This is a genomic window from Paenibacillus sp. MAHUQ-45 (assembly GCF_058133325.1).
In genome coordinates this window covers 288,358-346,028 of the sequence record NZ_JBYUPV010000001.1, presented here as the reverse complement: position 1 = coordinate 346,028, position 57,671 = coordinate 288,358, and the positions used below count along the sequence as shown (strand labels likewise).

Genomic DNA, 57,671 nt, shown 5'->3' with positions numbered 1-57,671 from the left:
GCTCCAAGGCTTCTTCGTATTCCGGCTCTAGCTCCAGCGCTCTGGTCGTATAATCCAAGGTAGCCGCATCATCCCCAAGCTCATAGTTGCAGATGGCGAGACTATACAGGACAGGCACGACAGGCTCATCCAGATTGGCTTGCACAGAGAGTTCCAAGAACTCCCGTGCTTCCGCGAATTGATCCATCTCGAACAGCAGCAGTCCGCAGTCCAAGGCAAGATCATAACTAGCTTCCATCGCATAATGATTGGCCCACATGATCTGAATTCCTCTTTGCAAATCGAGCAGCTCCTCGTCACCACAGTCCTGAAGCTGGGCCGAGATGTGCTCAGCGCTGTGGATAAATAACTCGGCATCATAGCCGCCAAGGCGCCAGAAGGCCAAGAGTTGACGAAGTTCCATTTCACCCAGGTGCTGATCCACGGATCCCTTCAAGCAGTAAAAATCATCCGGCCCGAAGCGCCCAATGGACCGCCGATAGGCTAGCCGTGTCTGTACGTAACTATTCGGCTCCTGAAGCATGAAAATGCAGCCGACATTGATATCTTTATAGTGATGCTGTGTGAACAGGGACACGGCCCCTTTTTGCTCAAAAGCATGCTGGATCGCATGATAGTTCGCTGTTAGAGAGAAGCAACCGTGGTGAATTAGCTCAGGGGGCGGTGCGAACTCCCAGTTCTCTAGCCTATGGTCGCCTTTATCTGCTGTGATTAGAAGAAACCCTGCCCGGGATAAAGCATTCAGACGCTCCATACACGTCAGCCCAGCCGCAGGGAACAGAATATGCGAGTCTTCCAGCTTGTCCTGATATATTTTTATAATCCCCTGATAAGGGTGCGTATCCTCTTCATAGCCGGCTGCACGGCGGTATTGGAATTCGGGAACCACTTTTTTGAGCAGCTCCGATTGGCTAAGCCCTTCCACTTCCTCGGGAAATTTCAGTGCCACCTCGCACTCGAAAATTTTCCCTTCATCCACATAAAGCAACTCTTGCGGGATACTGCAAAAAAAGTAGTTGGCGATTACCAGGAGTGGCTGCTCCAAATCCCCAGGACGGATGACCACTTTGCTTTGTGTCAGATGCAGCTCTGTATCATGGACGGCATCAAAACGGGCAAAATCCAGCAGCCCCTCATCTACCAACGACAGCAGGCCAGGATGCCGCTGCCAGGAGGAGACGTTTTTGGCGGCCAAATCACTCATAACATAACGAACGGGAGGTAAAGTAAGCCCTGCATACTCCCTAATTTCGCGTAATTGCCGAACGATATGGAAGGCTAACCGGCCAGCGCCCGCTCCAAGCTCCAGAATGGTAACCGGCTCCGATACATGTCCTTGTGCGGCCCGATCCTGAAGAAATCCGAAGATCATCTCCGCGTAGGCTTCCGCAATCATAGGATTGCTCGTAATATACTGTGGCACTTCGTCGTCTTCCCAAGCTTTCATACCTTTTTCTTCAAAATAAGCGCGCTGCAGCTCCCAGATCGGGGCTTCACTGAAGCGGTAGAACTGTTGTCCATTGGTTGTCATTGATGTGTAACCTGCTCTCTATCATATTCCACTTAATATCTACTTCTAAGGATTGATGATCCCGGCCGGTGTGTCAACCGGTTCTTTCAGGATTTTGGTTTTATTTATAGATAAGACGAGCTTAAGGTCTGAACTAAAGTACTTAGGATCTGAATTTAAGATTTCAACTTTAGATCGAACTTAAAATCTGAACTTAGGATCTGAACTTTAGGTCGAACTTTAAATCTGAACTTAGGACGTCAACTTTAGTTCGAACTTAAAATCTGAACTTAGAACCTAAATATATGTCTCGGTAGTTCCTACGGTGGAAGGTTTGGACTTCTGATCACTGTTACCTCCGGATTTTCTCTGTATCGCCGTTTCTATAGGACGCATTAAAATAACAAACAAAGCCAAGAAAAAGAGGATAAATAGGCTTCCCGATTTGTAATTAACGGCATTTTTGCACCTTAAATGCTCTGTATTTATGGGCTAGTGTTAATTAAAGGCATTTTTGTACCTTAATTATCCCATAATATCCCTTTTAAGCTAATTTTATCCAAAATAAGGTACGAAAATGCCCTTATTTCCCTCTTTTATCTCCATTTGATAAATATAAGGTGCAAAAATGCTCTTAATTGGGGAAGTGGGCCTTTTTTCACGGTTAAGAGGAAGGAGAACGGGTGGGCGCAATTGGTTTTGTGTCCTAAAACCCTAACTTCACCAAAATCACACCTGCTCTTCTGTTTGATTTTTAACTTCACTTCATACAGCGGCTGAAATCTGGCGACAGCTTAGGCTCACGGGTGCGAGTTTTCCTACTGAGAACTTTGCTAGAGCTTTCCCGAGAGCTTTGCTGAGAGCTTTCCTTCTGGGAGCTTCGCTAGAGCTTTCTGCTGAGAGCTTTGCTTTGGGCTTTCCCGAGAGCCTTGCTAGAGCTTTTCTGCTGCGAGCTTTGCTACGGGCTTTCCCGAGAGCTTTGCTAGAGCTTTCTGCTGCGAGCTTTGCTACGGGCTTTCCCGAGAGCCTTGCTGGAGCTTTGCTAGAGCTCTCCTGTTGAGAGCTTTCCTACTGAAAGCTTTGCCGAGAGCTTTGCTACTAATTTTCCTAACGAAAGCTTTTAAGGCGAGCGCTTCGCTCCTACAGCTCCAAACCTTCCCCTTCATTCCATCTTGCTTCTGTCACTTTCTTTCATTCGTCTTATATGCAAAAAGGAACTAACCGGGGCAATCTCCCCGGTAGTTCCCCAGATATCTTAATGCAGCGACGTTTCCGTCGGCCAGCCGATCAGAACCTCTCCTTCAGACGCCTGCACGTAGGTCGGAAGTTCTCCATCATGCAGCAACCACAACTCATGCAGCGCGCGCGTGCAGCCAACATACGTCAGCTTGGCATCCCAGGCTGCGTCCCCATAGTGACTACGATCCGCATCCGCCAGGATAACGGCGTCGAACTCGAGTCCCTTGGATAGGTAAACCGGGAGTATCGATAGCCCGCCTTGGTAGGCTGTCATGCTACCGTCGATGAGATGGATGTCAGTAAAATGCTCTGCCAACGCCTCGTACAGCTCCGTGGCTTCCCGCAAACTACGTGTCAGGACAGCAACCGTACGATACTCTCGGCCAGACAACGCAGCCAGTGCGGCCCTCAGGTCCTGCATGCGTGGATCCAAGTGCTTATTCTCCGTCAACGAGCGGTCTGACTCAGAGCCACCTGCCCTTGAGTCCTCCTCAGAGCTGCCCACTTCAGAGCCACCTGCCCTTGAGTCCTCTCCCTCAGAGCTGCCCACTTCAGAGGCACCTGCCCTTGAGCCCTCTCCCTCAGAGCTGCCCACTTCAGAGCGTTCTGCCCTAGAGCCCTCTCCTTCAGAGCTGCCCACTCCAGAGCCGCCTGCCTCAGGCCGGCCCCCCTCGCCATAGGCGATGAGTCTCACCGGATTACCACTGCGGAAGACCGGCACAGCCAGCAGCGGGCTATTCACGCCCGCAGACAGGATACCGTTCGCAAACTCGATGATCTCCATCGTCGAGCGATAACTGCGCGTAAGCGCATGGTACGCCGTATGCTCAGGATCGAAGAGCTTCTGCATCTCATCCCAACCATGTACACCCTTGTAGGCATGTATGCCCTGCGACAGATCGCCGAGGATCGTGAAGGAGTGCCCGCGCACATACAGATCCAGAATCGCGATCTGGAATGGCGAGAAGTCCTGCGCCTCGTCAATCACGACATGGTCAAAACGGCTGATGCCTTCATTGCCGTTCAGAAGATAATGAATATACAGCAGAGGTGGCAAATCCTCTTCCCGAATAATACCCTTCTTCAGTTCCTTTGCCGTTTCCTTCAGCACACCAGCCGGAATGATCCCCGGTGGTTCTACCGGCCAACTCTCCGGGGTTTTCGCCGCCCGGAAGATCTGCTTATAGATCGCCAGCGGGTCGTATTTGGACCATTTGGCGCTGTACGCTTTTTCACGTTGAGCGCCTTTCTTCTTGCGTTCTTTCATGGCTGCTGCGGACGGGCTCTTCTTCAGCTCCATCTCGATCCAGCGGTGTATCCGTGCCATCACCCGCTCCTTGCGCTTCGCCGGCGGGTACGGCGCATACTCCTCGTTATGCCAGCGCAGAATCATTGAGCGGCGCAGCACCGCACCTTCCCAAGGGATGAAATCTCCTTCCGGGACAGCGTCTGCTTCCAGCAGTTTGACGGAGTCTTCAATGAGACCCATCAATGCGGTGGAGCCCTTGAAGCGGCCCGGCGTCTCTTCCGTAATTTCCGGCATGCTGCCGGAAGTCTCGAACCAGCGGTTCATCGTCTGCGTCGCATCCTGCTGCGGCAGCTCCAGCCCCAGCACCTCCGCTGCCCAATCCGGGAATGTGTTCTGCGCAATGTTGCCCACACCAAGCTCTGGAAGCACATCGGAGATGTAGTCCAGGAACATACGGTTCGGGGCGAAAATAATCATTTTCTCCGCCGAGACCTGATCCTTGTATTGATAGAGCAAGAAGGCCAGACGGTGCAGGGCTACCGTGGTCTTCCCACTACCCGCTACCCCCTGAATAATAAGCGCGGTGTTCTTCGCAGCCCGGATGATCTTGTCCTGCTCTTCTTGGATCGTAGACACGATGTCCCGCAGCCGGTTATCCTTGTTCTCGCCAAGGCGATAGACGAGGAATTCGTCCGACACCGCCGGACCATCGCTCTCCCTGTTAAAGGTATCCGCTACCCGTTCTAGAATCTGCTTGCGGATCACCACGTTGCGCTTGAGGTAGACCAGCCCTTCTACCAATCCGTCCGGTGCTTCATAGGAAGCAGGCTCCGTCCCGCCGGTAAACGAATAGAACAGGCTTGCTACCGGTGCGCGCCAGTCGATGACTAGCGGACGGTCACTTACCTGTTCTCGGTCTGCACCGATTTTGCCAATGTAAAGTGCCTTTCGATCGTTCTCATCTGTACCTTGAAAATCAAGCCGTCCGAAATAAGGCTCCTGCCTTAGCTTGGCCAAATCCCTGCGTTTCTGCTCTCTGACAGCCTCTAGGGCTTGCTCCGTGTAGTCATGCCCGGTATAAACCGGCGTATTGCGGAGCCTCTCCAGCATAGCATCAATTTCTACAAGTGTTTTGTCCAGCCTGTCTTCTTCCTCTTGATAGGCACTTTGAAGATTGTCTTCCAATTTCAGTTACCTCCTAAAAGTATTATCGAGCCATGGTTGCCTTATTCCTCTTCCACTTACAAAAAGGATTCTCATTGTAGCATAACCAAGGCCCGAAATCCATATGTTTCAAGCTGGACAAGCGGATTGAGTGATTATAACAGTGCGTGCAGGATAAAATTCGCTATAAATAGGGCCGCTATGGCGTACAGCGCCGGTGGGACATCCTTCCCTTTGCCCATCGACAGCTTAAGGATTGGGTAGGTAATGAAGCCAAACGCCATCCCGTCGACGATGCTGTAGGTGAACGGAATCATAACCATGACCAGGAACGCCGGGAACAGCTCTGTCATGTCGCTAAAGTCCATCTCACGTACACTCTGCACCATCAATCCCCCAATGACCATCAGGATCGGAGCAATCGCGCTATCCGGCACATAAGCCAGCAGTGGAATGAACAGGAAGGTTGCACCAAACAGGATACCTGTGACTAGCGAAGTCAGACCGGAGCGGCCACCTGCTGCAATACCGGCATTAGATTCGGCGGCTGCTACCACCGGACTACTGCCGAAGATGCCTGCTGCAATGTTGGCGATGGAAAGCGCGCGCAGACTGCTTTTAAAACGCTCTGGACGGTTCGCCAGTTGAGTCTGGGAAGCGATCAGACCGATATTTTCAAAGACAACAATCAGCAGCAATAGGAAGATCGCAATCCAGAATACCAGACTGAGCAGGCCAGTCCATTGCATGCCGAAGAATACACTACTGTATCCACTGAAAACATGTCCGGATTCTACATTCTCGGGTCCTTTGGTTGCCCCTAGCAGATAAGCAAGCCCGGTGCCTACCGCCATGCTAATCAGCAGACCGCCACTCGTACCCCGGATAAACAGCACCAGTGCGAGCAGCAGAGTGATACAGGACGTGATTACTGCCGGGTCACTGAAATGGCCGATAGCCACAAAGGTCGTCTGATGCGCAATAACGATCCCACTCTTCTGCAGGCCGATAAAAGTCAGGAACAGACCGATGCCGACTGTGATGGCATGCTGTAGATTGTGAGGAATCGCTTCGCTCAAGATGCGATAAAGCGAAGTGAAGGCCACGATCGCAAACAATACGCCGGTTACGACAACAACAGCCAGCGCTTCCCGCCAATCCAGCTTCATAGAATGCACAAGGGTATACGTGAAAAAGGCGTTGATCCCCATCCCCGGCACCACGATGATCGGCGTCTTGCCGGCAAAGGCCATCAATAGACAGCCCGTAATGGCGGTCAGCAGGGTAGCTACCATTCCCGCCCGCAGCGGCATACCTGCATCATGCAGTATGGCCGCATTGACCATTACAATATATACTGAAGCGAAATAGGAGAGAATACCGGCCGCCCATTCCCGTTTCCAGTCATGTTCAGGAAGTAAACCTACGCTATTTCGCCAAAAACTGTATTTCATTTTCTAAAAACCTCCGCTAATGTCAAGTCAGGCCCAGCCCTATACTTTGCAAAAAAAGTCCCCAAGCCCTGACAAAAGGGCGTCAGCAGCCAGAAACCGGCTGTACGCCCTTTTGTACGTTTACTTTGTTAATAATTAGTGTACCCTTAATTCTTAAAATTCTTACGGCCTATACACAACTGCTTGGTAAGCGATGCAATCAGAAGCTGATGCCTCCGGCCTCCAACAGATCCTTCACAGTTACGCTAACCATAATAAGACCAGCTACAGGCGGCACGAACGCGTTGCTGGCAGGCGGCTGCTTCGCTTTGCGTCTGTCCGGCGCGTTCTCGGGAACGATTTTATCCGTAACATCCTGACGCGGCACCACCGGAGTCTCCGTAGAGAATACCACCTTAACACCCTTTTTGATGCCCTCTTTACGCAGCTTCTGACGGATAATCCGGGCAATAGGGTCATAAGTGGTCTTCGAGATGTCGGCAACCTGGAACCGGGTAGGGTCCATTTTGTTGGCTGCGCCCATACTTGAAATCATCGGAATTCCCCGTGCCAGGCATTCTTTAATCAGATGGACTTTGTAGATGATCGTATCCGAAGCATCAATCACATAATCCAGCTTATATTTAAACAATTCTTCATACGTTTCTTCCGTATAGAACATGTTCAGCGCAATGGCATCACAATCCGGATTGATCAGCTTGATGCGGTCTACCATCAGTTCGGCTTTCTTCTGTCCTACAGTGGTGGTGAGCGCATGAATTTGACGGTTGACATTAGTGATGTCCACAACGTCCTTATCAATCAGGATAATCCGCCCAACCCCACTACGGGCCAGCGCCTCTGCCGCTATACCGCCGACACCACCGATACCTAGCACTGCTACTGTGCTGTTTTTCATAATATCCAGGCCTTCCGGCCCGATGGCAAGTTCTGTACGCGAGAACTGGTGCAACATATTTTAAGCCTCCTTAACTAGCACTACGAAGCGCAAAATGCGCTTCGCAGTGAATGAATAGTATGATTATTCTTTGTCCTTTTCCTTTTTCGGTTTCAGAGCCAGCTTGATGTGCAGATCTTCCAATTGCGAGCCTTCTACTGGAGATGGAGCATCCATTAGCAGATCGGTTGCACTTGCTGTTTTCGGGAATGCGATCGTTTCACGCAGGTTAGTGCGTCCAGCAAGCAGCATCACAAGACGGTCAAGACCAAAGGCAATTCCACCGTGTGGAGGTGTGCCGTATTCAAACGCGTCGAGCAGGTAACCGAATTTATCGTAAGCCACTTCCTCTGAGAAGCCAAGCGCTTTGAACATTTGCTCTTGCACTTCACGTTTGTAGATCCGCATCGAGCCACCACCGACTTCGTAGCCGTTCAGCACGATGTCGTAAGCCTGGGCACGAATGGCACCCGGATCAGTTTCGAACAGGTGCAGATCCTCTTCACGTGGACGTGTGAACGGATGGTGTTCAGCAACATAACGTTTTTGATCTTCATCATAGCCGAGCAGCGGGAAGTCTGTTACCCAAGCGAATTTGAAGACGTTGTCGTCGATCAGGCCGAGCTGACGTCCGATTTTGAGACGCAACGCGCCAAGAACATCTGCAACCACTTTTTTGTTGTCTGCGGAGAAGAGCAGCAAGTCGCCTTCCTCAGCGCCAGTACGTTCTTTAACTGCAGCAATTTCTTCTTCGGAGAAGAACTTAACGATTGGCCCCTTAAATTCGCCATCCTTCACTTGAATCCATGCTAACCCTTTCGCGCCGTAACGAGCGGCATACGGTCCAAGATCATCGATCTCTTTACGAGTCCAAGTACCACAGCCCTTGGCGTTAAGGCACTTCACTTCTCCGCCTTTTTCGATAACGGATGCGAATACCTTCACGCCGCTGGTCGCTACGATATCATTCATCTCGATCAGTTCCAGCCCAAAGCGCAGATCCGGCTTATCGGAGCCGTATTTGCCAATAGCATCAGCATACGTCAACCGTTGGAAAGGAAGAGCGAGATCTGCACCAACAGTCTCCTTGAAGAGACGCTGCAATAGCTTCTCCATCATACCCAGCAAATCATCTTGGGACAGGAAGGAAGTCTCAATGTCGACCTGAGTGAATTCCGGCTGACGGTCAGCACGCAGATCCTCATCGCGGAAGCAACGGGCAATTTGATAGTAGCGTTCTATACCGCCCACCATCAGCAGCTGTTTGTAGATTTGTGGGGATTGCGGCAGACCGAAGAATTCCCCTTCATGCACTCGGCTCGGTACAAGATAGTCACGCGCGCCTTCAGGTGAGCTTTTGGTTAGAATCGGTGTTTCTACATCGATAAAACCTTCGCTGTCCAGGAAGTCACGGAATATTTTGGATGCTTTTGAGCGGAGAAGCAGCGTCTTTTGCATTTCAGGACGACGCAGGTCGAGGTAACGATATTTAAGACGCAGTGATTCGTCTACTTCCACACCATCTTCAATGAAGAACGGAGGAGTTTTAGCTGCGTTCAACACTTCAATATCCGTGATTTGCACTTCAATCTCACCAGTAGGGAGATTCTTATTCACGGTTTCGGCATCGCGCTTAACCACTTTACCTGTAACAGCCACAACGTATTCGCTGCGTACTTTGTCAGCAATTTGCAGCGCTTCGCCCGAATAGTCGGGATTGAAAACAACCTGTACAATACCGCTGCGGTCACGAAGATCAATGAAAAGTACGCCCCCAAGGTCGCGGCGAGTTTGTACCCAGCCGTTCAGGGTAACGGTTTGTCCAATATGGTCCTGCGTTAATTGTCCACAATGATGACTTCTTTGCATGATTTATCATATCCTTTCATGGTTGAAATATCGCTTGTACTATTACTGTTACCTTAGGCTAGACGATGGACTGAACCAGTTCATCCAGCTTGACGTTACGCTGTTCTCCTGTGTCCATCGACTTCAAGGCAATTACGCCAGCCTTCAACTCGTCTTCGCCCAGGATCGCAGTGTATCTGGCCGACATGCGGTCTGCCGATTTCATTTGTGCTTTCATTTTCCGGCCCAGATAATCGCGTTCGGCAGAGTAACCCTTACTGCGCAGAAGATACAGCTGCTTCGTAATCTCAAGATCAGCTTCCTCACTCAGCGCTACGAAATAGACATCCAGCGGTTTGGAAGATTCCAGCTCAACCTTCTGGTGTTCCAGAATAAGCAGAATGCGCTCCAGACCGATCCCGAAACCGATACCCGGTTGATCCGGTCCACCGATTTGTTCCACGAGCCCATTGTAGCGCCCGCCGCCGCCGACCGTATCGATAGAACCGATGCCGGCTGCTTTATATTCAAACGCAGTATGCGTGTAGTAATCGAGTCCGCGCACAAGACGCGTATTGATGGAGTAATCAACGCCCATCGTATCCAGATGCTGCTTAACCTTGGCAAAATGCACTGTGCACTCTTCATCCAGGCTATTCAAAATAGATGGTGCATCGGTGAATTTATCCTGATCTACCTTGCAGTCCAGTACCCGCAGTGGATTGCGCTCCATACGCCGCTGGCAGTCACCACAGAGGTTGTCTTTCATCGGTCTTAGGAAATTCAGAAGCTCCTCCCGATAAGCTGCACGGCTTGGGGCGTTACCCACGGAGTTGATCTCCACCCGCACATCCTTCAGACCCAATTCCTTATAGAACTCGTAGCCCAAGGAAATAACCTCAGCATCAATTGCCGGATCCACCGCTCCGAAAGCTTCAACACCAAACTGGTGGAACTGACGATATCTTCCCGCTTGTGGACGTTCATAACGGAACATCGGCCCGATATAATACAGCTTGCTGACATCAGGCTCGCCATACAGCTTGTTCTGCACATAAGCACGTACAACGCCTGCTGTCCCTTCTGGACGAAGCGCCAGATCCCGGTCGCCCTTGTCCTTGAACGTATACATCTCGCCTTCTACGATGTCCGTAGTTTCGCCTACGCCTCTTTCAAACAATCCGGTATGTTCGAACATAGGTGTGCGGATCTCCCGGTAGTTAAAACGGTGGCACAGTTCTCTGGCCTTCGCCTCTACAAACTGCCATTTCTCCACCGCGCCTGGCAGCACATCCTGCGTGCCTGTGGGTTTCTCGAATCTTTCTTTAGCCACTGCCTATCCCTCCTGAAAAAATACCCCTTATAGCCTTAATTTCTGCGTTAATGCGCAGCACAACAAAAAATCCCTCGCCCTGTTTATTGCAAACAGGGACGAGGGATTATCATAACCAATAATTCACCCGTGGTACCACCCACATTCCGGATTAGGAGATTGCTCTCACCATATCCGCTTCAAGCGGTTAACGCCCGCCTACGCGCAAACGGCTACTATTGCAGCAGTTGTAGAATCCTGCCGATGTTCGCCGTGCGTTCTCGGGGAGGTCATTCATTCGCTCATCAACAGAATCCTTGCAGCAGCCATACGCTCTCGGGTTACATTGTCATTGGTGGACAATACCGATTCGTCAGGGGATTCCTCTCTGGGGTTGTGGGGGTCGAATTACTTATTCCCGTCATCAAAGCACTATAATGTAACTGTTATTGTTAGATTCTACTGAACCACTGCGCTAAAGTCAAGAAGGGAAATTAAAATCTAAGATGTATTTCGGCAGAAACTGAGCTAAATCGTCAAATTGTTCCTGATACAAAAAAAATGACCCACAGCCGATTGCTGCGGGTCCATCATCATATATTATTAAAAAGGGGGTCATGTCTTTATTATAATCACGCTATATTAAGGAATCATGTATGTAATATTACGAGTACATTACAGAAAAGTAAGCGCTTCATTTTCAAGGACATCCCTGTTTCGTGTTTCTATATCATACCTTTAGCCTGACATCACGGCAACCATGGGGAACCCCTATTTTCAACTGGACCAATTTAAAAACGCCGGATAACCCCTAAAGGCCATCCGACGCTATATTACTAATATCCTTGAATGCGGTCTTTAATCAAACCGCTCCACATAAGCTTGCTTGCCGCGCAGAATTTGAATGACCTCGTTATATCTATCTTCTTCTACCTTCAGCTCCATGATATAGCGGAGTTCCCCAAGTTCTTCGTCACTAAGTTCGTTGTCCTCCCCGGCGTTTCCGCTAAGCCCGCGGCTTTCAGCATCGTCCACAGTCTCTGGAATTCCGGTGCTAGCCACCAGCGCAGCTCCGGCACCCGGAGCCCCGGAGGTACCCGATATGCTGAATCCTCCCGCCGCCAAGGCCGAATTCCCAAGTGGAATCACTGGTAGCAGAAAACGGCGGTCTTGTCCCGGCCGATCATCGAGCGGCCACACCTCCAGCCCTTCCACGTTATAGGCGATAAGCGCTGTTTTGGCCCCTAGCGCATCATCTTCTGTCTTGAAATAAGCCTGAATTCTTCTAGCCATTGTTATTCCCTCCTCGGTTAAATGTTCAACCCAGTCTTCCATCCTTGAATGTCGCGCCTACATACATCAACTTTCGGGGATCTCTCGTTCATCTATTACCCGGTTCATCGAATGTTCTAACCCTGTTTTTGCAGATTGACCCTGTTGTTATCCCTATTGCGCCAATAACATCACAGAAAAAAGCCGCCTTGCCGCCCTTCTCAGGTACGCGGCAGCAGCTCGCGGCTTCTTCCCTTCAATACCTGAATCTCGGCAGGAACCTCCGCTCCTTTTACCATTGCACCAGCTTCTGCAGGGCTTCCTGTCGCCAGTGCCGGGATGCTTCTCCATACCCAAGCCTTTTGGGATTGTCTCATTGCCGTAGCTCCTTGCATCTTGCCATAATGTCCATCCGCTCCTAGTCTAACCATGCGAACAATACCCTATCCGTACAAAAAAAGATGCCGCTCATCGCTCCTAAAGGAACAATGATGCGGCATCCGTCGATGTCTTGCTGATCTCAAATAAAATTAAGATTGTCACGCTTGATTTAGCCCCTGCTATCGAGAATTAACGTAACAGGCCCCCAGTTGACGAGCGACACATCCATCATCGCTCCGAACACCCCGGTTTCAACTTGCAGACCACGAGCAACCAGCTCACGGTTAAAATAATCATATAGCTGCTCAGCCTCAGTCGGCCCGGCAGCGGCCATGAAGTTGGGGCGTCTGCCTTTGCGGCAGTCCCCGTATAACGTAAACTGCGATACAGACAGGATGGCGCCGCCGGTGTCGGTGACGCTGAAATTCATTTTCCCAGCTTCATCCTCAAAAATCCGCAGTCCCGCCACCTTCTCGACCAGATACGTCGCATCCTTCTCTGTATCCTCATGGGTTACACCGACCAGTAGCATCAAACCTTCGCCAATCTCACCGGTCACCTCGCCATTAACAGTTACCTTAGCTTCCTTACAGCGCTGTACTACTACTCTCATTACAGCTTTCAGCTCCTTGCCTTATTGCATGATCCGATGGACCGTATAGACATCCTTGACACGCTTGACCCGATCCACTACCGATTGCAAATGCTCGGTATTGCGGATCAGAACTGTCATATGAACCATGGCCATCTTGTTCTTGTCGGATCGTCCGGTCACGGCCGAAATGTTGGTCTTACTCTCCGCGACTGCCTGCAGCACTTCATTGAGTAGCCCGTTACGATCATGGCCTGTAATCTCAATATCAACGCTATAGTTGGCCTCTACGGTGCCTTCCCACTCTACCTCGATTACCCGTGCCGCTTCTTCGCCCTCACCATCTCCCGGAATATTGGAACAGTCCTGGCGGTGAACAGATACCCCACGACCGCGGGTCACATACCCCACAATGTCATCCCCTGGCACGGGATTACAACATCGGGCAAAACGCACTAGCAGGTTATCAATACCTTTGACGCGCACACCGTTCGTCGGTTGATTTCGTTTCTCGCCGGAGGATTTGATCGCCTTCATCTCGGAGGTCAGCTCCAGATGATTAGCAGCATCTTCCTGCTCCTTCCGCAGCTTCTCGGTCAGCTTGGAAGCGATCTGTGCGGCCGTAATGCCGCCGAAGCCTACGGCAGAGAGCATATCTTCAATATCATTAAAGGCGAATTTCTTCGCTGCCTCTAGCAGCTTGTCATCGGAGATCCATTCGGAGACTTCAACGTTCAGGCGCTTAAGCTCACGTTCAATCGCTTCGCGGCCCTTCTCGACATTCTCTTCACGTTTTTCCTTCTTGAACCACTGCTTGATCTTGCTCCGGGCATGGGAGGACTGAGCAATCTTCAGCCAGTCACGACTCGGTCCATACGAATGCTTGGAGGTCAGAATCTCCACGATGTCCCCGGTCTTCAGCTTATGGTCAAGCGGTACAATTCTTCCGTTTACCTTGGCACCGATGGTTCGGTTACCGACCTCCGTATGAATGCGGAAGGCAAAATCAAGTGGTACTGAGCCGGCAGGCAGTTCAATAACCTCGCCTTTTGGAGTAAACACGAAGACGAGGTCTGAGAAAAAGTCCATTTTCAGTGATTCGACGAACTCTTCCGCATCCTTGGCCTCATGTTGAAGCTCAAGAATCTCCCGAAAGAATGGCATTCGGTTCTCAGGATTGACGTTGTTGCCGGTGCCTTCCTTGTACGCCCAGTGCGCCGCGATCCCGAATTCTGCGGTACGGTGCATCTCCCAGGTGCGGATTTGAACCTCTGTAGGTTCCCCTCCTGGTCCAACCACGGTGGTGTGAAGCGACTGGTACATATTCGCTTTGGGCATAGCAATATAATCCTTGAAACGGCCAGGCATCGGCTTCCAAAGGGTATGAATAATGCCCAGTGTGGCATAACAGTCTTTGATATTATCGACAATGATACGAATGGCCAGCAGATCATAGATCTCGTTGAACTGCTTGTTCTTCGTGCTCATTTTATTATACACGCTGTAGATATGCTTCGGACGCCCGGACAGGTCGCCTTCAATGCCCATCTCATCCAGCTTGGCCTGAATGCGGCCGATGACGCTCTCGATAAACTGCTCGCGCTCCGCCCGCTTCTTATGCATCAAATTGGCAATACGGTAATATTGCTGAGGGTTCAAATACCGGAGGGCAATATCCTCCATCTCCCATTTGATTGCCGAAATACCCAATCTATCCGCAATGGGACAGAAGATCTCCAGTGTCTCGTAAGAAATCCTGCGCTGGCTTTCTTCCGACTGGTATTTCAGTGTCCGCATATTGTGCAGACGGTCCGCCAGCTTGATGACAATGACCCTGATATCCTGCGCCATTGCAATGAACATCTTGCGGTAATTCTCGTTCTGCTGCTCTTCCTTGGAGCGGAAGCGGATGCGTTCCAGCTTGGTCAGACCATCAACAAGCATGGCGCAGGTGTCGCCAAATTTCGCGCGGATCTGTTCGAGGGACACTGTCGTATCTTCCACAACATCATGCAGAAGTGCAGCAATAATGGAGATTACATCCATTTGCATATTGACGACAATATCTGCGACGGCAAGCGGATGCAGGATATACGGCTCCCCCGATTTGCGGACCTGCCCATGATGGGCCTGATCGGCAAATTCATATGCTTCCGTGATGCGGAGCAGATCTTTTTCTTTTATATATGCGCCAGCTTTGTCAATTAATCGCTCAATGCCCATTCTCGTCGTATCCGTTTCCTTTCTATAAGAAAAACTCCTGCCAGGAGTCTCTCGATGATGTAGTCAATAAAATAAACAAACCTGCAAAAATATGCGTCGTCTGCAGGTTTCTAAGGTTGGTATTCCGCTTTCTGTGAACTTCCGCTTACAGTTGAAAGTTGTCTATAATTATGACGCTTGCGAGGGATTACGTCAACACTTGCCATCTCGTGGTATTAGTGTCAGTGGAAGTCACACATAATAGACAAATTGATGTCACTTGTAAAATTGTTGTTGTAAAAATGTCAAGTTCTATTTAATCTAGTAAAGGCAGTTTGCCACGGAGTGACTTTATATTATGAAAAGAAAGAGGAGTGACCACCATTGCAACGCGAAATTCAAGTTAACGAAAGACTTCCCTGGGGGCCGGGCTTCCTTCTGAGTCTTCAGCATTTGTTCGCCATGTTCGGCAGCACAGTGCTGGTGCCCAACCTGTTCGGGGTAGACCCCGGTATGATTCTGCTGATGAACGGTATCGGCACACTCTTGTACATTTTAATCTGCCGCGGTAAAATCCCTGCTTATCTTGGCTCCAGCTTCGCTTTTATTTCACCTGTTCTGGCCGTGCTGGGACAACACCAGGATGATCATCAACGTGGATATTCGCTTGCACTTGGCGCATTTATCGTCACCGGCGTGATCTTCATCCTTGTCGCGCTGATTATCCGTTTTGCCGGAACCGGCTGGATTGACGTAGTCTTCCCTCCAGCTGTCATGGGTGCGATCGTGGCCACCATTGGACTTGAACTCGTTCCGGTAGCGGCGCGTATGGCAGGACTGATCGGTCCTGAAGGCGCAACGGATTGGACACCAGACACCAGTGCTATTACTCTCTCCATGGTAACCCTCGGCGTTACTGTGATTGGAGCCGTTCTCTTCCGCGGTTTCCCAAAAATCATTCATATTCTGATCGGGATCGTGACAGGTTACGGTTTGGCATATTGGATGGGCAAGGTAGATACAGCAGCTATTAGCAACGCTCATTTCTTTGCCAGACCAACCATTACTACACCTTCTTTTGACTGGGACGTTATTCTAACCATTATCCCTGTGTCCCTCGTCGTTATTGTTGAGCATATCGGACACTTGCTGGTTACAAGCAATATTGTCGGCAAAGACCTTGCCAAGGACCCTGGGCTCGATCGCTCACTGTTCGGGAACGGGATATCTACCATTATCTCCGGTTTTGTCGGTTCCACTCCTAATACTACCTATGGTGAAAATATCGGGGTTATGGCTTTGACCAAAGTCTACAGCGTATTTGTAATTGGTGGTGCCGCCATCATTGCAATTCTGCTCTCGTTCTCCGGTACCTTCTCATCTGTTATTGCCAATATCCCGCTTCCAGTAATGGGTGGCGTATCCCTGTTGCTGTTCGGTGTTATTGCAGCATCGGGTCTACGTATCTTCGTAGAGCAAAAGGTTGATTTCTCCAAAGCAACCAACATGATTCTGGCAACGCTCGTTCTTGTCGTAGGTATCAGTGGTACAACCCTTACTATCGGTGGTGTTCAACTGAAGGGAATGGCGCTGGCAACCATCGTCGGTATGGTTCTCTCCTTGTTGTTCAAACTCATTGAAGTGCTGGGATTGAGTAATGAGAAAGAAAATGAAAAATCTGCTCACTAATCACTCGGGTAAAATCATTTTAAAAAAGCGGACTGCTGTCATCTATCGACAGCAGTCCGCTTTTTATTTCCCGGGAAACGCTATTTCGTTTATCTCTTAGTCCTCGTAGTTCAGCAAGGAGATAACTTCGATATCAGTCAGCTTGTTGCGTCCGGCCAGTTCAACTAGCTCGATCAGGAACGCGGCCCCAACGACTTTACCTCCAAGTTGTTCGATCAGGTTAACCGAAGTAGCAATCGTACCGCCGGTTGCCAGCAGGTCATCAGCGATCAGAACATTTTGTCCTGGCTTGATGGCATCCGTGTGTATAGCCAGCTTATCCTTACCGTATTCCAGGTCATATCCAACCTCAATAGTCTCGTAAGGAAGTTTGCCGCTCTTGCGGATTGGCACAAAGCCTACGCCAAGCGCATACGCCAGTGGTGCACCCACAACGAAGCCACGAGCTTCAGGTCCGGCGATGATATCAATTTTCAGGTGGGCAACCAGGGCTTTCAGTTCATCGATCGCCTGGCGGTAAGCCTCACCGTTGTTAAGCAGTGTTGTAATATCCTTAAAGCTGATTCCCGGTTGTGGGAAATCCGGAATCACGCGAATAATTTCTTTGAAGTTCAAGATTATCATCTCCTAAAAATTTTGTGAGCATAGCCTGCATTGATTTAACGTCGAACAAAATCGCTTCGAAAGCATAGGCTTTTTGTGAGCTTATACTTCGGTGCAATACTTCGAACAAAATTACCTCGGAAGCATACGCTTAGTTTTGTGTAGCATAAGCTGCATTGATTTACTTCGACAAAACTAGCTTCGGAAGCATACGCTTTTTGTGAGCATATACTGCATTGGTCTACCTTCTATAATCTCAGGACACACCTTGCCGGCGGGATTGCATAAAGTCCTGCACCTCTGACAAACTGCCGTCCATGAAATATTGTTCCATCTCTGCTACCTGTCCCAACCGGATAAAATGCTGCGAAGTTGTTAGACTCTTGGCGGCAGGCTGTGTGACAAAAGTAATTAGCCCTTGATGGCGTTCGATAAAATCAAGCTCCTCGAACACATCCAGCATCATACTCAACATACGTACGCTTAACGGAGTCTGACGACTCAGACGCAGCAGCACCTCATGCTCTGGGGTTGCCGCAGCAGCGATGGAAGCAATCAGCTTATATAAGGCCTTAAAATGATCGCGGGTTGGAACCAGCAAACGTTCACGTCCCTCTCGGATCGAGTGGAGCAATGCCACATTATCGATGAGTGGAAAAGCTTGAAGTACCGCGTCCAACTGTTCCGGTGACTCCGGCAGATCCAGCAGACAGAGCACAAAAACACGCGCCTCTTCCAGCTTATTCTGCTCATCGTCAAGTGCAGAGATTCCACCATCCTCATTGTATACCCAAAGGGCCAGCCCTTTCAGCTCATCCGGCAAGAAAGACCGCTCCTTGCGGGACACGGCTACAGCCCGATACGGAGCCGTTCCCGCATAGGGCGTCAGACGTTCGCTGATCTCACGCGCTTGCCGAGTCACATCTGTGGCTCCGCGGAGATCGAACAGTTGAGTCTCGTGAACCTCCAGATCTTGTAGCATCAGTTGCGGTTTGCGAGAGCCGTTCCACTCATTCACAGACAATTCGGCTAACACATCCACTTTAGTACCACCGGGAAGCAGTGCCCCGAGTGCACCTTTACCAAAAGCAACCGCCTCAATAATATGCTTGCCCTGCTGGAAAACAATTTTGAGATGCTTGCCTTCGGCGCCCATGGTGCGCGTCTCTTTGACGACAGCACCGCGTAGAATAAACTTCGGCAGCGGGTTGCTCATGCCGAAGGGCGCTAACCGTTCCAACTCATCCGCCGCTTGAAGCGACAGATCGGCAATCGTTGCTTCGCCATCCGCTGATGTCACCGGCACAAAATGCTCTGGTGTGAGCACACCTGAAGCATATTCATTCAGTGCATCAGCAAAGGCACCAAGGCCATCGCGATGAAGGCTCATGCCAGCTGCCGAAGGATGACCGCCGAAATGATCCATTAAGCTAGCACAGGAAGATAGGGCTGCATAGATATCAAAGCCCGGAATCGAACGAGCCGAACCCTTACACATTCCCGTTTCGGGATGAATGTCCAAGATGATTACCGGCCGGAAGTAGCGTTCAAGCAACTTGGAGGCGACAATACCTACCACACCTACATTCCAGCCCTCAGATGCCAAAACAATAACATCCGGAAGCCCTTCAACTTCGATTCTTTCCTCCAGTTTGAGTGTAGCTTCAATCACGATTCTCTCTACAACCAGCTGGCGCTCCTTGTTCAGCAAGTCCAACTCATCCGCCAGCTCACGCGCTTCTTCTGCATGCTCTGTGGTCAACAGAGAGACAGCCCGGCCAGCGTGATCAAGCCGGCCGCTAGCGTTAATACGCGGTGCCATGCCAAAAGCAATATTAACCGCGCTTACCGTATTCATCGCGACCCCACTAACCTCAAGCAATGCCCGAATGCCAGGGAAACGGGAATTGCGCATAGAGAGAATACCCCTGCGAACAATCTCCCGATTCTCCCCTAGCAAAGGCATAAGATCGGCCACAGTACCTATGGCAGCGATTTCGGTCCACGCCTCCGGTGTATCTCCACCCAACAGCGCCTGTGCCAGCTTAAGAGCAACACCTACACCAGCCAAGCCTTTGAAAGGATAGGGACAATCCGGCAGTTTCGGATTAATCAGCGCATAGGCCTCTGGCAGAAGCGTCGGCGGTTCATGATGGTCCGTCACGATAACATCAATGCCCAGTTCCTTGGCATAAGCAATCTGGTGATAAGCACTGATGCCGGTATCTACGGTAATAATCAGGGTAACTCCCTGCTGCAGCGCCCAATCCAGGGCATGATTATGTAAACCATAGCCTTCGTTTGAACGGTGCGGGATATAAATGTCATAGGAAGCACCCAGATAACGCAGCAGATGAATCATTAGCGCTGTGCTGGACACGCCATCGGCATCATAATCACCGTAGACCAGAATATGTTCTTTTTCTTCCAATGCCTTTCTAATTCTCGGAACTGCTTCAGCCATCCCCCTTAGCAAAAAAGGGTCATGCTGCTCCTGTCCGCCGCCATCCATGAATACCAGCGCCTCTTCAGGCGTTGTTTTGCCTCTGGTAACGAGCAGTGATGACAAAAGCGGAGAAATAGAAAGGCTCCGGGCCAGTTCCCGTACTGCATCGGGATCGGCTGCCGGAGAATGCCATCTTGTTTTAGAATGAAGCACTGATAACTCACCTTTCTCTTACCTTGGCTAACTATTGAAGCAAGGTGGGCAGATCATCATCCACCAGTTCATGATTACTCTTGTAAGGATAACCCGGATCATACGGCACGACATCCATACGTACCTCGCCCACGTGAACAAAACGTTGCAGCAATAGCTTTCTGGCACATTCCGCAATCTCCTGGGCTTCCAAAACTGTAATGCGCGGGTTCACGCTGATCTTGACCTCCAGATTCACATAAGGCCCCTGCTCCATCGCCTTCAGATGCTCCACACGGATTACCCCATGCACTCGCTGCACGGTATCGAGAAAGCTGGCTACATCTTCTGAGGGTAACTCCTGAGTGTTCTTTACGTAGACCGAACTGGCAATCAGACTATAGCCCTTGCGCAAAATCAGGAGTCCCGTCAGCAGCGCAGCAATGGGGTCCATATACAGCAGCGGATGCCAGCCGGAGTAGCTTCCAGCCATCGCAAGTGTAATCCCGATCAGTACAGTGATTGAAGTATACAGACTGAAACGGTGGCTGTCCGCATAAGCAGCATGGCTGCCATCGCCCAGCCTCTTGAAGTGACGATATTGATATTGGAACACGATTTCTTTCACCAGAATTGATAATAAAACCGTTACAAGTGCGAGATACCCGGGTGTAGTTAAATGCCCATAAGTCAGATCACGAATGGAGGAAAAAACAACCTGCATCCCGCCCATCAAAATGAGCACCGAGCAGGATATAGCCAAGATTGGCTCCTTGCTTCCCTGCCGGACACCGACACTTGATCTGGAGGAAGCTTTGCTGTTCTTTTTCTGTCCAGAGCGCCACGGAAGAGCATCTGCCAACTTGGCTGCGGCGTCTGCTCCTGAATATAAAGCATCCCCCATTAATGCTTTGCTGCCTGAAATGTAACCCACGCTTCCCTTTGCTATGGCCAAAACTACATCGCTGACAATCCCGGTCCAGGCGACCGTCTCATCCTGCGTTGCTTGTTTATCATTCATGCGAGGCCCTCCTTGCTGCTGCATATCATCTCATGATGCATAAAAAGCGCGTGGCGTGCAGCTCCGAAGATTTCGAAAGCCGCGTCGCCTTTGACGCGGCTTTCTTTACAGTCAGGTTTTAGCTTTAAGCCGTTTTGTTGGCCACTTTCGGCTTCTGACGCTTCTTGAGAAGCAGCCAGAGCGGGCTCGCAATAAAGATGGAGGAGTAAGCTCCGAAAAGCAACCCGACAACCATGGCAAGCGAGAACATCTTAATGGATTCTCCGCCCATAATCAGCAGGAAGAATGCCGCTACAAATACCGTAAATGCCGTATACAGGGAACGCATGAGCGTTTGAGTCACACTCTTGTTCACAAGAGCTTTCATATCCTCATAAGTTTTCTGCTTGCCAAAGCGCAGATTCTCACGGATACGGTCAAAGATTACAATCGTATCATTGATGGAATAACCGATGATTGTAAGCACCGCGACAATAAAGGTCAAATCCACTTCCAGACGGAAGATGGAGAAGACTGCAACAACCATGAACGCGTCATGCAGCAGCGAGACAATCGCAGCCAAGGCAAAACGCCATTCAAAGCGGATACTTACATAAATGATAATCCCGAGACAGGAAATAAGTACGGCATAAATAGCGTTGCGCGCCAATTCTTTCGCCATTTCCGTATCTACGGTGTTGATTTCGAAGGAAGCCTTGTCATCCAGCTTGGTAATTCCAGCCTTCAACGCTTCACTTTGATCCTCAGTCAGCTCTTTATCATAACGGATATTGACCCGTTCCTGACCTATAGAGATGCTCGGTTCATGAGTGACACCCAGGTCCTTGATTGCCGCTTCAACTTGTTCTTGCGTAAGATTCTTGGACAGGGAGATATCCACATTGGAACCTGCCTTGAAATCAACACTGTAATTCAAACCAAAAGTTGCCAGAAAGATCAAGCCGGCTACAGTCAGCGCAATGGAGAAAATATAGAAATATTTACTTAAATGTACGAAATCAAACTCTCTCTTAAAGTGCACGGATTTCACTCTCCTTAACCCCAAATTGCTTTGGTTTACTCAGTTTACCAGCTTTGACAAGCAGGTTGAGTAACCAGCGGGAGAAGTAAAGATTCGTGGCAATACTGAGCACGATTTCCACAATCAGAACCAGTGCAAAACCTTTAACCGCACCAGTACCGTATGCGAACATTACAGCCGCAACGATAATAGTGGTGATATTGGCGTCCATTACAGTACGGAATGAAGACTTACTACCCGCCTTCACGGCAGACATAATGCTTTTCCCGTTGTAAATTTCTTCTCTAATCCGTTCGTTGGTAATGATGTTCGCATCAACCGCCATCCCTATACCGAGAATAAACGCGGCGATACCCGGTAGCGTAAGGGTAAAGTCAGCCCAAACGAAGACAAGAATCAGAAGCCATGTATGAAGGATCAGCGCGAAGCTGGCCAGAAGACCTGGCAAGCGGTACATGCCGATCATGAAAATAAGAATTATCAGGGAACCGACAAGACCGGCTTTGATCGTTTGATCAAGAGACTGTTTACCCAGTGTGGCGCCTACGCTTTGGGAGTATTTCTCCGTCAGCTTCAGCGGAAGAGCACCAAGGTTAATCGTATCAGCCAATTCACGCGCGCCTTGAAGCGTATAATTGCCGGAGATTGAAGCACTACCGTCCGTCAATTCTGCTCTGACCTGCGGATCTGACAATAAGTTCTCGTCCAGGTAGATGGCAAGGTTCTTGCCCAAGAGCCGCTTGGTAATTTCTGCGAACTTAGCCTTGTCCTTCACTTTAATGCTGATGACCGGCTGGTTCAGTTGATCACGACCAACCTCTGCAGCACCTTCTACGAAGTCACTGCCCACCAGTTCAATCTTGCTGTAAGTACCGGCAGGATCGCCCTCAGCAGCACTGCGGAAAGTCAAAACTGCAGGTTCTTTCATCTTCTTGCGGACTTCGGCCTCATTGGTCACACCCGCAATTTTCAAACGAATACGGTCCGTCCCTTCCGTGGTAACCTCTGGCTCACTAGTTCCGAGCGCATTGGCCCGCTTCTCCAGACTCTCTGCAGTTTTTTGCAGCGAAGCCCGAGTCAGTGCTCCTCCGGTCTCCATCGGTTCGGCGTGATACAAGATCTCGAAGCCGCCCTTCAGATCAAGACCCAGACGGACCTTGTCCAACAGACCAGGGGTAGTGAATACCATGACGCCTGTTAAAACGAGCACGGTAACGATAAAGCTCATAAGTCTCTTCATGCTCTTGCTAGTTCCCCTTTCATAACTCAATATTCCTATTATAGCCACGCGCCAAATGACCGTCAATTCATGTAAGAATGGACAAGGCTATATTCACACAAAGAAACGGCGGGCTCTTCCCATTTGGCAAGCCATCCGTTTTTCAGTAGGAACTGTGAAATTGAATCCCTTCATCACTTTACCGCTTTGTGAAGTTGTTTGCAAAGAAAAATGTCTCCCTGCATCAAATCAATCCCCGGTACGCGGCAATAGTCAAATAATTCATGTAACTATTGGCTTTTAAGGAATATATATCATTGACCAGCTTATAAAGCGGCGGCTGTCCTTCCTTTGCGTAATTACGGCTGACACACTCCCAGATATCCTTGCCAGTAACATATTCGTAGCCAAGGAGCCGGAATTCCTCCGCTTTGCTGCAGCACATGGCTTCGATTTCCTCACTAAGCTCGTCATAACTCCATTGCCCCGATTCCACGTGTTGACACCTCCAGGTCGCTCGTATACGCATGTTCACCCTATTTATTCGACCTTCTCCCCTGCCTTTCCTTCTTCCTTCAAAAAGTTATGTTAGCACAATGCTTGTCATGTCGGTATAGGGGTTCAGCATATCCATAGAACAAGCCCGCTTAAGTGCAAGCCTTCAGCGCATGCTCATTGACCTAACAGTTGGGTACAAGCAAATCATCAAAGGATGAGTCGCCACCAGCGTCCCATTCATGTCGGGAAGAAGGAATGTTCTGTGAAGAAACCAAGCTCCTTAAACAAACAAAGCTTTATACAAGGTACATTAATTCTGCTGGTCGCAGGATTGATCAACCGCATGCTCGGCTTCATTCCCCGAATTGTTCTTCCACGCGTGATCGGGGCTGAGGGGGTGGGCCTGTACCAGCTCGGCTATCCGTTCTTTATTCTGCTTGTTACCGTAATTACGGGAGGGCTGCCGCTGGCGGTAGCCAAGATGGTGGCCGAGGCAGAAGGCAAGAACCGTCCAGAGAGATCAAAGCAGATTTTGCGTACAGCACTTGCGCTTAGTCTGGCGCTTGGCATCTTTTTCACAATCGTTGCCTTGGCCAGCGCTTCATGGGTTGCCAACGTTCTGCTGACAGACAACCGGGTCTTCTATACATTCATTGCCATGATTCCCATGCTGTGTATCATTGCTGTATCTGCAGTCTACCGCGGCTACTTTCAGGGCAGGCAGAATATGATTCCTTCCGCGCTCTCCTCCGTGCTGGAATCCGTGATCCGGATTTTTGCTATGCTCTGGTTCTCCTGGCTGCTGCTGCCTAAGGGAATCGCTTTTGCAGCGGCAGGAGCTATGATCGGGGTCACTGTCGGCGAAATTGCGGGTATGCTCGCTCTGCTATGGCAATATTACTTCATTGTCAGAAAAGACAGGCCTGAACATGGACCGCAGTTGGAAGATCACTCTTCGGACGCTACTGTCCCTCAGACTGCACCTTCAGCAGCACAGGTCAACGATTCCTTGTTGAAACGACTGCTTGGCATTTCCATTCCGGTGACAGCCGGTCGGCTGGTGGGCTCCTTCTCCTATTTGCTGGAATCGATTATCACTGCCCGCAGCCTTGCTCTTGCCGGGATTGCCACAGCCGTTGCTACTGCACAATATGGCGCACTGCAAGGTATGGTCATTCCGCTCCTCCTGCTGCCAGGAGCACTGACTTCATCCCTGGCGGTATCGCTCGTTCCTTCCTTGTCGGAAGCCGCCTCCCGCAGGGATTTGTCCATGATCCATAAACGGATGCATCAGGCGCTAAGGCTTGCCCTGGTTACAGGGGCCCCGTTTGCTGTTCTTATGTACATCCTGGCCGTTCCGCTCTGCAGCCTGCTGTATGGAAATGCGGATACCGCCCCCATGCTGCGCTTAATCGCACCGTTCGCTGTATTCCTGTATGTACAGGCACCGCTTCAGGCAGCACTTCAGGCCATGGACCGGCCAGGGAGAGCGCTCGTGAACACCCTGATCGGAGCTGTGGTCAAAATCCTGTTGATTCTGCTTCTGGCCTCACAACCACAGTACGGGATCTATGGCGCTATTATCGCAATTATTGCCAATAGCATTCTTGTAACACTGCTACATGGGTACAGTGTCGTCTCGCTCATTTCTTTGTCCCTGCGCATTAGGGATTTGTTCAAAATTACAGCAGCTATGATTATTATGGGCGCTGGCGCCCAGTTCGCGTATACCGCCATTCCGATTGCCGGAGCACAGTGGATTCAGTTTATTTTTGCCGCTACGGTTGGCCTCTTGATCTACCTGGTCATCTGCCTGTTATCGGGACTCGTCTCGGTCCGTGATATGGATCGTCTCCCCTTTATCAAGCGCTGGCGCTAAAGAATCTCTAGTGATACAGAGGGGAGACATAGATTTTTCCCTGATGGTCCACCGAGCACAGGAAGACATCGCGGAAGTCCGATACTCCCTTTTGGCGAATCTGCTGTCTCAGCCAAAATCTGGTTTTCCCGATCATCTCCAGATTCTCATCCTGTACTTTTCCATCCATAATTAGCGGAATCGGAAGTCCTTCATACCTGATTTTATCCTTGGGAAGCTTCACAGTCTTGGAGCTGTTAGCGCTTCCGGTTGACTTGTCACCGGCGTTACTGTTCTCCTCCTCCGAGCTGTTGGTTGATTGAGCCGATGAGGAGCCGCTCTTGTTCTTCTCAATAATTGTAAGCTGACCACTGGCCTCCAGAATGGCGAACTCTACATCGGCAGGATTATCAATATTCTGGCCACGCAATTGCAGCAGCAAGTCATCAATGTTGTATCTCTGTTTGCGCATCTCGCCACGGTGTAATTTGCCATCGGAAATCAGAATGCTCGGCTTACCATCCATAAACATACGTAGTTTGCGGCTTTTCAGGCCAAGCTGGGCCACCAGCACCTGAATCAGGACAAGTGTGGCCATGGGAACAATCCCTTCGTACACCGGCCTTTTAATATCATCTATAACAAACACCGCAATCTCGGCAATCATGATCGAAATGGTCAAATCAAACACCGACAGCTTTCCGATCTCTCTTTTTCCCATGATCCGCAAGCACAGAAAAATGAAGAAATACATCAGCACGGTCATGAGGATGTGGTATGTGATCTGCTGGAACATATTGCTTCTCTCCTTCCGCGTTTACCCGCAGTGAGTTCTCCGCAGGCCATTAATGTATACCCTATTCTGACCGCAGGGGTCAGGGAACATTCGGAAGCTGGCATATTAATTAATGGTAAAAGTAGCGACCGTCTCATTCTTGTACTAATGGGGCAAGCCTCCCCATACAATGAGTAGTAGCTTGTATTGTCATAATAAAAATGCTTAGGAGGTTGTACCATGCATGTAATCCGGCGCCTGTTCTCATGGAGAATAGCCAATCCTGTATTATCTGGCTTGAGCCGATCATTCCTTTGGATGCTGCTGGGCGCGTTTGTGCTTTCGCTTCTGCTCTGGGGTAGCGGGTTGGAGGAAAAAGACCTCTCCCTCTACACTTACATTGTACATGCCGTAGCCATCGCCTTCGGTGGGCTCACTGCAGGCCGCAGAGCCAGCAGCAAGGGCTGGTATCAAGGAAGCCTGACGGGTCTTTTCTACGGTATTATTGTGCTGATCATCGGCTTCTTAGCGCTAGACAGTGCGCCTTCAGGCTCGGACTTGCTCTGGACTTTGGCAGCTGCAGGGATTGGCGCGCTGGGCGGAATGTTTGGGGTTAATTTACAAAAAGCATAAATTCAAGGATTTCTAAAAAAATCGGAACCGCTCCCCTTAAAATATGTTAAACTGTGTTCACTGACTTCAAAAGGGATCAAGGAGGCTTCGATTGCTTTGCTTTACCAATCCATGGATCATATCGTGTTATACACTGTTGTTCTTGTTATTGCACTTGTCTGGATCGGCTCACGCCGCAACCCGTTTACTGCATTAATCGAGATCGGAAGAGAACTGATAAGCTCTTATAAGTTTTTGTTACTTTTTGTAGGCTTGTTCGGGGTGCTGGCCCTCAATAAATACGAGCTGCAGATTGAAAAAAAGCTGAATATCACCTCGGACTTCACTCCGTCTATTTTCGGATTGGAGGGACACTTTGTCCAAAGTCTGCAGCATTTGTTCTATAGTCCTTGGCTGACACCGATCATCGTCTTTTTCTACATCTTCATGTTGCAGGCGGTGTTGGCGGCTTCTCTGGGCGTATACCTGCTCGACAATAACCGTATTATGCTCTACGCTACCTGCTACGCTATTATTATTAATTATGCCGTTGCCATTCCGTTCTATCTGTTCTTCCCAGTGAATGAGGTGTGGTCATATGCTCCGGCAGGCGTTAGATTTGTCATGCTGGATGTATTCCCTAGATTTGAACAGGAGTACAGACCGCTTTCAGGGCTTGATAACTGCTTCCCGAGTCTGCATACCTCTATCTCTGTTACAATGGCTCTGTTAGCCTACCGTTCAGGCAACCGCCGCTGGATGGCAATCACCACCCTGTCCGCAGTTGTCATTGTATTCGGAATCTTCTATCTAGGTATTCATTGGCTAACGGATATGCTCGGCGGTACCGTACTTGCGATATTATCCGCCACAGTCGGTGTTCAACTGGCTAAGCTAACGCTGCGAAGCAGTTCACAAGGACTTACTTTCCGCAGCCGCGCCAACCCTATGCGTTGATCATTAAACAAGTTCATATGAGAATGAAAAAAAGCGGCAGTTCCTCTCTAACGAGAAGAACTGCCGCTTTTATATGAATCTTTCTACTCTTTCGTATCCGTATCGGTCACAACCGCATGACTAACGGAACCACGGTCAAATGTGAGCTTAGTCACATCATTAACCTTGAGGACCGCGATGTCGTCGGAGATTTCTACAATCGTTCCGTGAAGACCACCGATTGTAACAACCTTATCCCCTTTTTTCAGCGCTTTCAGCATCGTATTGCGAGCTTTGGTTTTCTTCTGCTGAGGACGGATCAGAAGGAAATAGAAGACTACGAACATCAGTACAAAAGGTCCTACCAGACCCAGGATGCTGCCCCCGGCTTGGCCTGTACCTCCCGCTAACTCAAACATAATTCTCCCCCCTTTCAAATGACTGGCAAACGCACAATTCCGTTTCTAGAAGCCTTTAAGATTATTGTTTAAGCCGTATTGTGCAAAAAACTCATCGCGAAAATCAAGCAGCCGATCTTCTCTGATGGCTTCACGCACTTTACGCATCAGTTCCAACAGGAAGTGCAAGTTATGGTATGTCGTTAACCGCAATCCGAACGTTTCGTCAGCCTTAATCAAATGGCGCAAATACGCGCGGGAATAATTCTGGCAGGTGTAACAGTTACACTCGGGATCCAGCGGCCCAAAATCACGGGCATACTGAGCGTTGCGTACAACGAGTCTTCCTTGGCTGGTCATTGTAGTTCCGTTACGGGCAATACGGGTTGGCAGAACACAGTCGAACATGTCCACACCCCGGATTGCACCTTCCAGCAGCGCATCCGGCGAACCCACGCCCATCAAATAACGGGGCTTCCCTTGCGGCAGCAGCGGAACTGTGTAATCCAACACTTCATACATTAGCTGCTTGGACTCTCCGACGCTGAGCCCCCCAATAGCATACCCCGGGAAATCCATGGAAGTCAAATCAGCGGCGCTCTGACGGCGCAAATCTTCATACATGCCTCCCTGGACGATGGCGAACAGTCCCTGGTCCTGAGGACGGGCGTGACTCTTGAGGCAGCGCTCTGCCCAGCGGGTAGTCCGCTCGAGCGATTTTTTAACATAATCATATTCCGCCGGGAATGGTGGGCATTCATCAAATGCCATCATAATATCCGAACCAAGCGCATTCTGAATTTCCATAGCCACCTCAGGCGAGAGGAATTTCTTGTCTCCATTCAAATGGGAACGGAACTGCACGCCTTCCTCGGTGATTTTGCGCATGTCGCTTAACGAGAAGACCTGAAACCCGCCGCTGTCAGTCAGAATCGGACGGTCCCAGTTCATGAACTTGTGCAGACCTCCAGCTTCACGAATGATATCGTGGCCCGGACGCAAGAACAAATGATAAGTGTTACTCAGAATGATCTGTGCATCCATCTGCTTCAGTTCTTCCGGGCTCATAGTCTTGACTGTGGCCTGTGTTCCTACGGGCATAAATGTTGGTGTCTCAATGACACCGTGAGGCGTGTGGACTCTTCCGAGTCTTGCGCCGGATTGCTTACACGTTTTGATGTGCTCATACGTAATTGCTGCCATTATTCAACCCATCCTCTTACTCTTACTTAGTAAATAAACATTGCGTCGCCGAAGCTGAAAAACCGGTACTTCTCTGCAATCGCCTCTTCATAGGCGGCCAGAATATGCTCACGACCCGCCAATGCGCTAACAAGCATCACCAGTGTTGATTTGGGAAGGTGAAAGTTCGTGATCAGTGCATTAACGACATTGAATTGATAACCTGGATAAATGAAAATATCTGTCCATCCGCTGCATGCCACGAGCGGTCCCCCCTGACACTGCCGCCCGACTGTTTCCAGTGTACGGCAAGAGGTCGTACCTACAGCTATAATTCGTCCCCCGCGCTCCCGAGCAGCATTCAGCGTATCTGCTGTCTCCTGCGACATGACGAAATACTCGGCATGCATGACATGCTCCTCAACCTTCTCTACAGACATCGGACGGAACGTGCCCAGACCAACATGCAGCGTAATGTAGGCAATGGATACGCCTTTGGCCGCTATCTGCTCCAGTAAGCTGGTGGTAAAATGCAGCCCTGCCGTTGGCGCAGCCGCTGAACCTTCATGCTTGGCATACACCGTCTGATACCGCTCGCGGTCATCCAGTGTCTCCTTGATATACGGTGGAAGCGGCATCATTCCCAGTCTGTCGAGAATCTCCTGGAAGATCCCTGTATAAATGAAGCGAAGTGTCCGTCCGCCCATATCAGACTCGTCTTCCACTACAGCTCGCAGTTCATCGCTGAATACGATAACTGCACCACTCTTCAGCTTCTTGCCGGGCTTCACCAGTGCTTCCCAGCGATCCTCCCCGAGGTTCTTTAGAAGAAGCACTTCTGCCTTCGCCCCAGTCTCTTCCTTGACACCGAACAGTCGAGCCGGGATGACTCTCGTGTCATTCAGGACCAGTGTATCTCCCGGCTGCAAATACTGTATCATATCGCTAAAATGCCGGTGGTCTGTCTCACCTGTCTCCTTGTTGACCAGCAACAGCCGCGAGGCAGTACGGTCAAGCAGCGGAGTCTGGGCAATCAGCTCTTCAGGCAAATTAAAATCATAATCTTCTACATTCATTGTGCGTCTTCATTCCTTAACTATAGTAACGTTACGATAATAGTGTTGCAATATTTGCTTGTAATCATACCCGCTGTCGGCCATCCCCTTCACACCCCACTGGGACATGCCTAGACCGTGGCCATAGCCTTGGCCGATGAACAGGAAGCCAGACCCACCAGTAACTACTCTAGCTTTGGCATCGCCGCCCATAACCACCGTACCGCTGGCGGAAGACGTTACTTTGCCATTTGCGGAGAGAACACCAGCATTGCTGCCACTACCGATGGTAGAGACTGAGCCGTCAGCGCCTAGTACAGTATAACTGCCGGTTGGCACAATATCAAACAATGTGCTAGGCAGACCATTGAATGCCGAACGGAACAGATCCGGATATTTCACCTTCAGAATCTCGCCATTAGCCTTCACCTCAGTTGCTCTTCCCGAAGGGCCGCGCTGGGTAACCTGAAGGCTGAAGATTGACGAAGGAAGGCTATTGCTTGTCTTGCCTTGCAGACTCTTCAACAAATCAGCCGAAGAATAAGGACCCTTCACCCAAGAATAGCTGCCGGATTCATATACCTTGTCCAGCACCACAGCATTGTCTCCTGGGTTCAGCTTGCCCACCGGATTGGCATCACTTTGGATGATCGGCTGGGGACGAATGTTTACGTCCTTCGTGGTTGCTGTAGCCAAATCAAGTCCGGCTGCCGTTTTGCTCCCCGTTAATTTGATATTATCTTCCCGGGCATATCCAGCGGTTCCATTAGGCAGCAGAACATAATACCACTGTTTGGAAGCCACGGATGCAACGTCTTCCTTGCTCGGCACACTGGCAAATACGTCACTGGCGTTTCCCCACACCTCTGAAGGATCAGCCGTTACACCGCCGCTGTTGGAGGAGAACACGGCTTCTATCACCTGTCCACCGCTCTTCAACACCTCACCAGCTGTAGCGTCCACGGCCTTGGTGATGGCTGGCGCCTCAGCTCCGATTCCGTTGTATACCTGACTCAGTGTGGTGTCCACCACATTCGCCACGTCAAATTTGTTGCCTTGGGCCAGAGCATAACTGCGGGCAGCGACAGCCTGCGCCTTCAGAGCCTCTTCCGGCCAGCTTGCAGAGACTTCTCCGCCAACAACAGCATACAAATATTGCTCCAGCGACACTTCATTAATCACCGCGAGTGATCCGTTCAATCCACTAAGCTCCAGATTACCTCGATACACACGTTTAGAGCGCTCTACAAGCTGGATACCAGCATCATTGCCAGCAGCAAGGAATTTGGCTCCGCTACCGTATACAATATAGTGGGGAACTTGTCCCGCATTAGTAAGATCCAGGCCCGCATCACTGCGCACGATCAAGCCAGCTGTTGAGACTGCACCGTTGGACAGCGTAATCTGCGGCAGCGCCACATTCACCGCAGCAGCCAACGTGGCCAGATTCGCATCGTTTGCAGCTTCTCCAACCCAGACCTCGACCCGCGAACTGCCGTCTTGAGCTGAAGACAACACCGGCCAGGCATCGAATCCCGCTGCTGCCAAGCTGACAATTACTGCATCGGCCTCGTCCTGGGTCGCAAAGGAACCTGCCGACAAATGCTTGGTGCCTGTCACTGCCGGTGTCTGTCCCGGCGGAATGGCGAGTCCTGCTTTGGTTACTCTGGACAATCCATCCTTCGCTGCATTTTCACTGGCATATACTCCGGTGTAAAGCTGATACAGACTAGACCCATTTCTCGTCACCACAAACAGCTGAGGCTTGTCTGAAGTAGATTGCAGCTTCTTGGCAGCATCGGCTGCCGCCTGCCAGGACGGAGTTTCCAGCACCTTCACCCGAAAGCCATCCAGGCTAACACGAATACTGCTCTTGGCTGGAACCGTCGCAAGCGGCGCCCCGCCTCCTTGTGGGGTCACAAGATTAAAACTTTGGTCCGACTGTAGCGTTGCCGCCGCCACCGTAGATTTATATTTACTGCCGATATCGGCATACAGTGCTACACGAATCGTTGCACCGGGTGCAGCCTCACTGCTCCCGGCAGGGATCAGGAAGCTTCCCGCTGCTAGCGCTGACACCAGCAATCCCCGGCCCAGCACCTTCAGCGCTGAGAATTTCCTTCTTCCATGCTTCATTCAGCATCCTCCTTCGTACAGGGAATTAAGACTCATGATTGCTCCGGAGGGAGCGGAATGCCCAAATGATGATAGGCAGCCGGCGTGACAATCCTACCGCGTGGCGTCCGTTGCAGGAAGCCGATCTGCAGCAGGTAAGGCTCGTATACATCCTCTATGGTCTGGCTCTCTTCTCCAATAGTAGCGGCAATGGTATCGAGTCCTACAGGACCGCCGCGGAAACTCGTAATCATGGAGTGAATCATCTTATGGTCAATGCTGTCCAGTCCACGCGGGTCAACCTGAAGCATACGAAGCGCTTCAGCCGCAATGTCGGGTGTAATAATTCCATCGCCGCGCACCTGGGCAAAATCGCGGACGCGCTTCAGCAGACGGTTGGCGATACGCGGGGTTCCGCGTGCCCGCAGTGCCACTTCCTCAGCAGCCTCTCCTTGAATTTCAATGCCTAGCAGATCGGCATTGCGGGAGACGATAAAGCTCAGCTCATCGATGGAATAGAATTCGAGCCGGCTAACAACGCCGAAGCGGTCGCGTAGCGGCGCAGATAATAGTCCTGCTCGCGTTGTCGCACCGATCAGCGTGAATGGGGGCAGGTCCAGGCGCACGGAACGCGCACTCGGCCCTTTGCCGATCATAATATCCAGCGCAAAGTCCTCCATGGCCGGATACATGACCTCCTCCACCGTGCGATGCAGGCGATGGATCTCATCAATGAACAGCACATCGCCCTCCTGCAGGTTGGTCAGCAGCGCGGCCAGATCCCCCGGCCGCTCAATTGCTGGTCCCGAGGTTGTCCGCAAGTTCACACCCAACTCGTTAGCAATTATATTCGCTAGCGTCGTCTTGCCAAGACCCGGCGGGCCATAAAGCAGCACATGGTCCAGCGCCTCATTTCTCATCTTAGCTGCCTCAATATAAATCTTCAGGTTCTCCTTAACCTGACCTTGTCCGATATATTCACCCAGATAACGAGGGCGCAGGCTCAGCTCTACAGCCTGTTCTTCCATCATCAGATTGGCAGATATGATCCGGTCGTCCATACTCTATCACTTCCAGTTCTTTAAAAGATGCCCGCAGGCAGGCTTTATTTCGCCAAGTACAGCAGCTTCAGCGCTTTTTTCATCAATACATCAACACTCCCCGTGTCAGCTCCCTCTTTCTTCAGGGCTAGCCATACACGGTCCAACTCGCTCTCGGTATAGCCAAGCGCCTTCAAGCCGTCTCTAGCCTCATCCCACGGCAAGGCATCGCTGCCTTCTTCCTGCGGAACCGCAAAGAGGCCTGTCTGCATGGAAGCCATACTAAGTCCATCCAGCTTGTCCTTCAGATCAAGGATCATGCGCTGGGCCGTCTTCTTGCCAATCCCCGGCAGCTTCGTCAGGAACGTAATATTCTCCTGATAGATGGCCGAGATCAGCTGATCCGGGGTCCCACCTGTCAGGATGCCAAGTGCTACCCGCGGCCCGATGCCGGACACTTCAATCAGCTTGCGGAACAACCGCTGCTCTTCACGGGTCGAGAAACCGAACAGCAGGGTAGCATCCTCACGAGTCACATAATGAATAAAGATCGTTACAGGACCCTCGGTCTTGGCAAAAGCATAGGGATTCGGACAGAATACGCGATACCCTACCCCCTGCACATCCAGCACTACATATTCCGATTCCAGATATACAACAGGACCTCTTAAGAAATCTATCATTTTCGCAATACCTCATTTAATTTGGAATTTAGGCTATAGGAGTGCGCATGACAAACGGCAACAGCCAGCGCATCCGCCACATCGTCAGGCTTCGGAATCGCGGACAGCTTCAGAAACATCTTCACCATCTCCTGTACCTGGCGCTTCTCCGCCTTACCGTATCCGACGATGGCCTGTTTGACCTGCATAGGTGTATATTCGGCAATGGGAAGCCCGCGCTGGATGGCCGCCAGGACCATAACACCGCGTGCTTGCGCAACCGGCAGTGCAGTGGTTACGTTGCGGGCGAAAAACAGCTTCTCCAGTGCCACCGCATCTGGTTTGTATTTGTCCATAAGCTGGACAATGCCCTCATAAACATGCAGCAGCCGCTCCTCTTCCGGAGTATGGGCCTCCGTCTGGATACAGCCATATTGCACAGGCGTCAGCTTATGACCTTCCTTGTCCACAAAGCCGAAGCCGACAATCGCCAGCCCCGGGTCAATTCCTAATATCCGCACACTTCTCTCTCCTCTATGGTCAATAAGAAGCCAGGCTCCGTCCCTCGGCTCCACTACTAAAGCGAACATATGTATTCCTTCTAACCATTATAGCAAAAATAGACTCCCCGGTGAGGAGAAAGTTTCCTTGTTGCCAGAAAAGGGGTCTTTTGGCCCTATACAAGGGAGGGGTTGCCGCGAAAAAAAGATAAAAATAAGGCTCAACAGCGTAATCAGCACCTGACCCGCTTGTTCGTGTAAAGGCTACGGGATCATGAGTTCTTCAACTGTGCTCCTGCATATCGTCAAGCACTGATTTTGTGGAAAAAACGAAAATAAACAGCAAAAAAGACCTGCGGGTATCCCACAGGCCTTAATCCTGTACTTCCTATTAACAACCTCGCCAGAACAGAAGCTGCGGCTTATTCCTTGTTCTGCATGACCTGCTCGGAATTATCCCGCGCGTAGTCACTGAAGGTGGAAAGCACACTGTTGTACTCTTCAATGTCCTGCACCCGGATGCCATCCTGCAGCTGCCTCCAGATGTCCTCCGGCAAAGATGATTTCATGGAGCCCATATCTATTTGAAAAAAAGTCTTCAGCACTTCATCCTGCCCTGGCGGGCCCTTGAACAGTGTCAAGTTCCCATGCTCATCTACGCCAAAGTAGGCTTCCTTCTTAACGGCTGGAGACAGGTCATCAATTCTCTTTTCCAGCCAAAGATCTCCGGCAGCACTGATTTTTGCCTCCCAGGAAGGATGCTTGGCGATCAATTCCTTCAATTGGGCCGGGTTCATCTGTCCGGGTAGATTCTGAATCTCTTCACCGGATACATAGCTAACCTTCAAATGAACCGCTCTGCTGAGTCCACTCTGCTGTATCGTCTGGAGAATTAGCTCGCGCTTTGAGCTGTAGCCGCCCTCTTCATCGCCCTCTCCTCCCCGAAAAACTGCCGTTACCGGCTCATCCCCGGAACGTTCCCCGTTCTCAACCGTGCCGCGCAGGCGATCCAACGAATCCGCTACAGAAGCAGATGGTTCCTCAAGCAGCTCAGTAATTTCGCCGGGAAGCTGCATTCCGCGCCACGCCAATATCGTTATAGCGACACAGGCCGCCCCCACCCACAAGGCCTTTTTCCAACGTCTCCATCTACGCCAAAGCTGTTTTTTCAAGCGAGAAGCATTCACGTTAATCCCTTCATTCTGGTTTTTTCCTATTGTGACCTGTGAAGGAAGCCTTTATGCATGAGTGGGGATGCTTTGCTGTGCAAATGCTTTGAATTACTAAATATTGTTTGCTATACTCTTACTGATTGATTGCAGGTTTAAATTTATTTACAAAGGGGAATTCCTTGATGATTATCCAACCAAAAACACGCGGTTTTATATGCACAACAGCCCATCCTGAAGGATGCGCCAAGCAAATAGAGAAGCAAATTAAATATGTACAGTCCCAGAAGAAAATCTCCGGCCCAGCCAACGTGCTTGTAATCGGTGCTTCGACCGGTTATGGTCTGGCTTCGCGAATTGCCGCAGCTTTTGGTGCAGGCGCCAATACGATCGGCGTCTTCTTCGACAGACCGGCAGAAGGCTCTCGTACAGCTTCCGCTGGCTGGTACAATTCAGCAGCTTTTGAAGAGCAGGCTAACGGGCTTGGATTGAAATCCTTCAGCATTGTCGGCGATGCCTTCTCCGATGGTATCAAGGAAAAAACCATCGAGCTGATCAAAAACGAATTTAAGAGCGTAGACCTTGTAATTTACAGCGTGGCTTCCCCGCGCCGCACGCATCCGGTAACCGGAGAGACCTTCTCCTCGGTAATTAAGCCGATCGGCGAAGCATATAGCAACAAGACTATGAACTTCCATACCGGAGAAGTATCCGATACAACCATCGAGCCGGCTACAGAGGAAGAAGTTCGTCAGACGATTGCTGTTATGGGCGGCGAGGACTGGAGCATGTGGATTGATGAGCTGTCCAAAGCCGGCGTTCTGGCGGATGGAGCCACTACCGTTGCCTACTCCTACATCGGACCAGAAGTTACTCACGCGATTTACCGCGAGGGAACTATTGGTAAAGCCAAAAACGATCTGGAGCAGACAGCAATCAAGCTGAACGAACAGCTCGGAGCTAAAGGCGGTCGTGCCTTCGTATCCGTGAATAAGGCGCTTGTTACGCAATCCAGCTCGGCTATTCCTGTTGTTCCACTTTACATTTCCGCACTGTATAAAGTAATGAAGGAAAAAGGAATTCACGAGAACTGCATCGAGCAGATCTATCGCCTGTTCTCCGACCGCTTGTATGGTGAAGGCCCGGCAACTGCCGATGGCAGCACGCTGATCCGCATTGATGATTGGGAAATGCGTGATGATGTGCAGAAGGAAGTTATGGACCGTTGGAGCAAGCTGGAAACCGCCAATGTCTCTGAGCTTGCCGATCTTGAAGGCTACCGTGAGGATTTCTTTAACCTGTTCGGTTTCCAGACCGAAGGCGTAGATTATGACGCTGAGTCAGATCCTGCTGTAGAGCTTCCAAATTCTTATTAATCCGCTAAAAAATAAAGAGTCCGGCCTGGATAACCAGGCTGGACTCTTTTTGATGAGGAGATCTAAAGCAACGCACCGTTTTCTCGGCACTTGCTTTTTATAGAACGACAGTTATTTTCTCTGCCAACGTGGACAGCTTTTGATTCTGCAAATGCTCCTCCATCTTGTGCTCCCCCTCCACCATCACCTGCTGGATCAGGCATTCCGAGGAATGATCGAGGCTGCATTCAAACAAGGAGGCCGTGCCTTCAATAGCATGAATCACATCAAGGAACGAAATATCTTCCTTCTTGCGCTTGAGGCGATAACCTCCGTTCGCTCCGGAAGCGGATTCAATAAGACCGCCCTTGACCAGCTTGGTCAAGATTTTGGACAGATACGTAGGGGACACGCCTTGTCTTTCTGCAAGCTGCTGAACTCCCAAGGGTTTATCTGTGCCGGCCGCCATCATAAACAGCATCGTATGCAGCGCGTAATTGGTAGCTTTTGAGTATTTCATGTAACACCTCAATTACAGACTTTATTCATCTATAATAACGTTGAATCTCTAAGGGGTCAACATGCCGCACTCTTCGCCAGGTTCGGTTCTCGTGCAATGAATTTTTTTGCTTCTAAAGGGTTCAGAATATTTGATCATGCCCCCCTGAAAGAGATATAATAAAGAATAGTGATGCACATTCAATGTTGAAAGAGAGCGAAAACTATGGGACGTAAGTGGAATAATATTAAAGAGAAAAAAGCATCTAAGGATGCCAATACAAGTCGTATATATGCTAGATTTGGCCGCGAGATTTATGTAGTAGCCAAACAAGGCGAGCCGGACCCGGAATCCAATCAGGCCCTGAAATTCGTCCTTGAGCGTGCCAAGACCTATAATGTTCCCAAAGCCATAATTGACCGTGCCATTGAAAAAGCCAAAGGTGGCTCCGACGAGAACTATGACGAGCTTCGCTATGAGGGCTTTGGCCCGAACGGCTCGATGGTCATTGTCGATGCACTGACCAATAACGTGAATCGCACCGCTTCCGAAGTGCGGGCAGCGTTCAGCAAGAACGGTGGCAACCTTGGGGTAGCCGGTTCCGTAAACTATATGTTCGATGAGACAGCGGTTATCGGCTTGACCGGTAAAACCGCCGAGGAAGTTTTGGAGTTGCTGATGGAAGCAGATGTCGATGCGCGTGATATTCTCGAAGAAGACGACGCTGTGATCGTATACGCTGCACCTGATCAATTCCATGCTGTGCAGACAGCGCTGAAGGATGCAGGCGTTACTGAATTTACGGTGGCTGAAATCACCATGCTGGCCCAGAACTACGTAGAGATTCCGGCAGAGTCAGAAGCGCAGTTCAACAAAATGATCGACGCGCTGGAAGACCTCGATGATGTTCAGCAAGTGTATCATAACGTGGATTCTGAGGAATAGAATCACACTGCACATTAGAACAGGCTAAGAAACCGCTGAACGGCGGTTCCTTAGCCTGTTTTTTTATACATATGCTGGTACACAATGCTTGATAGTCATTATCTATTTCTTCAAGGCATGCCCTTCCAATCCAAAATAGGCATTGGCATTGTTGTAGCAAATATCCTCTACGATACGGCCTAGGAACGGGAAATCATTAGGTACTTCACCGTTCTCTACCCAGCCCCCCAGGATATTGCAGAGGATGCGGCGGAAGTATTCATGACGGGTATAAGATAGAAAAGAGCGGGAGTCTGTCAACATACCAATAAAGCAGCTAAGCTGTCCCAGATTGGACAAGGCGGTAAGCTGTTTGGTCATACCATCCTTCTGGTCGTTGTACCACCAGCCGGAACCAAACTGGATTTTGCCACGGACGCCGCTCTGTTGGAAAGAGCCGATCATCGCGGCCAGTACATCATTATGGACCGGGTTGAGGTTGTACAGAATGGTTTTCGGCAATTCATTACTTTGTTCCAATCCATCCAGCAATCTGTAGAGATTGTCAGCATAATTATTGTCGCCGATCGTATCAAACCCGGTGTCAGGCCCTAACTGGCGGAACATCCGGGTATTGGGATTACGAATCGCGCCAATGTGCAGCTGCATCGCCCAGCCGAACTGTGCATACTTCCTCCCCATCGCCAAAAACAGCGACGTAGCATATTGGTCAGACTCCAGATTGCTCAGAGACTCACCTTGCAGACGTTTGGAGACAATTGACTCCAGCTCCTCGGCTGAAGCCTCTGCATACGGCAAGTGAGTAAAGCCATGATCGGAGATCATGCAGCCCAACCGGTCGAAATATTCTATGCGCTCCAGTAAGGCTTTTTCAATTAATGCATAAGACCGAAGAGGATACCCTACTGTCTGTTCCAGCACCCCCACATAATCCAGGAAGCCAGAGGAACCAATTTGCAGGGCTTTATCCGGCCGGAACGTAGGCGTGACAGCGGTTTTGAAATCCTTCTGCTCCGCAATCTGCCGGTGATAGCGCAAATCATCCGCCGGGTCATCCGTGGTGCAGATCCATTTTACATTGGAACGAGTAATCAGCTCTTGAGTGGTGAAGTCCGGTTGAGATATGACCTCATTGCACTTTCTGTAGATCTCCTCCCAATTATCCGCAGTCAACAAATCGTCCACGCCAAAGTAAGTTTTCAGCTCCAGGGCCGACCAGTGAAACAACGGGTTTCCGATGGTATAGGGCAGCACCTCGCTCCATTTGGCGAATTTCTCTGCAGGAGAAGCATCCCCGGTGATATATTTTTCATCGATACCATAAGTTCTTAAAGCGCGCCATTTATAGTGATCCCCGCCCAGCCAAATGTCCGTAATACTGTCAAAACGCGCATTCTCTGCAATCGCCTTGGGGTCCAGATGGCAGTGATAATCGATGATGGGCAGATCCTTCGCATACTCATGGTACAGTCTTCGGGCCGCCTCCGATTGCAGCAGAAAATCCTCATGAATGAAAGTTGTCATCGTCTGCTCTCCTTTCAGGAATGTAACGACTTCTTGACCGCTTCGGCCAAGCCGTTGATATAGACGGCGCCCAGCGCCCGGTCATATAATCCGTACCCTGCTCTTCCCGTCTCTCCCCAGATCATACGTCCATGATCCGAGCGGAACGGCCCGTCAAAACCATACTCGACATAGGCTTTAACAATCTCGTAGAAATCGAGTGATCCCCATTCGGACAGATGCCCGGACTCCTGGAAGGACTTCTCACCCGTGATCTTGATATTCCGCAGATGAGCAAAATGCACCCGGTTCTTAACCCCGCCGTAATACTTAACCATATCGACAAAATCATTGTTCGGATCACAGCCTAAGGAGCCAGAGCATAAAGTCAGCCCGTGATACGGGGAATCATATAGATTCAGGAACCGTTCAAGATTAGCTTTGTTCGTAATAATGCGCGGCAGACCGAAGATGGACCATGGTGGATCGTCCGGGTGAATCGCCATTTTAACCTGACTTTCTACGGCAACCGGTAGAATCCCTTCAATAAAGTAGCCGAGATGCTCCCACAGCTTCTCTTCATCTATCCCTTCATATTGATCCAGGACCTTGCCAAGTCCCCCTTCTCCGTAAGAGGTATCCCAGCCCGGCAATGCCAGCTCACCCAGCTTCGGGTCCATTCTCCGGATGATTTCTTCCTCATAGATCAGAGTGGTGGAGCCATCCGGCAACTCAAAGGACAGATCCGAACGTGTCCAGTCGAACACCGGCATAAAGTTATAGCAGATCACAGGAATACCCGCCCGGCCGAGATTGCGGATTGTCTCCTTGTAATTCTCAATGTAGACGTCACGCGTAGGCAGCCCCAGCTTGATGTCCTCATGTACGGGAACGCTTTCAATAACCGATATCTTCAGACCTACCGACTCGACTCTTTCCTTCAGAGCTGTAATTTTCTCCATCGGCCACACTTCTCCTACCGGTACATCATAGATTGCGGTGACAATGCTTTTCATCCCCGGAATCTGCGCAATGTACTCAAGCTTGACCGGGTCCTCTTCCCCATACCAGCGGAACGACATTTCCATTTCGATTGGCCTCCCTATTCACGAATCCGAATACTTGTATACTAGCATACAAGGTGGGGTGGAGCAATATGATAAATGCCCTCCAGCTAAAAATAGTTCAAGATACATGAACCCCTGAACCCACATCAAAAAAATGTGCACAACGGCTGTCACCCCGGTACAATTCCTTCCACTGTTTCATTGGTTCCAGGATATGCTGTTTGACGGCACGCTCAATCTGCTCGGTCTGGCCCTGTTCGATAAGCCCGATCATATGGCGATGCTGCGCTACCGCCTCCGTGAAGCTATGCTCCATTTCAGAGAGCAGTCTAATGCGATTGTAGTGAGTGCTCAGACGGGTGATGGACTTCCACACATTTTCCAAATGATTGCCCCGATAGATGATCTGATGAAATTCCGTATCCAGTTGATGAAAATCAAGCTCCTTGCCCTTCTTGTCGATCAGCAGCTCCTGCAGCCCGACATTCTTCTTAAGCTCCAGCAGTGCCTCAGCCGGGAACGACTGACAAGAGCGGAGCAGGACCTCTTTTTCCAGCGTAAAACGCATAAAAGCAGCTTCTTCAATCAGATGGCCCTTGATTTTGGACACATAGGTGCCAACCTGCGGAACCACATCAATCAGATGCTCCTCCTTCAGCTTCGCCAGCACTTCCCTGATCGGCGTACGGGAAATTTGCAGCGCATCGGCAAGATCAATCTCGCTGATAACCTGCCCCGGGGCCAGGGTGAGCGACATCATATTTTCACGAATAACTCTATAAGAATAATCTTTATTGTTCTCACCGATTAATTTTGGGGATAGCTTCATCATCAGCACGACACTCCTTCATCTACACCAACCTGTACGGATCAGTACTCAATAGCCTCTTAAGCCGATCTGGCTAAAAGACTCAGTACATCATTATAGCAAATCTGCGCAGATTCTAGCCAACTGTTCTCATAGCAACTCACGTTTATACGCAAAAACACCCCGCAGGAGAAACCTCCTGTGGGGCTGTGTAGCAAACATTGAAACCACTAGACTCAATCTTACAGAGGGCTCACCGTGATGCGTTCAAGGCTGATTGCGCCATGTCCACCCAAGATACGAAGTGTGTTAACCTCTCCCGGCTGCAAATGAACGGTGATATTCGTAACTCCGCCGAACTCCTGCAGTCCACCCGTAGACAACGCATTCAGCAAGGAATAGTCCTTGTCATTGACTATCAGCTGCAATTTAGACAGACGTTCACCGGTAGCATAATGAAGCTCGATGGATGATCTGCCACCCTCACCACCATCTACATTTTCAAACAGGACATAAGAACCTTCCTGCTCCAGATGGGTCACCACACTCTGACCCGATTCCAGCTTGCTGATTTCCGCACCACCGAAGACCTTACTCTCCGCGGCCAGATAGGACTTCTGCTGAGCATTGTGTGCTGGGGCCGGACCGACGGACGATACACCTTCCAGAGTCTGCACAACGGTCTTGATGGAACCATCTTCGCCAAACTCCAAATAGTCGATGCACACGCTGCGCAGATTACCGTGCCCGGAAATCGCCTGATTATGATAGAACAGATACCATTGCCCTTTGAATTCCACCACCGAACCATGAGTTGTAGAGCAGCCTGTCGGCTTCAGGAAAATCCCCCTGTACGTCCACGGTCCAAGCGGGTTCTCGCTGGTTGCGTATCTCATTTGATTGTTACCTTCGAGATTATCCGCATAGGTCAGGTAGTAGAGGCCGTTTCTTTTAAAGACCCACGCCGCTTCATGAAAATCCTCTAATCCTTCCATTTCCGTCATCCCGTTCTTCAGGGATACCATATCCTCATTGAGCTCCCCGCCCAGACAAACACTGCCACCTCCGTAATACATGTAGGCGCGGTTGTCATCGTCCACGATTACACACGGGTCAATCAAAGCAAAGCCACCAAGACCTGGAACATACCCCTGATCGACAAATCCACTTGCCGGCTTGTCGCTGGTAGCAACTCCGATCTTCCACGAATCGTTCCAGTTCGAATCGCTCGGGTGCGGATAGTAGAAGTAATAGGTTCCGTTCTTGTATGCGCAGTCGGGAGCCCACATGAATCCACCCTCCGGTCGACCCCAGGACACATCGTCCGAGCTGAGGATTTCACCTTCATCCACCCAGTGAACCATATCCTCCGAAGAGAATACATGATATCTGTCCATGAGATCACAGCCTCTGGCCGGGTCCATATCATGGGATGCGTAAATATAGATTTTGCCATCATTCCATACATGGGCCGACGGGTCTGCTGTATAGATGGATGTAATCGTCGGGTTCAGGGATGTTGTCTTTTGTCGCTTAGTTTGTAAGCCTTGATTGCCAGTAGTCATAATAAGTCCTCCTGAAGATATGCTTTTTGCATAAAATATTGGTTTCTTACTAAGGCCTTCGTCATGTAAATCTACCATCCATGAAAGCCTTGTTATTCACTTACTGATGGCTCGTAGGATGATTAGCCGTTAATGGAATCTGTCCTTTGAGCAAACGATTAATGTCCCCGCTCAGCCTGAGATAGAAATCCGAGGATACCGCCACACCATCGGCATCCAGCGTCAGGAAGTATTGATTGGTCGGAATCATCGAGCTATTCTCTGCGGCTTTTGCAATGGCAGTGCCCTCATCATATTCGTCGAACATGGCAACATAGCCAGTGCTAATGCCCAAGCTCTTAATGTTGTAAGCTTGCTTCCACATGTAATCTCCATGTGCACGTGGAATTTGATTCTTCTGCTGTCCGGTCATATTAGACCAAGCGAATCCTGGCGACATCACCGGCTGATAGTCGATGCCATTCTGCTGGGTAAAGGTCAGGTCCGGCTGAAGCTGATTATTCTTGAAATTATCTACTCCATCCATACCGAAGCGTCCCACAGACCACGGCGAGATCATATCCAGCGATTTGTACACGTTCAAGAAGTCGGATCTGGAGTCATTGTTTCCGGTTCTCCAATAAGTAGGAACGCCGCCGATGACGTAAATTCCCTGGTTCTTGAACCAGCTGATCAGATTAGCCGCCTCTGTCGCAGTACCCGGGCGGTCGGTGAAGCCGATACCCCAGATACAAACAACTGTTTTACCATTCTGCTTGGCATAGGCGGAGGAAGAAGGCAGATGCATGTTGTTGACGATATTAGTCGTCCAGTCATGCTTAACCGCATTCACCCAATTGCTAGCATTCATGCCGGTAATGTCATACATGACGTAGAATTTGCGATTGTAGAACTCTGCTGCGTTCTTCACCTTTACAGCTACACTGTCACGGTTGGTCTTCCAGTTGTTAGGCGTATCGCTCTCATCTGCACCGAACCGCTGCAATGCCGCGCCATCGATATTGTAGCTCTGCATCCATTCAAAATGCTTGTTGACCGTCTCCTGATCATAGGAGGAGAACAGCTTGGCCGGCGTACCGTTGCCGAGATTAGCCAGACCGGTCTGATACAGCTTGGAATATTCCCGGAGATCCGGGTACAGCTCGAAATTCACATTTCCGCTGGCCGACGGGGCACTGCTGTTCTTAGACCAGTGTACCCAGCTGCCATTTGGCGAGCCGTCACCAGTGGCATTGAACCAGCCTTGATATCCCGCATACAGCTTGCCTACCACATCTCCACCACCACCGGTGGAAGCTGCATTGAACTTGAACCAGAGCAGATTGAATAAGTTCCCGCTGCCTCCGGTGAATTTAAGATAGAGCGTATGCACGCCGCTGGCACCGCTGATCGCACCAGACTTGGTTACCCAAGACTGCCAGCCACCGGTACCGGGTACAGCAACAGTTCCCACGAGTGTTCCGTTAAGGCTGTCCAGACGGACCTCAATATTTCCACCACTGTTGTTGCTGGCGACTCTAACATCTATTGAATTGGCACCGCTTCCAAAATCAACATTGTTGAAGACGATATAATCCCCATTGTCGATAAAGGCAACATTCTGCCCGCCTTCAGTGGAGTTCTCAAGTTGGATTCCGGATTGGCTGTTGTAACCGGATGCAGCCGTTTGATTAAACGCCGAAGCAGCCGAGGCGACGGAAGGAGCAAAGGAAATACACACCGTAAGAATCAATAAAGCCGCGCTTGCAAAAGCCAATAACCTCTTGTTTTTTTGCACAAAATTTAGCATAAGATCCTCCTGTTCTTTGGGTTTCCTGCTAATTACTGTCCAAATAAGGCCTGAGACAAGCTTTTAACCAAAACGGACTTACATTCGAGATTATCCTTTCGGGCATTATTTCCCTTCACTGCACCTCCTTTTCAGCACATCCAAATTTCCTTACAAAAATAGGGGATTTATCAGTTACAGCATACCCTTTCTCACTATTAGACTCTATGTGACGATCATAAACAAAACAGGGAATTCCAAAAGAAACTGGACGAGTGCTACTCTGGCTTCTCATCTCTCCAGGAATGCTTGGGACGCCAATCAAGCACCTTCTGTGCCAGACTGTTACTAACAACAGCTTCTCTATTCTGAAAAGGGACCCGCAGATCATTCACCTCAGGATAAAAGGTCTCCAGCAGCTTTTGCGTCTTCCAGTCACTTAACGTATCGTTGCCAGTAATGTTCAAGTGTATGGCTCCTGGATAATCTGTATGAAGGGCTGCCAGACTAGCATCCACCGCATCCCTGATATCGATATAGCTCCACAAAATCTGCTTGAAGGTCTCAGGCTTGGACGTAGCCAAATGCCGGTACTCACCCGGAGCGACAATCATCGAGTACCGCAGCGAAATGATCTGCATACCGGTTCTCCGGTGAAACATCTCAGCGGTCAGCTCGTTGACAACCTTAGAGAGGCCATAACACTCCTGCGGCTGCTGAGGGTGTTCCTCATCCACCGGAAAATAATCTGGAGAAAACGGCTGGGACGCCCAAGCAAATCCATACGACGATTCACTGGAGCCCATGACCACTTTCTGAATCCCCAATAAGGAGGCAGCTTCCAGCACATGATATCCGGCAACCGTATTATTGGCGAAAATATTAGCATGGGGAAAATGAATCGGTGCAGGAATTGCGGCCAAATGGATGATAGCATCCACTCCGGCAAGTGCTCCTACTACCTGTCCAAAATCATTGAGATCCACCTTAATTTGCCTGCAGCGAATCCGGTCTGACAAGTGATTGTCTAGCGATACTACTTCGTAGTCTTGCTGCTGCAGCATACTGATGACCTGTGATCCAAGTTTGCCGCCTCCGCCTGTAACCGCAATGGTTTTCATTTCTTCTAACCCTCCTTTTACCGTTTTTGAATATGTGAGGTCATGCACTGTACTGTGCTGTACTGTGCTGTGCTGTATAATTTGCTGAACTTGGCTATGGGCGCACCAATGTTCCGTCAGCCTTGCGGTCCAATGGATACGGACGGTGATATCGGCTCACGTTCCATGAATCGCCCAGCAGCCCCTTCGCTTTCACTTCATCCAGATCAATGCCCAGTCCCGGTTTGTCAGATGGGTACAGATATCCGCCTTCTCTGATGATGTGTCCCGGGAAAGCCTCCAGTTCATGATCCTTGAAATGGTTAACCTCTTGAATACCAAAGTTCCAAAGTGCCATATCCAGATGAACTGCAGCCGCCTGATTAACAGGATCATTCTCCCCGCCTTCCTGCCAGGCCGTGCGGACACCGTAGGCCTCGCCAAGTGTAGCAATCTTGCGGCAGGCACTGATTCCACCAGCCTTGGATACTCGCACCCGGATAAAATCAATTAACTTTTCCTGAATCAGTCCGGTCCATTCCTGCGGGTTCACGAACAACTCGCCGACCGCCTGTGGCGTGGCGCTCTGTTGACGGAGTTCGCGATACCAGCCGATCTGCTCCGGTGCAAGGACATCTTCAAGGAAGAACAATCCGTATGGCTCCAGTCGCTTCGACAACTGAATGGCATGAATCGGGGACAAGTGCTCATGCACATCATGCGTGAATTGAATCCCTGTACCGAATTCTACGCGCAGCTTCTCGAACATGTCCGGGATGGTATTCAGATACGTATGTTCATCGAATACAGGACCGCTGCTCCAAGGCTCGCGTGGCAGCTTCGCTTCCTTACCGCTGACAAATCCCCCGCCACCGTAGCCTCCCATTTGTACCCGAATCACCGTATAACCTTCTTCTATAAAACGGTGGACATCCTCCTTAAGACCGTTGATATCCGCGCCTCCGGCATGTCCGTAACAGGGAACCGCCGACCGGCAAGCCCCGCCGAGCAGCTGATAGACCGGCAGATTTGCTTCCTTGCCCTTGATATCCCACAAGGCCATATCAATTCCGCCAATAGCGGTATTGAGGATTGCCCCGTTTCTCCAGTACCCACTCATATGCATCAGATGCCACAAATCCTCTATGTTGGAAGCCTCACGCCCAATAAGCAGCGGACCCAGCAGCTGCTCAATGGTCTGAACGACTGCCTCAGGATTATAGAGATCCGAGGCAGAACCAAGTCCATAGAGACCTTCCTGATCCGTGGATACCTTCACAATAGTCCAGCTTCCGTCGTGCCTGGTGCGGATGCATTCGATACGCGTTATTTTTGCCATCAGATCACCATCCCTCTTTTGTGTCGAGTCTATTTTAATGCAATCTTCTCCACATCCAAAGAAGGCATTATTAAACTTTCCACCCCATTTCTATCCTTCTACTGCAACCACCCTCCTGACTTTACCTGGGAATTTGTTATATGTTAAAATTCAAACTAAATAGATCAATCTTTAAGTAATTACCTAAACCAATACTCAGGGGAGAAGGCGCTATAATGGCAGAGAAAAAAGCAGTACAAGTAACAGGATGGAATTTCGATAACAGCTATGCCGCTCTTCCGGAAATGCTTTTTACCAGACAGCATCCAGCCCCTGTACGAGCGCCGAAATTAGCCATTGTGAACCATGCGCTGGCCTCGTCCTTAGGCTTGAATTCCGAATATTTGGAGAGCAGTGACGGACTGGCGGAGCTCGCCGGTAATGAGGTACCTGAAGGCTCCTCACCACTGGCACAAGCGTATGCCGGACATCAATTTGGGCATTTCAACATGCTGGGCGATGGACGGGCACTCCTTCTTGGGGAACAAATTACCCCTTCCGGCGAACGGTTTGATATTCAGCTTAAAGGCTCAGGCAAAACCCCCTACTCCCGCGCAGGAGACGGGCGAGCCGCGCTCGGACCAATGCTGCGTGAATATATCATCAGCGAAGCCATGTATGGACTTGGTATTCCAACGACACGAAGTCTGGCGGTTGTAGCGACCGGTCAGTCGATCACCCGTGAATCCGAGCTGCCAGGTGCTGTTTTAACCCGGATTGCCGCCAGTTATCTGCGCGTAGGTACCTTTCAATATGTTGCAAAATGGGGCTCGCTCGAAGATCTCCGTACATTGGCTGACTATACATTGCACAGACATTACCCTGAAGCCGAAAAGGAAGAGAACCGCTATCTTGCTCTGCTTCAGGCGGTAATTCAACGACAAGCTTCATTAATTGCGCAATGGCAGCTTGTTGGCTTTATCCACGGAGTTATGAACACAGACAACATCGCTCTTAGCGGTGAAACGATTGACTATGGCCCTTGCGCCTTCTTGGATGCCTATGATCTAGGCACCGTATTCAGCTCTATTGACACCGGTGGCCGCTATGCTTTTGGTAACCAACCCAATATTGGCGCATGGGATCTGGCCAGATTTGCTGAAACGCTGCTGCCACTTCTGCATGATGATGCGGAACAAGCGGTTAAGCTCGGGGAAGAAGCGATCTCCCGATTTGCTGTACTATTTGATAAGCATTGGCTTTCAGGTATGAGAGCTAAACTTGGCATTTTTAATGAAGAGTCTCAGGATGAAGCGCTGTTCGAAGATTTGCTCGGGATGATGCAGAAGCAGGGTGCGGACTACACCAACACCTTCTTGGCATTGACTAACGACAAGTTAGAAGATACCGCCTTATCTGGCACAACGGAGTTTGCGGAATGGGTAGAGCGGTGGAAAGCAAGAAAAAGCAGACAATCGGAATCAGACGCCGCTTCCCAGGAGCTGATGCGAAAGAGTAATCCGGCAGTCATTCCCCGCAATCACAGAGTCGAAGAAGCCTTGGAAGCTGCTGTGACGCATGGTGACTATTCCGTCATGACTCAGCTTCTTGAGACACTATCTGACCCTTATGCTCATACGCCTGAGCAAGCCAAGTATTGCACGCCCGCTGCTCCATCAGATCTGCCTTACCGAACATACTGCGGGACGTGATTTTACTGTTTGGGAAAATATAGAACAAATCCAGAAGGCCGCCTTTCCTTTCTTAAGGAAACGGCCTTTTTTGTCTATTGAAGCTGGGCGCTTGTTTGAAAACACTCAAATTCCAATGCATACGTTTAGCTGTAGAGATATACTAACTATTATGAAGTGAAAATAAAATTCAAGCGTAAGACGAGCGTTGTCCTGGGGCAGATGCTGTTCTGGGGTAGGCGCTGTTCTGGGGTAGGCGCTGTTCTGGAGCAAGTGCTTTCTCGGGCAGGTACTGTTCTGATGCTGGGAGGGCTTTAGTACGCCAATCCCATCCTCCCCTCTACCAATCTTCTTAGAAAAAGGGTTCCCTTCACCAACTAAGGGCATTTTTGCACCTTATATATCCTGAAAAGAGGATAAAAAGGAAAATAAGAGCATTATTGTGCCTTATTTCTGGTAAAAACACGCTCAAGAGGCTATTTGGGAAGATTTAAGGTACAATATTGCCCTTAATTCCCACCAGCCCTTAAATTTAGAGTATTTAAGGTACAAAAATGCCCTTAATTTCCTTTCAGGAAACAATATTAACCAAACATCACCACAATGACGATCAAGCCCTATATTTGGATCTTAAGTTTGGATCTTAAGAAGTTCGGATCTTATGTTCGTCTTATATACTACAAAACTTGCTCTCTAATTTTAGGATGGAGTGATGCTTTAGATGGAATGCTTGGGATGTAGAATTGCTAATAATATTGAACCAAACTTAAACATTATCTATGAGAACGAACTTATCACTTGTGTGCTCGATATTGCCCCATTTAATGAAGGTCATACCCTGATCCTTCCCAAAAAGCATTTTTTGGATGTCGAAGAACTGGAATCAGAGGCCGCCTATGCCATCATGGATGCTTCGAAAAAACTTTCAGCAGTCTTAAAGGAATTGTATCAACCTGATGGCATCAGCATTTGTCAAAATGGCGGAAAATTTAACGACCTTACTCATTACCATATGCACCTGATCCCCAGATACGAAGGTGATGGTTTTTCCTGGAGCGAACCCCTGTATCCACACGATGCTGATAAACGATTAAGCCAAACGAAAGAAAAGATTCAACGGGCATTAAATGAGGAGTGAAGGAGGCCGTTCACTTGGCTCAACCATCCATAAGGGCATGGCATGAGAAGATCCGCCACAAAACAAGCCAGCCCCTCAATATCATTATCAGCTCGCTGGAGGAAGGCTATCCGGCTCATTGGCACAAAGAGCTTGAGATTGTATACATCCTTGGGGAAGGCATGCAGATCGGCATCGGCGGAGAGATCTACACACTGCGGACAAGAGACATTCTACTTATTAATTCCTGCGAGGTGCATCAAAATTTCGCCAATCCGAACGGTTGCGCGAAGATCATTCTTCAACTGGATAAGCTGCCGTTTGGAGTTTGGGGCGACCTTATTTTTAACCAAAAAATACTCCTGCCCCATCTCCGCCCTGCTATCACCGATGATCAGAACAATTCCTGGCAGGTAACGCTGCACGGAGAGCTCGAAAGATTGATCCTCGACATTCACCGTGAATGGGAAGGAAAAAGTGACGGTTTCGAACTGATCATCACTGCCCGAATGCATGATCTAATGGCACTGCTTCTCCGCCTGGTTCCCCGTGAGGTCTACAGCAAAGAGGCACTAGCCAAGCGCAAAATCCGACTGGAGCAGCTCGACCGGCTGGAAGGCGTACTGAACCATATCGAGAATCATCCCGGAAGTGAAATGACGCTCAAGCAAGCAGCGGATATTTCCGGCTACAGTATCTATCATTTCACCCGGTTATTTAAAGAAGCTACCGGCGTCACCTTTGTTGATTATATAAACATCTTTCGAGCGAACTATGCCGGACAGCTGCTGCTGGGAAGTGACATGAGTATTACCGAGGCGGCTTACAGAGCAGGATTCAACAGCATCGAGACCTTTAACCGTGTCTTTAAAAAAGTGAATGGATGCACACCCACCTTATATCGCAGCAAAATATGACAAGTCATCATCAATCCCTGACAGGTAAAGTCAGGGACTTTTTTTTATAATTCAAAGAAACAAGACTCAGTCGCAATGCACTTCAGATTGTACAAGGAGGTATTTTACAATGAGCATATCCACAGAACATTCAAATGCACCTTACCGAAACCCGGAGCTTCCGGTAGAGAAGCGGGTGGAAGATCTACTACAGCGTATGACGCTGAAGGAAAAGGTCCGCCAGTTGGACCAATACTTCGGGGCTTCCTTTATGACCGCAACACATCCACAGATGCATACCGTCATGGCCGATGATTCCGAAATACTCTGGGAGAAGATCAAAGAGTTGATTGGTGAAGAAGGCATCGGCTGTCTGCATGACCTTTACGGCACTACCAAGGTCAATAATGCGATCCAAAAATATGCCGTGGAGCAGACCCGGCTCGGTATCCCGATCCTGTTCAGCGAGGAAGCACTGCATGGGCTGCTGCGCCCAGGATGTACCGTGTATCCGCATGCCATCACCATGGCTTCCACGTGGAATCCCGAGCTTGTAAAACAGCTGGGGAGCGAGATTGCCGCCGAAACGCGCAGCCTCGGTATTCACGAGACCTTCGGCCCGGTGCTGGATCTCGCCCGCGAACCCCGCTGGGGGCGCGTTGAGGAAACCTATGGCGAAGACACTTATCTAGCCTCCCGGATGGCAGTCGCCATGATCAAGGGACTGCAGGGGGATGACCTGGCTTCCGGGCGGAACATTGTTGCTGAACCGAAGCATTTTGCCGTACATGGCATTCCTGAATCTGGGCTGAACCACTCCCCGGCCTCCATCGGAGCTAATGATATGCATACCTATCATATGCCTGTCTTTGAGGCTGCTTTTGTGGAGGGCGGTGCGATCAATGCTATGTGTTCCTACAATTCCATTGATGGCGTCCCCTGCTCGGCAGATTATAGTCTGCTTACAGAAATCCTGCGCGGAGCATGGAATATGCCTGGCTTCGTGAGATCAGACCTGGGAGCGATTGCCCGCCTCCAGCATGCCCATTACACAGCCGACACCGAGAAGGAAGCGATTCGCCAGGCGCTGGAAGCCGGAACCGACATGCAGTATTACGATTATCCGCATGACGTCTACCAGGAAGCGATAATGGAGCTAGTCACCAGCGGTGATGTTTCTTTGGACACCTTGGATACAGCGGCCGGGCGAGTGCTAAAAGTAAAGTTCATGCTCGGACTGTTCGAGAATCCTTATACGGATGAGGATCTGAGCAAGACTGTGATCCGCCAGACAGCGCATGCTCAAACATCGCTACAAACAGCTCGTGAAGGCATTTGTCTATTGAAAAATGATCAAAATCTGCTCCCGCTGGATAAAAATCTGGGCACCATAGCGGTTATTGGCCCAAGCGCGGATACAGCCAGATTGGGCGACTACACCCCTTATATCGAAGGGTTTGAGCCGGTAACCGTGCTGGATGGCATCAAAGCGGCTGTGGGTCCAAAGACTCGAGTGCTGTACGCTAAAGGCAGCAGCATTCTGGACGACGAATTGGAGCCTATTCCTCCTTTAAACTTCACCCACAGCTCCGGCACCCATGGATTGCTGGGCGAATATTTCAATAATCCGGATCTGGAAGGATCCCCTGTCCTGACCCGGACGGATAAGACGATTCATTTCAATTGGGCTATTTCCAAGCCGGATGAAATCGTCCGCAATCATGATTTCTCGGTACGCTGGAGCGGCAGCCTTATCCCTCAGCATGATCTTACAGGTTATATTGGTCTTTCCAGTCAGGACAGCATGCGGCTGTGGCTGGATGGTGAACTGCTCGTTGATGGTTGGGGTCAGGGACAGAGCGCTCGCCAAAACGTGCCGGTGTCACTGAAGGCTGGACAGGAATATGCGCTACGCGTTGAATATTGTAAAGATACGAATGGCGTCGAGGTGCTGCTGGGCTGGAATGATGCAGCAGAGTTCATTCAGGAGGCTGCTGCTACAGCTGCACAAGCAGATATCGCCATCGTCGCGCTCGGTGATTCCGAGCGCACCTGCGGGGAAGGCATCGACCGTCTCAGCCTGGATCTGCCGGGCACACAGCTTCAGCTTCTGAAGGCTGTGTATGAGACCGGCACACCGGTCATCCTCGTGCTTCAGAACGGCCGCCCGATAACCCTTAGCTGGGAATCGGAACATATTCCAGCTATCTTAGAGGCCTGGTACCCCGGTGAGAACGGCGGTCATGCTATTGCCGAAGTCTTGTTCGGCGATTACAATCCTGCGGGACGCCTGCCAATCTCGTTCCCGAAATTTCTCGGTCAAATTCCGGTATACTACAACCGCAGACGGGGTGGACAAAAGCATTATGTCGGCGGCGACAACCAGCCGCTATATCCTTTCGGCCACGGGCTAAGCTACACTACCTTTAAGTATGACAGCCTGCACTTCAGATCAGCTTCCATCCATCCCGATGAGGATCTTCGCGTGACTCTGAATGTGACCAACACTGGGACTCTCGCTGGAGATGAAGTCGTCCAGCTCTACATTTGTGATGTACACAGCTCTGTCGCCCGGCCCGAGAAGGAACTGAAGCGATTCCAGCGAATTCACTTGCAGCCAGGGGAGCAGCGCACACTATCCTTCACACTGGCCCCAAAAGACTTAAGCTTGCTGAACCGGAATCTTGAATGGATCGTTGAGCCCGGTACCTTCCGGGTGATGATCGGTCGCAGCTCTGCCGACATCGCAGTTTCAGGTGAAATTATCGTTGTCTAGCGTGTGACTGCCCCCAGTCATAGAAGCAGCGGCAGCCATGGACGATAAAATCCTGGGCTGCCGCTGTTATATTGAACTATCGTTTCCCGTTAGCATAATGGATGTTGAAGCGCTTTTGTTAAGATTAAGCGGAAAATTCATCAATAATTTCTGCCACTTCGATTCTTCCGTTAATCAGCAACTCAGGAAGTTCGTTGTTTTTATTGCCTTTCCAATATTCTCTGGCTTGTTCGATTTTGAGTGAGAAAGGAGTACCTTCTTCCTTTGGTAAAAGACTGCCGTCACCTTCAAAGATAGTCCCGGTAACCCGAAGTTTCACTATCTGCAAAACCCTTCGATGGTAAGAATCAAATATTTCTTTCCATTTCAAAGCGTCTTGGTAGCTTTTCGCAGCATATAAGCAAGACAATCGTGAAGGAAATTCTGGATATTCTTGCAGTCTTACCATCTCAACGATTACTTCTCTAATAGCTCTGATGGTTTGCCCTACATACTTAATAGCTACATCTGCATTCTCTTTATCCAACTTCAATCCATCATTAGTAAAATGACCCTCCAAGATTTGAATAAAGTCTTCACCCTTGGAATTTAGCTGTTCTTTCTCAAAAAAGAAATGATACAAAGTATTTTTTTGGTCTTTGTCAAAGCTAATTATTTGACCTAAGTCCATCTTCTTCCTAGTTACAAGGTGATAAGCATACAATTCTCTTTCTTGCATAACCTGCCCCCTATTAATCGTTTACATAGGGATTCGGTATATTCCAGCATTATCCTGCCCGTTCGTATTATGAGATCAACCAGTTCTTTCTGGTAGATCCTTTTTTTATTTGCATAGAGGATTATGGCAGTCTGGTCGAACGGGCGTATGCTTTTAATGTTTTCGGACTGAACCCTTGAATGCGTTTGTCAGCCTCATACAAACTCCACAACTCACTTAAGTTCATAACAAAACCTCCCTTTAGAAGCTATTAAATCTAGTTTGCTTCTAAGGAGAGGTTTTAATCTGCCTGTTGTAGTGAACTAGCGTTTCTCGTTAGTTTAATCATACGATATCTAATCATTAACTATAATCTTCAATCAATGATATTTCCCCTTCTTCAATTCCAAATACTGACTTCCCTTTTAGTTGAAGCTTATCTCCAATCTTTAATCCGTTAGGCAAATCAATAGCCAGTATTGCTTCAAAGTCAATCTGTATTTCTACTCTGTCATCTATAGCACTGTAATTGGTAATTGTCTGACGGCGGCTAGAGAAAATCTTTGACGACTTTTCTGCTAGCTCTTTAAACTCTTCTATTCCTCTGGTCTCTGTGTCAATTTCGCCATTAGAAATATTTCTAAACAAAATATCCTTATGTAAAAGTTTAACCATGCTCTCGACATCAAATGAATTGTAAGCCTCAACGTACTTTTCGATGATTGCTTGGGTTTCTTCACTAATCATAGTCATTCTCCTCCCTAAGATTGTACTCTATACATTTTCTTTAGAACTGATAGGGTTTCCTTCATTTAAAACAAGGAGACTGAAATTTGTATTAAACTAAGCTGCCCGTTTGAGTAATGGCGATCGTCCAGTCTAATCCTTTATTGGGTTCTCTGGGAGCGGAGACAGACTCTCTTCACTTTCAAAACCCCCTTCAAACAAAAGGCGCCCCGGACAGCCGATAAACGGACTGCTCAGGACGCCTTTTTTATAAACCTTTAACCTTTTACTTACACAATCTTTCTATTCAAGCATTTGAAAGTCGGGCTTTACAGACTATAAATCCGGTACAACAGCACGGCAGTCTCTGCACGTGTCAGCTTGCCTTTAGGGTTCAGGCTGTTGCCGCTTCCCTGCAGCAGACCGGACTCCACCAATGATGTAATGCTATCTAGGGCATAGCCCGCGATAAGGCTGGAATCCTTGAAGTCACCCAGTGTGCTATTGCCGGCTTGCGCCAGCTCAATCTTTTGGAGCTTCAGTGCGCGGTCAATGAGGACCGCTGCTTCTTCACGGCTGATGGTCGCATTCGGCAGGAATGCACCATTACCGGAGCCCGTTGCAATACCAAGCGCCTTGGCTATACTCACTGCTTCGGCGTAGTAAGCGTCTTGATCAACATCACCGAAGCTATCAGTGGTGGTTGCGGTCAAGCCAAGAGTATCCACGAGCAGCTTCACGAAGTCCGCCCGTTTGATCTGTGCCCCAGGATTGAAGGCTGAAGCAGACACGCCTTGGATGATTCCTTTGGCAGCGAGTTGTTCAATAGCCTCTTGCGCCCAAGGAACGCTGCTCAAATCGCCAAAGATTGACGCAGTTAAAACAACAGCATATTGGCCTGTTTCTGTTACCTTGAATAGAACCTTACCGTCTGCGTATTTCGCTCCAGCTACGACAGCACCCTGCTTATCCTGCAGAATTTGCCAAATTCCCAGGCCGGATGCTTGGGCTTGCTCGGTACCAGAAAGCACGTAAGGCAACGACAGAATAAGCTGCGAATTCTTGTCGCTCCATGCCAGGGTTTTATTCCCCGACAGGAGGGATAGTTCTACTGCCGGACGGCTGCCCAGCTTAGACTGCAGATCTTTGCTCCATTTTGTACGGTCAACCTCCCGCAAATAGAAGGTTACTGTTGCATCCAGCTCTTTACTCAGGGAAGCTAACAGGTTACCCGGCAGACTAAGTGTGCCTGTTGGCAGCACAATCTCCAGTACTTGGTCTGGGGAGCCTGCGGCTACGAAGGCCGTTGGAAGTTCAATTCCATAGCCTTTAGCTCCGTTGGTTGCTGCTACCTGAATGGACACATGTTTTACCCCGTTCTTATCAGGCTTAGCTTGAGCAAAAGCACTTGTAAGCTCAGATGAGGTCACAACGGCCTTGGCCGATTGCGATGCACTGTCCGCTACAGGTGCGGTCTTCACTTCGACAGTTCCATCTCCCCGCAGAGTGATGGATGTCTTGCTTCCCGAAGCTGCAGGGACAGAGGATGAAGATCCGGAACTTGGATTGCCGGTAGACGGCGTTTCCGTGCCGGGTTCCGGCTTTGGATTTCCAGGATCGGTACCTGGATTTGGGTTAGTACCTGGGTCAGTACCCGGGTTAGTGCCTGGATCAGTGCCTGGGTTAGTG

The 57,671-nt window shown here is 49.8% G+C and carries 46 protein-coding genes (2 of these 46 only partly in view); 10 read left to right on the top strand and 36 right to left on the bottom strand.

What is annotated here, in order from left to right; translation table 11 throughout:
- The 10 genes from AC3Y23_RS01485 to AC3Y23_RS01440 all read right to left on the bottom strand — a co-directional run.
- Positions 1–1,531: the 5' portion of a tetratricopeptide repeat protein gene (locus tag AC3Y23_RS01485; protein ID WP_379194894.1), read on the bottom strand. Its footprint begins 32 nt before the window's first position; the window shows 1,531 of its 1,563 coding nt (coding positions 1–1,531); it begins with the start codon at positions 1,529–1,531; its stop codon lies beyond the left edge, outside the window.
- A 1,234-nt stretch (positions 1,532–2,765) separates the two neighbouring features.
- The gene (locus tag AC3Y23_RS01480; protein ID WP_379194892.1) at positions 2,766–5,183 is read right to left on the bottom strand and encodes a HelD family protein; all 2,418 of its coding nucleotides are present in this window, start codon (positions 5,181–5,183) and stop codon (positions 2,766–2,768) included.
- 134 nt (positions 5,184–5,317) lie between these two features.
- Entirely contained in the window at positions 5,318–6,616 is a 1,299-nt protein-coding gene (locus tag AC3Y23_RS01475) for an NCS2 family permease (protein ID WP_379194890.1), read from the bottom strand.
- 199 nt (positions 6,617–6,815) lie between these two features.
- A complete protein-coding gene (locus AC3Y23_RS01470; RefSeq protein WP_379194888.1) occupies positions 6,816–7,571 on the bottom strand; it encodes a tRNA threonylcarbamoyladenosine dehydratase in 756 nt (251 codons plus the stop codon).
- Positions 7,572–7,637: 66 nt separating this feature from the next.
- Positions 7,638–9,422, bottom strand: a complete 1,785-nt coding sequence (aspS, locus tag AC3Y23_RS01465; protein ID WP_379194886.1) for an aspartate--tRNA ligase — start codon at positions 9,420–9,422, stop codon at positions 7,638–7,640.
- Positions 9,423–9,480: 58 nt separating this feature from the next.
- Positions 9,481–10,734, bottom strand: a complete 1,254-nt coding sequence (gene hisS / locus AC3Y23_RS01460; RefSeq protein WP_379194884.1) for a histidine--tRNA ligase — start codon at positions 10,732–10,734, stop codon at positions 9,481–9,483.
- 837 nt (positions 10,735–11,571) lie between these two features.
- On the bottom strand, positions 11,572–12,006 hold the full coding sequence (locus AC3Y23_RS01455; protein WP_379194882.1) for a hypothetical protein: 435 nt from the start codon (positions 12,004–12,006) through the stop codon (positions 11,572–11,574).
- Positions 12,007–12,206: 200 nt separating this feature from the next.
- Positions 12,207–12,362 carry a hypothetical protein gene (locus tag AC3Y23_RS01450; RefSeq protein WP_379194880.1) on the bottom strand — a complete coding sequence of 52 codons (156 nt, stop codon included), beginning with the start codon at positions 12,360–12,362 and terminating at the stop codon, positions 12,207–12,209.
- Positions 12,363–12,535: 173 nt separating this feature from the next.
- Positions 12,536–12,979: a D-aminoacyl-tRNA deacylase gene (gene dtd, locus AC3Y23_RS01445; protein WP_379194878.1), complete on the bottom strand. Its 444-nt coding sequence runs from the start codon at positions 12,977–12,979 to the stop codon at positions 12,536–12,538.
- Positions 12,980–13,000: 21 nt separating this feature from the next.
- A complete protein-coding gene (locus tag AC3Y23_RS01440; protein WP_379194876.1) occupies positions 13,001–15,181 on the bottom strand; it encodes a RelA/SpoT family protein in 2,181 nt (726 codons plus the stop codon).
- 363 nt (positions 15,182–15,544) lie between these two features.
- Here AC3Y23_RS01440 and uraA point away from each other — a divergent pair, with 363 nt between their 5' ends.
- Positions 15,545–16,849, top strand: coding sequence for a uracil permease (uraA, locus tag AC3Y23_RS01435; RefSeq protein WP_379194874.1), 1,305 nt, complete (start codon positions 15,545–15,547; stop codon positions 16,847–16,849).
- 96 nt (positions 16,850–16,945) lie between these two features.
- On the opposite strand, the gene AC3Y23_RS01430 is transcribed toward uraA, so the two are convergent.
- The 6 genes from AC3Y23_RS01430 to AC3Y23_RS01405 all read right to left on the bottom strand — a co-directional run bounded on the left by AC3Y23_RS01430 (position 16,946) and on the right by AC3Y23_RS01405 (position 23,847).
- Entirely contained in the window at positions 16,946–17,464 is a 519-nt protein-coding gene (locus AC3Y23_RS01430) for an adenine phosphoribosyltransferase (protein WP_379194872.1), read from the bottom strand.
- Between the two features lie 244 nt (positions 17,465–17,708).
- Positions 17,709–20,111, bottom strand: coding sequence for a single-stranded-DNA-specific exonuclease RecJ (gene recJ, locus AC3Y23_RS01425; protein ID WP_379194870.1), 2,403 nt, complete (start codon positions 20,109–20,111; stop codon positions 17,709–17,711).
- Positions 20,112–20,142: 31 nt separating this feature from the next.
- Complete coding sequence (locus AC3Y23_RS01420; RefSeq protein ID WP_379194868.1) at positions 20,143–21,111, bottom strand: cation diffusion facilitator family transporter; 969 nt, start codon at positions 21,109–21,111, stop codon at positions 20,143–20,145.
- 124 nt (positions 21,112–21,235) lie between these two features.
- On the bottom strand, positions 21,236–22,132 hold the full coding sequence (gene secF / locus AC3Y23_RS01415) for a protein translocase subunit SecF (RefSeq protein WP_379194866.1): 897 nt from the start codon (positions 22,130–22,132) through the stop codon (positions 21,236–21,238).
- Complete coding sequence (gene secD / locus AC3Y23_RS01410; protein ID WP_379194864.1) at positions 22,122–23,372, bottom strand: protein translocase subunit SecD; 1,251 nt, start codon at positions 23,370–23,372, stop codon at positions 22,122–22,124. The genes secF and secD overlap by 11 nt, the downstream gene beginning before the upstream one ends.
- A gap of 223 nt (positions 23,373–23,595) precedes the next feature.
- Entirely contained in the window at positions 23,596–23,847 is a 252-nt protein-coding gene (locus tag AC3Y23_RS01405) for a post-transcriptional regulator (RefSeq protein ID WP_379194862.1), read from the bottom strand.
- 216 nt (positions 23,848–24,063) lie between these two features.
- Here AC3Y23_RS01405 and spoVB point away from each other — a divergent pair, with 216 nt between their 5' ends.
- On the top strand, positions 24,064–25,728 hold the full coding sequence (gene spoVB / locus AC3Y23_RS01400; RefSeq protein WP_379194860.1) for a stage V sporulation protein B: 1,665 nt from the start codon (positions 24,064–24,066) through the stop codon (positions 25,726–25,728).
- A 7-nt stretch (positions 25,729–25,735) separates the two neighbouring features.
- On the opposite strand, the gene AC3Y23_RS01395 is transcribed toward spoVB, so the two are convergent.
- Positions 25,736–26,503, bottom strand: coding sequence for a YetF domain-containing protein (locus AC3Y23_RS01395; protein ID WP_379194858.1), 768 nt, complete (start codon positions 26,501–26,503; stop codon positions 25,736–25,738).
- Between the two features lie 219 nt (positions 26,504–26,722).
- On the opposite strand from AC3Y23_RS01395, the gene AC3Y23_RS01390 reads away from it, so the two are divergent.
- Together AC3Y23_RS01390 and AC3Y23_RS01385 are read left to right on the top strand one after the other, a co-directional pair.
- Positions 26,723–27,115, top strand: a complete 393-nt coding sequence (locus AC3Y23_RS01390; protein ID WP_379194856.1) for a TIGR04086 family membrane protein — start codon at positions 26,723–26,725, stop codon at positions 27,113–27,115.
- Between the two features lie 96 nt (positions 27,116–27,211).
- On the top strand, positions 27,212–28,051 hold the full coding sequence (locus AC3Y23_RS01385; RefSeq protein WP_379194854.1) for a phosphatase PAP2 family protein: 840 nt from the start codon (positions 27,212–27,214) through the stop codon (positions 28,049–28,051).
- A gap of 83 nt (positions 28,052–28,134) precedes the next feature.
- On the opposite strand, the gene yajC is transcribed toward AC3Y23_RS01385, so the two are convergent.
- The 8 genes from yajC to AC3Y23_RS01345 form a co-directional block, all read right to left on the bottom strand.
- On the bottom strand, positions 28,135–28,449 hold the full coding sequence (yajC, locus tag AC3Y23_RS01380) for a preprotein translocase subunit YajC (protein ID WP_379194852.1): 315 nt from the start codon (positions 28,447–28,449) through the stop codon (positions 28,135–28,137).
- A 45-nt stretch (positions 28,450–28,494) separates the two neighbouring features.
- Entirely contained in the window at positions 28,495–29,634 is a 1,140-nt protein-coding gene (tgt, locus tag AC3Y23_RS01375) for a tRNA guanosine(34) transglycosylase Tgt (protein ID WP_379195740.1), read from the bottom strand.
- 23 nt (positions 29,635–29,657) lie between these two features.
- The gene (queA, locus tag AC3Y23_RS01370; protein WP_379194850.1) at positions 29,658–30,686 is read right to left on the bottom strand and encodes a tRNA preQ1(34) S-adenosylmethionine ribosyltransferase-isomerase QueA; all 1,029 of its coding nucleotides are present in this window, start codon (positions 30,684–30,686) and stop codon (positions 29,658–29,660) included.
- Between the two features lie 9 nt (positions 30,687–30,695).
- The gene (locus AC3Y23_RS01365) at positions 30,696–32,801 is read right to left on the bottom strand and encodes a SpoIID/LytB domain-containing protein (protein ID WP_379194848.1); all 2,106 of its coding nucleotides are present in this window, start codon (positions 32,799–32,801) and stop codon (positions 30,696–30,698) included.
- A 32-nt stretch (positions 32,802–32,833) separates the two neighbouring features.
- The gene (ruvB, locus tag AC3Y23_RS01360) at positions 32,834–33,841 is read right to left on the bottom strand and encodes a Holliday junction branch migration DNA helicase RuvB (protein ID WP_379194846.1); all 1,008 of its coding nucleotides are present in this window, start codon (positions 33,839–33,841) and stop codon (positions 32,834–32,836) included.
- 44 nt (positions 33,842–33,885) lie between these two features.
- Complete coding sequence (ruvA, locus tag AC3Y23_RS01355) at positions 33,886–34,503, bottom strand: Holliday junction branch migration protein RuvA (RefSeq protein WP_379194844.1); 618 nt, start codon at positions 34,501–34,503, stop codon at positions 33,886–33,888.
- Positions 34,500–35,003, bottom strand: a complete 504-nt coding sequence (gene ruvC / locus AC3Y23_RS01350) for a crossover junction endodeoxyribonuclease RuvC (protein WP_379195738.1) — start codon at positions 35,001–35,003, stop codon at positions 34,500–34,502. Before ruvC ends, ruvA begins: the two co-directional genes overlap by 4 nt.
- A 401-nt stretch (positions 35,004–35,404) precedes the next feature.
- The gene (locus AC3Y23_RS01345) at positions 35,405–36,154 is read right to left on the bottom strand and encodes a BofC C-terminal domain-containing protein (protein WP_379194842.1); all 750 of its coding nucleotides are present in this window, start codon (positions 36,152–36,154) and stop codon (positions 35,405–35,407) included.
- A 182-nt stretch (positions 36,155–36,336) separates the two neighbouring features.
- Between AC3Y23_RS01345 and fabV the strand changes: the two genes are divergently transcribed.
- The gene (gene fabV, locus AC3Y23_RS01340; protein ID WP_379194840.1) at positions 36,337–37,527 is read left to right on the top strand and encodes an enoyl-ACP reductase FabV; all 1,191 of its coding nucleotides are present in this window, start codon (positions 36,337–36,339) and stop codon (positions 37,525–37,527) included.
- A 97-nt stretch (positions 37,528–37,624) separates the two neighbouring features.
- Here the strand turns inward: fabV and AC3Y23_RS01335 are convergent, their stop codons facing one another.
- Entirely contained in the window at positions 37,625–38,026 is a 402-nt protein-coding gene (locus AC3Y23_RS01335) for an Rrf2 family transcriptional regulator (RefSeq protein ID WP_379194838.1), read from the bottom strand.
- A 204-nt stretch (positions 38,027–38,230) separates the two neighbouring features.
- On the opposite strand from AC3Y23_RS01335, the gene AC3Y23_RS01330 reads away from it, so the two are divergent.
- A complete protein-coding gene (locus AC3Y23_RS01330; RefSeq protein WP_379194836.1) occupies positions 38,231–38,950 on the top strand; it encodes a YebC/PmpR family DNA-binding transcriptional regulator in 720 nt (239 codons plus the stop codon).
- A gap of 102 nt (positions 38,951–39,052) precedes the next feature.
- Here AC3Y23_RS01330 and uxaC read toward each other — a convergent pair whose 3' ends face one another.
- From uxaC to AC3Y23_RS01295, 7 genes are all read right to left on the bottom strand, one after another.
- Positions 39,053–40,474 (bottom strand): glucuronate isomerase, encoded by a 1,422-nt coding sequence (uxaC, locus tag AC3Y23_RS01325; protein WP_379194834.1) that lies wholly within the window; start codon positions 40,472–40,474, stop codon positions 39,053–39,055.
- Positions 40,475–40,488: 14 nt separating this feature from the next.
- Positions 40,489–41,541, bottom strand: coding sequence for a mannonate dehydratase (locus AC3Y23_RS01320; protein ID WP_379194832.1), 1,053 nt, complete (start codon positions 41,539–41,541; stop codon positions 40,489–40,491).
- 97 nt (positions 41,542–41,638) lie between these two features.
- Positions 41,639–42,352: a GntR family transcriptional regulator gene (locus AC3Y23_RS01315; RefSeq protein ID WP_379194829.1), complete on the bottom strand. Its 714-nt coding sequence runs from the start codon at positions 42,350–42,352 to the stop codon at positions 41,639–41,641.
- 218 nt (positions 42,353–42,570) lie between these two features.
- Positions 42,571–43,893, bottom strand: coding sequence for a family 43 glycosylhydrolase (locus AC3Y23_RS01310; RefSeq protein ID WP_379194827.1), 1,323 nt, complete (start codon positions 43,891–43,893; stop codon positions 42,571–42,573).
- Positions 43,894–43,993: 100 nt separating this feature from the next.
- Positions 43,994–45,682 carry a carbohydrate-binding protein gene (locus AC3Y23_RS01305; protein ID WP_379194825.1) on the bottom strand — a complete coding sequence of 563 codons (1,689 nt, stop codon included), beginning with the start codon at positions 45,680–45,682 and terminating at the stop codon, positions 43,994–43,996.
- Between the two features lie 257 nt (positions 45,683–45,939).
- The gene (locus AC3Y23_RS01300; RefSeq protein ID WP_379194823.1) at positions 45,940–46,782 is read right to left on the bottom strand and encodes an NAD-dependent epimerase/dehydratase family protein; all 843 of its coding nucleotides are present in this window, start codon (positions 46,780–46,782) and stop codon (positions 45,940–45,942) included.
- 94 nt (positions 46,783–46,876) lie between these two features.
- On the bottom strand, positions 46,877–48,100 hold the full coding sequence (locus tag AC3Y23_RS01295; RefSeq protein ID WP_379194821.1) for an enolase C-terminal domain-like protein: 1,224 nt from the start codon (positions 48,098–48,100) through the stop codon (positions 46,877–46,879).
- Between the two features lie 215 nt (positions 48,101–48,315).
- Between AC3Y23_RS01295 and AC3Y23_RS01290 the strand changes: the two genes are divergently transcribed.
- The 4 genes from AC3Y23_RS01290 to AC3Y23_RS01275 all read left to right on the top strand — a co-directional run bounded on the left by AC3Y23_RS01290 (position 48,316) and on the right by AC3Y23_RS01275 (position 54,559).
- On the top strand, positions 48,316–49,791 hold the full coding sequence (locus AC3Y23_RS01290; protein ID WP_379194819.1) for a protein adenylyltransferase SelO: 1,476 nt from the start codon (positions 48,316–48,318) through the stop codon (positions 49,789–49,791).
- 700 nt (positions 49,792–50,491) lie between these two features.
- Positions 50,492–50,908 (top strand): HIT family protein, encoded by a 417-nt coding sequence (locus AC3Y23_RS01285; RefSeq protein WP_379194817.1) that lies wholly within the window; start codon positions 50,492–50,494, stop codon positions 50,906–50,908.
- A 14-nt stretch (positions 50,909–50,922) separates the two neighbouring features.
- A complete protein-coding gene (locus AC3Y23_RS01280; RefSeq protein WP_379194815.1) occupies positions 50,923–51,804 on the top strand; it encodes a helix-turn-helix domain-containing protein in 882 nt (293 codons plus the stop codon).
- Positions 51,805–51,913: 109 nt separating this feature from the next.
- The gene (locus AC3Y23_RS01275; RefSeq protein WP_379194813.1) at positions 51,914–54,559 is read left to right on the top strand and encodes a glycoside hydrolase family 3 protein; all 2,646 of its coding nucleotides are present in this window, start codon (positions 51,914–51,916) and stop codon (positions 54,557–54,559) included.
- Positions 54,560–54,683: 124 nt separating this feature from the next.
- Here AC3Y23_RS01275 and AC3Y23_RS01270 read toward each other — a convergent pair whose 3' ends face one another.
- The 3 genes from AC3Y23_RS01270 to AC3Y23_RS01260 form a co-directional block, all read right to left on the bottom strand.
- Positions 54,684–55,277 carry a DUF2441 domain-containing protein gene (locus AC3Y23_RS01270; RefSeq protein WP_379194811.1) on the bottom strand — a complete coding sequence of 198 codons (594 nt, stop codon included), beginning with the start codon at positions 55,275–55,277 and terminating at the stop codon, positions 54,684–54,686.
- Positions 55,278–55,619: 342 nt separating this feature from the next.
- Positions 55,620–56,003 carry a nuclear transport factor 2 family protein gene (locus tag AC3Y23_RS01265; RefSeq protein ID WP_379194809.1) on the bottom strand — a complete coding sequence of 128 codons (384 nt, stop codon included), beginning with the start codon at positions 56,001–56,003 and terminating at the stop codon, positions 55,620–55,622.
- Positions 56,004–56,311: 308 nt separating this feature from the next.
- Positions 56,312–57,671, bottom strand: the 3' end of a protein-coding gene (locus AC3Y23_RS01260; RefSeq protein WP_379194807.1) for an S-layer homology domain-containing protein. It continues 4,703 nt past the right edge of the window; the window shows 1,360 of its 6,063 coding nt (coding positions 4,704–6,063); the start codon falls outside the window, past its right edge; it ends in the stop codon at positions 56,312–56,314.

Excerpts from the sequence above, each read along its gene's own strand:
- AC3Y23_RS01475 (WP_379194890.1), bottom strand. The coding sequence starts at position 6,616 with ATGAAATACAGTTTTTGGCGAAATAGCGTAGGTTTACTTCCTGAACAT.
- AC3Y23_RS01470 (WP_379194888.1), bottom strand. The coding sequence starts at position 7,571 with ATGTTGCACCAGTTCTCGCGTACAGAACTTGCCATCGGGCCGGAAGGC.
- aspS (WP_379194886.1), bottom strand. The coding sequence starts at position 9,422 with ATGCAAAGAAGTCATCATTGTGGACAATTAACGCAGGACCATATTGGA.
- AC3Y23_RS01455 (WP_379194882.1), bottom strand. The coding sequence starts at position 12,006 with ATGGCTAGAAGAATTCAGGCTTATTTCAAGACAGAAGATGATGCGCTA.
- AC3Y23_RS01450 (WP_379194880.1), bottom strand. The coding sequence starts at position 12,362 with ATGAGACAATCCCAAAAGGCTTGGGTATGGAGAAGCATCCCGGCACTG.
- dtd (WP_379194878.1), bottom strand. The coding sequence starts at position 12,979 with ATGAGAGTAGTAGTACAGCGCTGTAAGGAAGCTAAGGTAACTGTTAAT.
- AC3Y23_RS01440 (WP_379194876.1), bottom strand. The coding sequence starts at position 15,181 with ATGGGCATTGAGCGATTAATTGACAAAGCTGGCGCATATATAAAAGAA.
- AC3Y23_RS01420 (WP_379194868.1), bottom strand. The coding sequence starts at position 21,111 with ATGAATGATAAACAAGCAACGCAGGATGAGACGGTCGCCTGGACCGGG.
- secD (WP_379194864.1), bottom strand. The coding sequence starts at position 23,372 with ATGAAGAGACTTATGAGCTTTATCGTTACCGTGCTCGTTTTAACAGGC.
- spoVB (WP_379194860.1), top strand. The coding sequence starts at position 24,064 with ATGAGTCGCCACCAGCGTCCCATTCATGTCGGGAAGAAGGAATGTTCT.
- AC3Y23_RS01395 (WP_379194858.1), bottom strand. The coding sequence starts at position 26,503 with ATGTTCCAGCAGATCACATACCACATCCTCATGACCGTGCTGATGTAT.
- AC3Y23_RS01390 (WP_379194856.1), top strand. The coding sequence starts at position 26,723 with ATGCATGTAATCCGGCGCCTGTTCTCATGGAGAATAGCCAATCCTGTA.
- yajC (WP_379194852.1), bottom strand. The coding sequence starts at position 28,449 with ATGTTTGAGTTAGCGGGAGGTACAGGCCAAGCCGGGGGCAGCATCCTG.
- queA (WP_379194850.1), bottom strand. The coding sequence starts at position 30,686 with ATGAATGTAGAAGATTATGATTTTAATTTGCCTGAAGAGCTGATTGCC.
- AC3Y23_RS01365 (WP_379194848.1), bottom strand. The coding sequence starts at position 32,801 with ATGAAGCATGGAAGAAGGAAATTCTCAGCGCTGAAGGTGCTGGGCCGG.
- ruvB (WP_379194846.1), bottom strand. The coding sequence starts at position 33,841 with ATGGACGACCGGATCATATCTGCCAATCTGATGATGGAAGAACAGGCT.
- ruvA (WP_379194844.1), bottom strand. The coding sequence starts at position 34,503 with ATGATAGATTTCTTAAGAGGTCCTGTTGTATATCTGGAATCGGAATAT.
- fabV (WP_379194840.1), top strand. The coding sequence starts at position 36,337 with ATGATTATCCAACCAAAAACACGCGGTTTTATATGCACAACAGCCCAT.
- AC3Y23_RS01335 (WP_379194838.1), bottom strand. The coding sequence starts at position 38,026 with ATGAAATACTCAAAAGCTACCAATTACGCGCTGCATACGATGCTGTTT.
- AC3Y23_RS01330 (WP_379194836.1), top strand. The coding sequence starts at position 38,231 with ATGGGACGTAAGTGGAATAATATTAAAGAGAAAAAAGCATCTAAGGAT.
- uxaC (WP_379194834.1), bottom strand. The coding sequence starts at position 40,474 with ATGACAACTTTCATTCATGAGGATTTTCTGCTGCAATCGGAGGCGGCC.
- AC3Y23_RS01320 (WP_379194832.1), bottom strand. The coding sequence starts at position 41,541 with ATGGAAATGTCGTTCCGCTGGTATGGGGAAGAGGACCCGGTCAAGCTT.
- AC3Y23_RS01315 (WP_379194829.1), bottom strand. The coding sequence starts at position 42,352 with ATGATGAAGCTATCCCCAAAATTAATCGGTGAGAACAATAAAGATTAT.
- AC3Y23_RS01310 (WP_379194827.1), bottom strand. The coding sequence starts at position 43,893 with ATGACTACTGGCAATCAAGGCTTACAAACTAAGCGACAAAAGACAACA.
- AC3Y23_RS01305 (WP_379194825.1), bottom strand. The coding sequence starts at position 45,682 with ATGCTAAATTTTGTGCAAAAAAACAAGAGGTTATTGGCTTTTGCAAGC.
- AC3Y23_RS01300 (WP_379194823.1), bottom strand. The coding sequence starts at position 46,782 with ATGAAAACCATTGCGGTTACAGGCGGAGGCGGCAAACTTGGATCACAG.
- AC3Y23_RS01295 (WP_379194821.1), bottom strand. The coding sequence starts at position 48,100 with ATGGCAAAAATAACGCGTATCGAATGCATCCGCACCAGGCACGACGGA.
- AC3Y23_RS01290 (WP_379194819.1), top strand. The coding sequence starts at position 48,316 with ATGGCAGAGAAAAAAGCAGTACAAGTAACAGGATGGAATTTCGATAAC.
- AC3Y23_RS01285 (WP_379194817.1), top strand. The coding sequence starts at position 50,492 with ATGGAATGCTTGGGATGTAGAATTGCTAATAATATTGAACCAAACTTA.
- AC3Y23_RS01275 (WP_379194813.1), top strand. The coding sequence starts at position 51,914 with ATGAGCATATCCACAGAACATTCAAATGCACCTTACCGAAACCCGGAG.
- AC3Y23_RS01270 (WP_379194811.1), bottom strand. The coding sequence starts at position 55,277 with ATGCAAGAAAGAGAATTGTATGCTTATCACCTTGTAACTAGGAAGAAG.
- AC3Y23_RS01265 (WP_379194809.1), bottom strand. The coding sequence starts at position 56,003 with ATGATTAGTGAAGAAACCCAAGCAATCATCGAAAAGTACGTTGAGGCT.